Annotated in this window: 50 protein-coding genes and 2 other annotated features (2 of these 52 cut by a window edge); of the genes, 18 read left to right on the top strand and 32 right to left on the bottom strand. The window is 50.0% G+C overall.

The annotated features are described in order from the left end of the window. The 5 genes from AC3WTJ_RS15225 to AC3WTJ_RS15205 form a co-directional block, all read right to left on the bottom strand. Positions 1-378, bottom strand: the beginning of a protein-coding gene (locus AC3WTJ_RS15225) for a molybdopterin-binding protein (protein WP_492522488.1). The gene continues 636 nt to the left of window position 1, outside the view; the window shows 378 of its 1014 coding nt (coding positions 1-378); the start codon lies at positions 376-378; the stop codon falls past the left edge of the window. Then, positions 375-866 carry a MogA/MoaB family molybdenum cofactor biosynthesis protein gene (locus tag AC3WTJ_RS15220; protein ID WP_029197035.1) on the bottom strand — a complete coding sequence of 164 codons (492 nt, stop codon included), beginning with the start codon at positions 864-866 and terminating at the stop codon, positions 375-377. The genes AC3WTJ_RS15225 and AC3WTJ_RS15220 overlap by 4 nt, the downstream gene beginning before the upstream one ends. 104 nt (positions 867-970) lie before the next feature. Further along, positions 971-1459 (bottom strand): cyclic pyranopterin monophosphate synthase MoaC, encoded by a 489-nt coding sequence (moaC, locus tag AC3WTJ_RS15215; RefSeq protein ID WP_407869527.1) that lies wholly within the window; start codon positions 1457-1459, stop codon positions 971-973. A gap of 16 nt (positions 1460-1475) precedes the next feature. Then, positions 1476-2105 carry a 5-formyltetrahydrofolate cyclo-ligase gene (locus tag AC3WTJ_RS15210; protein WP_492522487.1) on the bottom strand — a complete coding sequence of 210 codons (630 nt, stop codon included), beginning with the start codon at positions 2103-2105 and terminating at the stop codon, positions 1476-1478. Between the two features lie 63 nt (positions 2106-2168). Further along, positions 2169-3002: an endonuclease/exonuclease/phosphatase family protein gene (locus AC3WTJ_RS15205; RefSeq protein ID WP_492522486.1), complete on the bottom strand. Its 834-nt coding sequence runs from the start codon at positions 3000-3002 to the stop codon at positions 2169-2171. Between the two features lie 145 nt (positions 3003-3147). Here AC3WTJ_RS15205 and AC3WTJ_RS15200 point away from each other — a divergent pair, with 145 nt between their 5' ends. After that, on the top strand, positions 3148-5091 hold the full coding sequence (locus AC3WTJ_RS15200) for an ABC-F family ATP-binding cassette domain-containing protein (RefSeq protein ID WP_492522485.1): 1944 nt from the start codon (positions 3148-3150) through the stop codon (positions 5089-5091). Positions 5092-5282: 191 nt separating this feature from the next. On the opposite strand, the gene AC3WTJ_RS15195 is transcribed toward AC3WTJ_RS15200, so the two are convergent. The 8 genes from AC3WTJ_RS15195 to AC3WTJ_RS15160 all read right to left on the bottom strand — a co-directional run bounded on the left by AC3WTJ_RS15195 (position 5283) and on the right by AC3WTJ_RS15160 (position 13995). Next, positions 5283-7661, bottom strand: a complete 2379-nt coding sequence (locus AC3WTJ_RS15195; RefSeq protein WP_492522484.1) for a hypothetical protein — start codon at positions 7659-7661, stop codon at positions 5283-5285. Between the two features lie 365 nt (positions 7662-8026). Then, positions 8027-9595 carry a 2-isopropylmalate synthase gene (locus tag AC3WTJ_RS15190; protein WP_492522483.1) on the bottom strand — a complete coding sequence of 523 codons (1569 nt, stop codon included), beginning with the start codon at positions 9593-9595 and terminating at the stop codon, positions 8027-8029. A gap of 390 nt (positions 9596-9985) precedes the next feature. Then, positions 9986-10240, bottom strand: a binding site (T-box leader). A 38-nt stretch (positions 10241-10278) separates the two neighbouring features. After that, positions 10279-10529: a binding site (T-box leader), on the bottom strand. Between the two features lie 74 nt (positions 10530-10603). Continuing rightward, positions 10604-11665: a tRNA (adenosine(37)-N6)-threonylcarbamoyltransferase complex transferase subunit TsaD gene (tsaD, locus tag AC3WTJ_RS15185; protein ID WP_492522706.1), complete on the bottom strand. Its 1062-nt coding sequence runs from the start codon at positions 11663-11665 to the stop codon at positions 10604-10606. A gap of 30 nt (positions 11666-11695) precedes the next feature. Beyond that, positions 11696-12199, bottom strand: coding sequence for a ribosomal protein S18-alanine N-acetyltransferase (gene rimI / locus AC3WTJ_RS15180; RefSeq protein WP_492522482.1), 504 nt, complete (start codon positions 12197-12199; stop codon positions 11696-11698). 2 nt (positions 12200-12201) lie between these two features. Then, positions 12202-13026 (bottom strand): tRNA (adenosine(37)-N6)-threonylcarbamoyltransferase complex dimerization subunit type 1 TsaB, encoded by an 825-nt coding sequence (gene tsaB / locus AC3WTJ_RS15175; RefSeq protein ID WP_492522481.1) that lies wholly within the window; start codon positions 13024-13026, stop codon positions 12202-12204. Continuing rightward, positions 13023-13514: a tRNA (adenosine(37)-N6)-threonylcarbamoyltransferase complex ATPase subunit type 1 TsaE gene (gene tsaE / locus AC3WTJ_RS15170; RefSeq protein ID WP_492522705.1), complete on the bottom strand. Its 492-nt coding sequence runs from the start codon at positions 13512-13514 to the stop codon at positions 13023-13025. Before tsaE ends, tsaB begins: the two co-directional genes overlap by 4 nt. 116 nt (positions 13515-13630) lie before the next feature. Beyond that, entirely contained in the window at positions 13631-13813 is a 183-nt protein-coding gene (locus AC3WTJ_RS15165; RefSeq protein ID WP_315953766.1) for an H-type small acid-soluble spore protein, read from the bottom strand. Further along, a complete protein-coding gene (locus AC3WTJ_RS15160) occupies positions 13810-13995 on the bottom strand; it encodes a hypothetical protein (protein WP_127453534.1) in 186 nt (61 codons plus the stop codon). Before AC3WTJ_RS15160 ends, AC3WTJ_RS15165 begins: the two co-directional genes overlap by 4 nt. A 174-nt stretch (positions 13996-14169) precedes the next feature. On the opposite strand from AC3WTJ_RS15160, the gene ku reads away from it, so the two are divergent. Continuing rightward, positions 14170-15042, top strand: a complete 873-nt coding sequence (gene ku / locus AC3WTJ_RS15155; protein WP_492522480.1) for a non-homologous end joining protein Ku — start codon at positions 14170-14172, stop codon at positions 15040-15042. Between the two features lie 52 nt (positions 15043-15094). Here ku and AC3WTJ_RS15150 read toward each other — a convergent pair whose 3' ends face one another. Continuing rightward, positions 15095-16039 (bottom strand): ATP-dependent DNA ligase, encoded by a 945-nt coding sequence (locus tag AC3WTJ_RS15150; protein ID WP_492522479.1) that lies wholly within the window; start codon positions 16037-16039, stop codon positions 15095-15097. Positions 16040-16139: 100 nt separating this feature from the next. Beyond that, positions 16140-17309 carry a YhgE/Pip domain-containing protein gene (locus tag AC3WTJ_RS15145; RefSeq protein WP_492522478.1) on the bottom strand — a complete coding sequence of 390 codons (1170 nt, stop codon included), beginning with the start codon at positions 17307-17309 and terminating at the stop codon, positions 16140-16142. Between the two features lie 177 nt (positions 17310-17486). Here AC3WTJ_RS15145 and AC3WTJ_RS15140 point away from each other — a divergent pair, with 177 nt between their 5' ends. Beyond that, positions 17487-18101 carry a TetR/AcrR family transcriptional regulator gene (locus tag AC3WTJ_RS15140; protein ID WP_492522477.1) on the top strand — a complete coding sequence of 205 codons (615 nt, stop codon included), beginning with the start codon at positions 17487-17489 and terminating at the stop codon, positions 18099-18101. Between the two features lie 65 nt (positions 18102-18166). On the opposite strand, the gene modB is transcribed toward AC3WTJ_RS15140, so the two are convergent. Next, a complete protein-coding gene (gene modB, locus AC3WTJ_RS15135; RefSeq protein ID WP_492522704.1) occupies positions 18167-18838 on the bottom strand; it encodes a molybdate ABC transporter permease subunit in 672 nt (223 codons plus the stop codon). After that, complete coding sequence (modA, locus tag AC3WTJ_RS15130) at positions 18838-19656, bottom strand: molybdate ABC transporter substrate-binding protein (protein ID WP_492522703.1); 819 nt, start codon at positions 19654-19656, stop codon at positions 18838-18840. The genes modB and modA overlap by 1 nt, the downstream gene beginning before the upstream one ends. 224 nt (positions 19657-19880) lie before the next feature. Between modA and AC3WTJ_RS15125 the strand changes: the two genes are divergently transcribed. After that, entirely contained in the window at positions 19881-20849 is a 969-nt protein-coding gene (locus AC3WTJ_RS15125; RefSeq protein WP_492522476.1) for a helix-turn-helix transcriptional regulator, read from the top strand. Here the strand turns inward: AC3WTJ_RS15125 and AC3WTJ_RS15120 are convergent. Then, positions 20846-24922: a sulfite reductase subunit alpha gene (locus tag AC3WTJ_RS15120; protein ID WP_492522475.1), complete on the bottom strand. Its 4077-nt coding sequence runs from the start codon at positions 24920-24922 to the stop codon at positions 20846-20848. The genes AC3WTJ_RS15125 and AC3WTJ_RS15120 overlap by 4 nt on opposite strands. A 219-nt stretch (positions 24923-25141) precedes the next feature. Next, the gene (locus AC3WTJ_RS15115; protein WP_492522474.1) at positions 25142-25543 is read right to left on the bottom strand and encodes a MarR family winged helix-turn-helix transcriptional regulator; all 402 of its coding nucleotides are present in this window, start codon (positions 25541-25543) and stop codon (positions 25142-25144) included. Positions 25544-25695: 152 nt separating this feature from the next. Here AC3WTJ_RS15115 and AC3WTJ_RS15110 point away from each other — a divergent pair, with 152 nt between their 5' ends. Continuing rightward, positions 25696-26988, top strand: coding sequence for an arsenic transporter (locus AC3WTJ_RS15110; RefSeq protein WP_492522473.1), 1293 nt, complete (start codon positions 25696-25698; stop codon positions 26986-26988). Positions 26989-27054: 66 nt separating this feature from the next. Here AC3WTJ_RS15110 and AC3WTJ_RS15105 read toward each other — a convergent pair whose 3' ends face one another. From AC3WTJ_RS15105 to AC3WTJ_RS15085, 5 genes are all read right to left on the bottom strand, one after another. Next, positions 27055-27381, bottom strand: coding sequence for a YnfA family protein (locus AC3WTJ_RS15105; RefSeq protein WP_492522472.1), 327 nt, complete (start codon positions 27379-27381; stop codon positions 27055-27057). Positions 27382-27829: 448 nt separating this feature from the next. Next, the gene (locus AC3WTJ_RS15100) at positions 27830-28558 is read right to left on the bottom strand and encodes an anti-sigma factor domain-containing protein (protein WP_492522471.1); all 729 of its coding nucleotides are present in this window, start codon (positions 28556-28558) and stop codon (positions 27830-27832) included. A 4-nt stretch (positions 28559-28562) separates the two neighbouring features. Then, on the bottom strand, positions 28563-29129 hold the full coding sequence (locus AC3WTJ_RS15095; protein ID WP_127453570.1) for a sigma-70 family RNA polymerase sigma factor: 567 nt from the start codon (positions 29127-29129) through the stop codon (positions 28563-28565). Positions 29130-29272: 143 nt separating this feature from the next. Further along, positions 29273-30955 (bottom strand): hypothetical protein, encoded by a 1683-nt coding sequence (locus AC3WTJ_RS15090; protein ID WP_492522470.1) that lies wholly within the window; start codon positions 30953-30955, stop codon positions 29273-29275. A 140-nt stretch (positions 30956-31095) separates the two neighbouring features. Continuing rightward, positions 31096-31713 (bottom strand): nitroreductase family protein, encoded by a 618-nt coding sequence (locus AC3WTJ_RS15085; protein WP_492522469.1) that lies wholly within the window; start codon positions 31711-31713, stop codon positions 31096-31098. 234 nt (positions 31714-31947) lie between these two features. Here AC3WTJ_RS15085 and ligD point away from each other — a divergent pair, with 234 nt between their 5' ends. Beyond that, the gene (ligD, locus tag AC3WTJ_RS15080) at positions 31948-32832 is read left to right on the top strand and encodes a non-homologous end-joining DNA ligase (RefSeq protein WP_492522468.1); all 885 of its coding nucleotides are present in this window, start codon (positions 31948-31950) and stop codon (positions 32830-32832) included. A 23-nt stretch (positions 32833-32855) separates the two neighbouring features. Here the strand turns inward: ligD and cls are convergent, their stop codons facing one another. Continuing rightward, positions 32856-34286: a cardiolipin synthase gene (gene cls, locus AC3WTJ_RS15075; protein ID WP_492522467.1), complete on the bottom strand. Its 1431-nt coding sequence runs from the start codon at positions 34284-34286 to the stop codon at positions 32856-32858. 204 nt (positions 34287-34490) lie between these two features. Here cls and AC3WTJ_RS15070 point away from each other — a divergent pair, with 204 nt between their 5' ends. Beyond that, positions 34491-36170, top strand: a complete 1680-nt coding sequence (locus AC3WTJ_RS15070; protein ID WP_492522466.1) for a spore germination protein — start codon at positions 34491-34493, stop codon at positions 36168-36170. Further along, positions 36157-37332, top strand: a complete 1176-nt coding sequence (locus AC3WTJ_RS15065; RefSeq protein WP_492522465.1) for a Ger(x)C family spore germination protein — start codon at positions 36157-36159, stop codon at positions 37330-37332. Before AC3WTJ_RS15070 ends, AC3WTJ_RS15065 begins: the two co-directional genes overlap by 14 nt. Before the next feature lie 73 nt (positions 37333-37405). On the opposite strand, the gene AC3WTJ_RS15060 is transcribed toward AC3WTJ_RS15065, so the two are convergent. Beyond that, on the bottom strand, positions 37406-37528 hold the full coding sequence (locus tag AC3WTJ_RS15060) for a hypothetical protein (RefSeq protein WP_492522464.1): 123 nt from the start codon (positions 37526-37528) through the stop codon (positions 37406-37408). 74 nt (positions 37529-37602) lie between these two features. Between AC3WTJ_RS15060 and AC3WTJ_RS15055 the strand changes: the two genes are divergently transcribed. Further along, complete coding sequence (locus AC3WTJ_RS15055) at positions 37603-38982, top strand: GerAB/ArcD/ProY family transporter (RefSeq protein WP_492522463.1); 1380 nt, start codon at positions 37603-37605, stop codon at positions 38980-38982. A gap of 46 nt (positions 38983-39028) precedes the next feature. On the opposite strand, the gene AC3WTJ_RS15050 is transcribed toward AC3WTJ_RS15055, so the two are convergent. Continuing rightward, positions 39029-40120: a ParM/StbA family protein gene (locus tag AC3WTJ_RS15050; RefSeq protein WP_492522462.1), complete on the bottom strand. Its 1092-nt coding sequence runs from the start codon at positions 40118-40120 to the stop codon at positions 39029-39031. A gap of 201 nt (positions 40121-40321) precedes the next feature. Between AC3WTJ_RS15050 and AC3WTJ_RS15045 the strand changes: the two genes are divergently transcribed. The 3 genes from AC3WTJ_RS15045 to AC3WTJ_RS15035 all read left to right on the top strand — a co-directional run bounded on the left by AC3WTJ_RS15045 (position 40322) and on the right by AC3WTJ_RS15035 (position 42644). Beyond that, the gene (locus AC3WTJ_RS15045) at positions 40322-41350 is read left to right on the top strand and encodes a M23 family metallopeptidase (RefSeq protein ID WP_492522461.1); all 1029 of its coding nucleotides are present in this window, start codon (positions 40322-40324) and stop codon (positions 41348-41350) included. Positions 41351-41355: 5 nt separating this feature from the next. Further along, on the top strand, positions 41356-41817 hold the full coding sequence (locus tag AC3WTJ_RS15040; protein WP_492522460.1) for a bactofilin family protein: 462 nt from the start codon (positions 41356-41358) through the stop codon (positions 41815-41817). Between the two features lie 92 nt (positions 41818-41909). Next, entirely contained in the window at positions 41910-42644 is a 735-nt protein-coding gene (locus AC3WTJ_RS15035) for an HAD family hydrolase (RefSeq protein WP_492522459.1), read from the top strand. Positions 42645-42725: 81 nt separating this feature from the next. On the opposite strand, the gene AC3WTJ_RS15030 is transcribed toward AC3WTJ_RS15035, so the two are convergent. Both AC3WTJ_RS15030 and AC3WTJ_RS15025 read right to left on the bottom strand, forming a co-directional pair. Beyond that, entirely contained in the window at positions 42726-43661 is a 936-nt protein-coding gene (locus AC3WTJ_RS15030; protein WP_492522458.1) for an ABC transporter permease, read from the bottom strand. Next, the gene (locus tag AC3WTJ_RS15025) at positions 43654-44589 is read right to left on the bottom strand and encodes an ABC transporter ATP-binding protein (protein ID WP_492522457.1); all 936 of its coding nucleotides are present in this window, start codon (positions 44587-44589) and stop codon (positions 43654-43656) included. Before AC3WTJ_RS15025 ends, AC3WTJ_RS15030 begins: the two co-directional genes overlap by 8 nt. A gap of 137 nt (positions 44590-44726) precedes the next feature. Between AC3WTJ_RS15025 and AC3WTJ_RS15020 the strand changes: the two genes are divergently transcribed. Both AC3WTJ_RS15020 and AC3WTJ_RS15015 read left to right on the top strand, forming a co-directional pair. Next, positions 44727-45935: a sensor histidine kinase gene (locus tag AC3WTJ_RS15020; RefSeq protein WP_492522456.1), complete on the top strand. Its 1209-nt coding sequence runs from the start codon at positions 44727-44729 to the stop codon at positions 45933-45935. Between the two features lie 93 nt (positions 45936-46028). After that, the gene (locus AC3WTJ_RS15015; protein WP_492522455.1) at positions 46029-46721 is read left to right on the top strand and encodes a response regulator; all 693 of its coding nucleotides are present in this window, start codon (positions 46029-46031) and stop codon (positions 46719-46721) included. A 162-nt stretch (positions 46722-46883) separates the two neighbouring features. On the opposite strand, the gene AC3WTJ_RS15010 is transcribed toward AC3WTJ_RS15015, so the two are convergent. Beyond that, entirely contained in the window at positions 46884-47354 is a 471-nt protein-coding gene (locus AC3WTJ_RS15010; protein ID WP_492522454.1) for a hypothetical protein, read from the bottom strand. Positions 47355-47507: 153 nt separating this feature from the next. Here AC3WTJ_RS15010 and AC3WTJ_RS15005 point away from each other — a divergent pair, with 153 nt between their 5' ends. Then, on the top strand, positions 47508-47633 hold the full coding sequence (locus AC3WTJ_RS15005) for a hypothetical protein (RefSeq protein WP_492522453.1): 126 nt from the start codon (positions 47508-47510) through the stop codon (positions 47631-47633). Positions 47634-48221: 588 nt separating this feature from the next. Here the strand turns inward: AC3WTJ_RS15005 and AC3WTJ_RS15000 are convergent. Together AC3WTJ_RS15000 and gltB are read right to left on the bottom strand one after the other, a co-directional pair. Then, positions 48222-49706 (bottom strand): glutamate synthase subunit beta, encoded by a 1485-nt coding sequence (locus tag AC3WTJ_RS15000; protein ID WP_492522452.1) that lies wholly within the window; start codon positions 49704-49706, stop codon positions 48222-48224. 68 nt (positions 49707-49774) lie between these two features. Beyond that, positions 49775-54367, bottom strand: a complete 4593-nt coding sequence (gene gltB, locus AC3WTJ_RS14995; protein ID WP_492522451.1) for a glutamate synthase large subunit — start codon at positions 54365-54367, stop codon at positions 49775-49777. A 493-nt stretch (positions 54368-54860) separates the two neighbouring features. On the opposite strand from gltB, the gene AC3WTJ_RS14990 reads away from it, so the two are divergent. The 3 genes from AC3WTJ_RS14990 to AC3WTJ_RS14980 all read left to right on the top strand — a co-directional run. Beyond that, a complete protein-coding gene (locus tag AC3WTJ_RS14990; protein WP_492522450.1) occupies positions 54861-55838 on the top strand; it encodes an HD domain-containing protein in 978 nt (325 codons plus the stop codon). 46 nt (positions 55839-55884) lie between these two features. Then, positions 55885-56463 carry a thymidine kinase gene (locus AC3WTJ_RS14985; protein WP_127453607.1) on the top strand — a complete coding sequence of 193 codons (579 nt, stop codon included), beginning with the start codon at positions 55885-55887 and terminating at the stop codon, positions 56461-56463. A 76-nt stretch (positions 56464-56539) separates the two neighbouring features. Further along, positions 56540-57671 carry the 5' portion of an MGDG synthase family glycosyltransferase gene (locus AC3WTJ_RS14980; RefSeq protein ID WP_492522449.1) on the top strand. Its footprint extends 50 nt past the window's final position, so the window shows 1132 of its 1182 coding nt (coding positions 1-1132); it begins with the start codon at positions 56540-56542; its stop codon lies off the right edge, out of view.

Genomic DNA, 57671 nt, shown 5'->3' with positions numbered 1-57671 from the left:
CATCACAACCTCGTCGATCGCGTTCACGCTGTCGACAAAAGCTTTATCGATTCGGACTAAGCCCCGAATCGGCGATTTCACGTTCACTTTGCCTTCATGCGGCTCCGTGAGAATGAGCTCGTCGCCCGCTATCGCTCTCGCCATCCGCTGCGCGGCTTCATCCTCATGCAGGTAGCCCGGCTGCAGTTCCATCGCATAAATATGCTCTTTGCCAATGCTGAGCAGTGCCGGAATATCCGCCTCCGTCACCTGGTGGCCTTTGCGGAACAGCCGGCCTTTGAACTCGCCCGGCAAAATCTGCGTCAGATCATGCGGCAGGATCATCCCAACGGCATCCTCCACCTTCACTTCGCGCAGCATGGACTCCTGCTTGCTCATCCGTGGTCACCTTCTTTGCCTGTTAGAATCCCCAGCGCATGCGGCAACTGATCGATGATCGCCATGAGATTCTCCTGCACACCTTTGGGACTGCCTGGCAAATTAATAATCAACGTGCGGCCGCGAATACCCGATACCGCTCTGGACAGCATCGCTTTCCTCGTCTTTTGCATGGAAATCATCCGCATCGCTTCGGCAAAACCCGGAGCAACCCGGTCAATAACATTCAGCGTTGCTTCCGGCGTCACATCGCGAGGCGCCAGCCCCGTCCCGCCTGTTGTTAAAATCAGATCAGCCTGATAGTAGTCCGTCATTTCTATCAATGAAGCCATAATTTCATCCATCTCGTCCGGTACAACACGGTACTCGATGATCTCGCCTTGAATCTCTTCTTCAATGAGCTCGCGGATTACCTGAGCGCTGGTGTCTTCTCGTTCTCCTCGGTAACCGCGGTCACTGGCTGTCAAAATCGCAACTTTCCAGTGCATCCTTCGTCACCTCTCCCTTGTTAACTGAATGAGATAACCCCTACTACGGAATGATCGTCGACTTCATCTATGCGCCAACCCCAGTGGTCTAAGTCGCGTCTCAATCAACTATCTTGTCTGTGAAAATCCCCATTTTTACCGCCCGTTTTCGTGACCAGCATCGTGGAGCTAATGATCATGTCTTTCTCTGCGGCTTTGCACATGTCATAGACGGTTAACGCGGCGGCGGATACGGCTGTTAAAGCCTCCATCTCCACGCCTGTCGGTCCCGTCGTCCGGACAGTTGCTTCTATGTAGAGTTCATTGTTGCCATTATCGGCAAATTGAATATCTATGCCCGATAAAGCGATCGGGTGGCACATAGGAATCCAATCTGACGTTTTTTTTGCGGCCATGATGCCAGCCACCTGCGCGACAGCGAGGACATCGCCTTTTTTCATTTTACCCTGCTTAATTAGGGAGAGTGTCTCGCTTTTCATAAGCAAAGTCGAACGGGCTGTCGCTGTTCGTTTCGTCTCCGGTTTGTCCGAAATGTCAACCATGCGAGCTCGTCCCTGTTCGTTAAAATGGGTTAATGGAGAGGAATCGGGCAAATCACTTACCTCCCTTTTATGTTTCTGTTTTGAAAACCATTTTGCTTTCGGTAACAATGCCATCCACCCGGAAATCGTGCCAGGAGGAGGGAACTGCAGGAATCAACTGCTTATCAAAAGCAGCAGCAACCGCAAAAGGCCTCTTCAGACCCCGCGCAGCAAATAACTGCATGAATCTGTCATAAAAACCGCCGCCATACCCCAGCCTTCCGAAATCCATGTCAAAGGCAAGCCCTGGCACCAGGATCATCGAAATGGTGGATAAATCCGGCTCGATCGGCACATTGCTATGAGGCTCTCGAATTCCCCAGGCACCGCTCTCCAGATCGTCGTAGGCGTGTATGATATGCAAATTCATTGTTTTCGTATCTGCTACAACCTTCGGCACGAGCACACGAATTCCCTGCTGCCAACACCATTCCATGAGTGGAGCAACATCCAGCTCCGACCGGAATGGCATATAAGTCATTATCGTAGGGGGAACGGACGTCTCCTGCTGCTGAGCACCAAGAAGTCTATCTGAACAAAGCTTCGTCATTCGCTCATGAATGCGCTGCTGCTTCTTTTCCCGTTCTTCCGCTGTAATGGATGAGCGTACTTCTTCCATATCCTTACGTAGTTCAATTTTCCGTTCACGAATGTTCATACTGGCTCAGCCCTTCCTAACAAGGAGTGGTTTCCCCCATTTTAACATAAACAAAGAAAAAAACTATACTCGTGCTGTAGTCCCCATTATAAACCGCGCTATAACAGGAAAATGGTCCGAAAATATCGTCGGAACCGTCCATGCAGAACCGCTATTTTTCACATTCGCAAAAACATAATCGATCCTTTGACCGCCTGCAAAAGTGCCCTGTGAGACTTTGCTTAATGGGACGTCTATGAGCGACATCCTGTTCATTTTGACTGGAAAGGCTTCCTCTTCCATATTAAAATCACCGGCAACGACAAGCGGGCCTTGTTTATCTGCCAAAAGCTCCGATATACGTGTAAGCTGAAGCCGCCGATCCTCCTCGGAAAGTCCCAAATGGGTCGTGGCAACATGGACGGGCTCGGAGCCAATCTGTATCGTCGCCATTAGCAGGCTCCTCGTTTCCAGATTTCCGGGAAGAAGCGCCCAACTGCTGTCGATAATCGGATAGCGACTCAAAAGAGCCATGCCATATTGACCTACCTTATAGGTTAGACTAGGACTATAAACCATATGCATGCCGAGCATCTCCGAAAGTTCTTGGGCCTGGTCCACAAATCCGCTGCGCAGGCGGTAACGGTCTACTTCTTGAAGAGCGATAATATCGGCATTTCCATGCCGTAGAAGATCGGCAATCCGAATGATATCCACTTTACCATCCATGCCTTCTCCGTGGTGCATATTAAAAGACATAACAGTGAAGGAAGCAGGCGCTTCCATACTAGCGGCAGGCATAACGGGAATATTGGATAATAAGCCTTTATCCCAGCCCTGGATTGGCGACGCAAGCACAACAACAAGCAGCGCAAAAAAACCTATATATCTGGCAAGCCGCAATGACACGTACGCCATCCCTCTATCCCCCTTCAGCCTCTATGCAAAATTAAGCATACGACGTACTCACGCATGGTGTATACTAGTGAATTGATGGGATTATAGGCAGTTTGGTTCACGACTTGCACAGATTCTTTCATTAATAAGCAGGAGGCAGCAGAAGATGTTATTACAGGTTTCTAACATTTCCAAAAGCTACGGGGTACGTTCTGTACTCTCTAATATAACGCTTCAAATCGAGGACAAGGAACGTATTGGTCTAGTCGGCGTCAACGGTGCCGGGAAGTCAACCTTGCTCCAGATTATTGCCGGTGAAATGTCTTATGACAGCGGCGATCTTTTCAAAGCGAAAGAAACGAAAATCGGTTATTTAAAACAAAACAGCGGTCTGCAAACGGACAAGTCCATTTGGAACGAACTGCTCAGCGTTTTCAGCTCCTTGCTGGAAACAGAGAGAGAGCTGCGCGAGCTGGAAGCCCAGATGGCTGACCCCTCCCTCATTGAGGATGAGAAAAAGTACGAAACGACGATGAATCGGTACGCGGGGCGCTCCGAATATTTCCGTGAGCAGGGCGGGTACGAGATCGAAGCCAAAATTCGCGGGATTCTTCACGGGATGGGCTTCGGCCAGTTTTCGCCCGACACCCTTGTTCAGACGTTAAGCGGCGGCCAGAAAACAAGATTGGCTTTGGCGAAAATGCTGCTCGAAGAACCCGATCTGCTCATGCTCGATGAGCCTACGAACCATTTGGACATCCAGACGCTGACTTGGTTGGAAGGATACCTGCGGGGTTATCCGGGTGCAATTCTGGTCGTATCCCATGACCGCTTTTTCCTGGATGCTCTAGCCACGTCCATTTATGAAATTGAACGCCATGCTTCCAAACGGTACACGGGCAACTATTCCCGTTTTATCGAGATCAAAGAAGCTAACTACGAAATTGAAATGAAGCAATTCGAGAAGCAGCAGGAAGAGATCGCGAAGCTGGAGGACTTTGTACAGCGCAACATCGTGCGTGCTTCTACGACCAAAAGAGCGCAAAGCCGCCGCAAGCAGCTCGAGAAAATGGATCGTCTGGATAAGCCTTTAGGCGATTTGAAGCGCGCTTCGTTTTCTTTTGAAATCGAGCAGACATCTGGTAAAGAAGTCCTTCAGGTCGATCGTTTGGCACTTTCCTATGACGGGAAAAACCGTCTGCTCGACGGTGTCTCCTTCCAGCTGCGCCGCTCGGAAACGGCTGCTCTCATCGGCCCCAACGGGGTCGGCAAATCGACGCTGCTCAAGACATTAATCGGTCAGCACAAACAAGACGCCGGCACTTTCAAATGGGGAACGGGCGTCACAATTGGCTATTACGATCAAGAGCAGACAGGCCTAACTCCCTCCAACAGCGTGCTCGAGGAAGTGTGGAACACCTATCCGCATCTGGAAGAAGCCCGGATTCGCACCGTGCTCGGCAATTTCTTGTTCAGCGGAGAAGAAGTCTTCAAGAAAGTTTCTGCCTTAAGCGGCGGCGAAAAAGCCCGTGTAGCTTTGGCCAAGCTCATGCTGCAAAAAGCGAATGTGCTCATCCTCGATGAGCCTACCAACCATTTGGATCTATATAGTAAAGAAGTGCTGGAATCGGCGTTGATGGATTATGAGGGCACCCTCCTATTCATCTCCCATGACCGCTACTTCCTGAATAAAATGGCCGAAAGCATGCTCGATCTGCAAAAGGACGGGCTTACCGCTTATCTTGGCAACTACGACGATTATTTGGAGAAAAAAGCGGAGCTTGCCGAAATGGAAGCGAAGCGACTAGCCAAAGAAGCGGAGAAAAAATCCGCTGGCAGCGTAGGCAAAAATGAACCCGCCGTCAGCGGCGGCGGGTATGAAGCGGACAAGGTGGCTAAGCGGGAAGAACGCAGCCGCCAGCGTAAGCTGGAGCAGCTTGAGCTCGACATCGCGCGCTTGGAGGACGAAGTCTCCGCCTTGGAGGCGGAGCTTGCCGATCCAGACGTGTACAACAACTACGTCCTCGTTCAGGAGAAGACGGCCGAGGTCGACAAGCGGAAGAGCGCACTTGCTGCTTGTTATGAAGAGTGGGAAACTTTGCTCGCTTGAAGAGTAAGCTTAGTTTTCTCATTCTGAGAAAGCAGTAAAGGCCTTCTCGCGCTCTGCTTCCGCTAGGAAGCTGCGTGAGAGGGCCTTTTGAGGCTGCTCAGTTAGAAATCTGGCACTTCATACCGCCGAAATTTCATGCCCGCCATCATTAAAAGCTGCAATAGCATCTGCTGAACAAGCTGCGCTGCACGTTAAGCGTCCGGCTGGGCCGCCAGCTCCCGCAGGCGCAGCAGCAGCAATGGAACGGCGACGTAAACAATCATCGTCGCCGCGGCAACAATGCCGGAGTCATTCAGCAGCAGCGCTGCGATGGCTCCGATCATATTCGCAGAGAACCCGTACATCCAGTACGGGTTTTTGTTCTGCCATACGCGCAGGCGGCCGCGAGGGCGGAGCACTAACACAGCCATCACGAAGAGGCTCGTGATGAGCACTTTGCTCCAGACGGATGCACGAAGCAGGTGCACGTTCATCCGCAGCTTCCGCACGATCAGATGCCCGATCTGATCGAACTGCCCGGCGCGCAGCGCGTGGAACGCGCGCCCGACATGGCTCTCCCGCGCGAACGCCGCGGGAGAGTCGGCGCTGTTGAGCAGCCACAGCGCCCCAACTCCCAGCGCGAGCAGCGCTGCCAGCAGGGCCGAAGCCCTGCCTAGGCGCAGCTCGCGCCAGCGTTCGCCGGCGAAGCACTGCGCGCCGGCTACGCCGAAGGCGACCGCGGCGCTCAGGGCGCCGCCCGCGTTCGCGCCGAGTGACGGTGCCGTCAGGCACACCGTCACGAGCAAGAACGCCGCGCAGGCGGCGAGCGCCGCCGCGCGCGAAGCTCGCGTGCCGCGAGCGGCATAACGGCGCTGCAAAGCCGCCGTTATGCCGAGAACGAGGGCGCCGATCAGGACGCCCATGTACTCGTTGCCGATGCCGTAGTAGCGTGCGCCGATCATCGGATCATAGCCGAGCACGGAATATTTCATCGCGTGCGCCCCTGTACAGGCGTCCAGTACGATGAGTGCCGCGTTTCCTACTCCTAGCCAAATCATCGTTGTTATTTCGCTGTATGCTGAAAGAATCATGGCCAGTAGCAAACTCCCCACGATGAAGCTGCAAACGAGAACGATGATAGCTCCATCGATTCCAAATTGCGTTACTGCTGGCACAGCGACCCATCCCAGTAACAACATAACGGCTGGTGCGGTCAAAAGTGACAGCAGTACGATCCGCAGAACGTCATGAGCATGAACTGCCTCTTTTTTTCCCGTCCTTTTTATCCACACAATATAGATCAATGCAAGCAGGAGGACAATCATCTCAAAAGTGGCAAAAGGGTACAGCAGCGAGGGTCTGCTGCGATAAATCATCTGCATATTGCTTTGATCCTTCACAAGCTGATCCAGTGCATGGCTCCCCCCAGTGAAAGCTATAGGGATCCCTATCAACCCGATAGGAATCGGGATTTTGAACTCGCTCAGCAGCGTACTTGTGAAATCTTGTGAAGTCACAACCCCCTGCCTGCGGGTAGATTCTGATACAAGTATCCCTGCTCCACCGTCTTTTGAGTAATGAAGAATTGGGGATAAGTATAGTTTGCTTTTGGCTGCTTCCACATTTACCTCTGGCGAGAACAACCATAGGCTGTCTATGCCAGGCTGCATCGCCTCCATCAATTGCCCCAACCATTGGTCCATGTCACGCAGCACCCATTTTTTGAGCTCATTAAACCGATCCTGATCGTAATGCGTTTTCTCATTATACAATCTGTATAAATCACCTAATTCAATTAGCGTTATGCTTGGCTGCTGCCTATTTTTCCACAATGAAATCAGATGTGCATAATCGGTACTTACACCGCTTGCTCTATCCACAGCAGCTATCGCCGCCTCCTCACCAAGTGTTCCTTTATCCACAGTTCCATTAGAGTCCATAAGCATAAGCGGAGCAAAGCGACGTAATTGCTTCTGTTCCTGGTGCATTCCCCTTCCCAAATCACTGCTACCTAGCACATTGCGATGAACGCCATACGTTTTCAACAAGTCTCCCAATGCGCCTACGCCATAGGCTTGCTCCTTGTTAAGCCGCTTGAGCGTGGACAGCTCAGGAACGATCAGAGAGTCTTCCTTTAAAAGTCCGGTTTTCTCTCCTTCCAATAGACCCGTATATCGGTTCATTAGGTCTGACACACGAACACCATGTCTGGACTCTTTCGCTTCAAATGCGAGCGCCTCCACATTGCTTACAGCAGGTTCGCCTGCTCCTAAAGAGGCATACACATCCCGCATTGAGCGATTTGCCGTGCGAATATTCATAGCGCCTACTGCGCCTAACTCTGTCATTTGCTTAAAATGAGGAAAGCCCTCTAACTGGTCAGGTCGAACCTCCTGAAAAGAAAGACCCGGTATCGAAACCACGGTCACTTGTTTAGATCTTTCGGATCCTTCAGATCGTTCGATTCTTTCATTTCGATCACTATTGTGGATGGTTGTATCCTCATGAGCCGCCGCAGGCCCCCAAATTGTGGACAACTGTAAAACAAAACCCAAGATACCCACAGTTCGGACCATTTTTCTAAATTTCATGGACATTCTCCTGCTGTTTTAGCATTTAGCATTTTCATCCATAAGTGAAAGTATCCACTGCTTGATTGTTCCGAAAATTTAAAATGAGGCTCAAAACGTCTATTTTCTGCATACACAGCGTTATCCACAAAAAAAAGAAGGGCGAAATCCGCCCCTCCTAAAGGTTTTCTACTGTTTTCCACAATCTTATCCACATTATCCACAAAAACTTGTGAAAAAGTTATTCGACAAATTCCGCCTTTATAACCATTGATCTATAGGGAAATTTTGATGTTATACACATTATCCACAAGCCATGTGTATAACTTTGTTCACAAGTCGTGTATATAACTAAGTTTTCTCACAATTCGGGTAGGCGGAACCCATTAGGAAGCAGTCGTCACTTCCGTGGAATCTGCCGCAGGATGACCTTGCATGCGAATCGCTTGGTTACACGCGGAGATAAATGCTTTTGCCACAGCTACCAGCACATCTTGGTCGATACCTGTATTCTTATAGGTTTGACCTTCTACCGTGATCGTGACCTCCGCTTCTCCGGTTGCTTTTTCACCTGTGGACAAGGAATGCAGCTCCAGATCGGAGAAGTCCACATCCATCGGAATCGCTTGACGCAGGCTTTGCACGATTGCTTCGATTGGGCCTTCGCCAGTGCCTGAGTAGACACTTTCAACACCTGTCTGATTGTTTCGAACCGAGACGGAAGCCACACGATTGCGATCACTGCTGGAAACGACCTGCATGTGCGTCAGTGTAAATGGCTCCATTTGCCCATCGACCGTTGAACCAACAAGCTCCAGAAGCTGATCGTCGGTTACCATTTTCTGTTCGTCGGCTTTTTCTTTGAACTTGGTGTACAGTGTATCCAGTTCTTCTCCTGAAAGCTCAATGCCAAATTGGCCTACGCGGTGTTTCAGCGCATGTCTTCCGGAATGCTTGCCAAGAATGATCATGGAGCGTGGAATACCCAGCTTTTCCGGGTCCATAATTTCGTAAGTATTGCGGTTTTTCAGCAAACCGTCCTGATGAATGCCCGCTTCGTGCTGAAAGGCATTTCTTCCAACGATCGGCTTGTTGTAAGCAATCGGGAAGCCCATGATGCGGCTGACCATTTTGGATGTGTTGAAAATCTCGCTGGACACAATCCCTGTTTCCACGCCCATCGTTTGCTTGCGTGTCTCTATCGCCATCACGAGTTCTTCGAGGGAACAGTTACCTGCGCGCTCTCCTACCCCGTTCACCGTTACCTCAACATGTGTAACCCCAGCCGCAATAGCCGCAAGGCTATTCGCTACAGCAAGCCCCAGATCGTTATGACAATGCGCACTGTACTCGACCGTATCGCCGCCTCTTACACTTTGGCGCACTCTGCGAAACATCGCTCCGTATTCTTCCGGCAGCGCATAGCCGACTGTGTCCGGAATGTTCAGAATCGTAGCACCCTCTGCGATGACTGCCTCCAGCACTTCAAACAGGAATTCATCCCCGGTCCGTGTAGCATCCATCGGCGAGAATTCAATGTTGTTCACGAACTGCTTCGCGTACGCGACCATGGATCGAGCCATCTCGACGACCTGCTGACGGGATTTGCGAAGCTGGAAATCCAGGTGGATGTCCGAGGAGGACAAGAACATGTGAATACGGCGCGACGCTGCGTCTTGTGTAGCTTTGATCGCTGAATCAATATCGGCCTTCATCGCGCGGGCAAATCCGCAAATTTCTACGCTTTGCAGTTCGCGTGAAATTTGCTGTACCGCATGAAAGTCGCCAGGGCTCGATATAGGGAAGCCGGGCTCTATCGTATCGACGCCCATTTTCGCCAGCTGTCTTGCGATGCGGATTTTTTCTTCCGGGTACAGTGAAGCGCCTGGCGCTTGCTCTCCGTCTCTAAGTGTCGTATCGAAAATGCGAATGCGGCGGTTTGTGTTATTTTCCATGGTCAGTTCCTCCTTGAATTAGAGCCAATCTTTGTTGGCTATGGTTTGTTGTTTGTGATGGTGCTTGATACTTAGTCAGTTGTTGATGTTCACGTTGTTGATGTTGTTGCCTGATAATCATGTTTCTCTTTTTCACTTAAGGGAACCTCACTCCTCTATCCCTACGAAAAGTTGAGGTTCAGCTCGCGATGTGGAACTACAGGGCCTTATTCTCTCTCCGCGGGCCATATTTTCACGAAAAACGCTGAAATAGCGGACCTCAGTTCCCTCTCCCAAGCTTTAGAGGCTTTCTACGCTGAAATAGCGCCCTGGAGTTCCCTTTCCACCGCTTATTGCGGCAGAACTCCCCGTCCCAGAGACGGAGACGACAAAAAGACCCGTCATCTCCACATAAGAGACGACGGGTCTTCACCCAGCGCGGTACCACTCTTGTTGGCTCCGCATCACGAAGCCCACCTCAGACATAGCGGCTGCTATGTCACCTGATCACGGAGGTCATCCGTTCATCCCTAACAGCAGGTGATACTGCCGATCAGGATGACCGCTTCCAAGCGAGTTCGGGGCGTTCACGGTCTGCGTCGCATCAACCCGCAGCTTTCTGTACCGTAGAAGTGAGCCCTTACTACTCTTGTTCATTGCGTTTGTTCTATATTCGAAAACCAAAAAGACCTGCCATCTCTATAATAAGAGACGACAGGTCTGAACCTTCCGCGGTACCACTCTAATTGATCCGAGCTGTTACACTCGAAACCACTCATGTACCCGATCACGGGGGTCAACCGTCAAGACCTACTTGGGTGCTGGATCCTTGGCATCCATATCAGCCTTACCGCTCCCGGGCGAGTTCTGGTCACGTTTCGTCTGTGCTTTCACCAAGCGCACAGCTCTCTGAGCGAAACTGAGGTTCCGTACTAATCCCGTTCGATGCGTTTTAAAGTATTGATTGTGATTATAATATGCACATTTGGCAAAGTCAATACCGTTATCTGAACATTTATTTTTTTCAGACTACCATTCTTCCAGCTTAAGCTGCGGTTCCGCTTTGAGCTCCATGGAGTCGAACTCCTGCTTGTCCCACTTCAAGAAAGCGGCTGCGCCTATCATCGCAGCGTTGTCCGTACATAGGGCGTGCGGAGGCACTAGCAGCGGCACGTCCAACTGGCCGCAGCGCTCAGCAAGCGCGCTGCGTAGCCCTTTATTCGCGGCGACTCCGCCCGCGAGCAGGAGCTGTTTGGCGCCGTATTCGCGGACGGCGCGCGCCGCTTTTTCGACAAGCACGTCGATGACGGAGGCTTGGAAGCCTTTGGCGATTTGCGCGATTTGGACGGCTTCGCCGCGCATTTTGCTTTGGTTGACGACGTTCAGCACAGCGGATTTCAACCCGCTGAAGCTGAAGTCGTAAGAATCTGCCTCGAGCCACGAGCGCGGCAGCTTGATCTCGGATTCGGCTTCCTGGGCAAGCCGATCCACGTGGGGACCGCCAGGGTAGGGCAGCCCCATGGCTCTGGCGATTTTGTCGTAGGCTTCGCCGGCCGCGTCATCGCGTGTTCGCCCGATGATGCGGAATTTGCCCGGCGCCTCAAGCAGCACGAGCTCGGTATGCCCGCCGGACACGACGAGGGAAATCAGCGGATATTCCAGCTCATGCACGAGCTGATTCGCATAAATATGTCCCGCAATATGGTGAACACCGATGAGCGGCAGATCCAATGCGCAGGCCAGCGCTTTGCCTGCAACGACGCCAACCAACAGAGCCCCGATCAAGCCGGGACCCTCTGTGACGGCAATCGCTGATAGCTCCTGAAGCGATACGCCCGCTTTGTCAACGGCTTCCTCCAGCATCCACGTGATCGACTCCACGTGCTTCCGGGAAGCCACCTCAGGCACGACGCCGCCAAAACGTTGATGCGTCTCAATCTGGCTCGAAATCACGTTCGAGCGTATGATTTTACCATTTTCGACAATCGCGACAGAGGTTTCATCACAACTTGTTTCAATGGCCAAAATATAGACGGGTTTGCTAGATTTATCTGTACTTGCTTCCGTAACTTCTCGTTGTTGTTGATCCAATTTACTCACATTCTTCACCTGCCGAAAGCCTCAATCCCCGAGACTATCCTTTCTTCTCTTAGGCAAATCCGCCCACATAATGACCGCATCTTCACGATTATCGGTATAGTAACCTCTGCGTACACCAACGGAGCGGAAGCCGACTTTTTCATACAAATTTTGCGCCACGTAGTTCGATGCCCGGACCTCAAGCGTCATGCGAATCGCCCCGAGAAAAGCGGCTGTTTTCATCAACTCACGCATAAGACGCTCTCCGAGCTTACGGCCTCTGTAAGAGTCTCGGACAGCAATATTCGTTACATGCGCCTCTTCCATAATGAGCCACATGCCGCCGTATCCTGCGACTTCGCCGCCGATATCCATGATCATATAATGAGCGAACTGATTGTTCGTTAATTCATTTTCAAAAGCGCCTTTGGTCCAAGGTGTCGTAAAGGCTTCCTGCTCAATTTCACAAATAAAGGGAATATCATCCATCTGCATGGAGCGAAAAACCAACGTTTCTTCCGTTGTCTGCGGTTGATGTTGTTCCACGATCAATTCCCTCCCTTCTTCACCTGAATGCCGGCCAACAAATTCGCTTCTGCTTCCGGCAGCCTAGTGTAATTTGGCACAAACGTATGCACATCCGCCTTCTCACCCTTAGCTAATCGAGGGTAGGCAAGCGTGCCGATATACTGGGCTTCGATCCCGTAGGAAAGCTGTTCGAAGCTCCCTTTCCAATCTTGCGCAAATTGTGCAAGTTCTTCGCTGAAACCCTCCGTTTCGCCTACAAAAAGGATCTTATGCGGCGCTTGTTCAGGCTCTGCACTTGCCGCCTGCTCGAGCAGCTGTGTAAGCCAAGGTCCAATGACTCGAATACCATCCGGCAGCACTTCATGCCAATCTGCTGTTAGCACCCCTTCATCCGACATCGGCGAAACACCTGAATACGCGTAAACAGCTGTGAACGTCTGTTTGCGCCTTCCATCCAATAGCGGCACGACCCACGTGAGCCCCTTATTGCTCTTGTCCTCCTGCTTCATCGCTCCGCCAAGCGCCATCGCTTCCAAGCTGGATACTCCGATAAGATCAAGTCCCAGCGACCAGGCAAAAGTCTTGGCAACAGAAACAGCAATACGCACCCCTGTGTACGAGCCTGGGCCTTGTCCCACTGCAACAGCTTGCAGGTCTTTCGGTTTCAGCTGTAGTAGAGCCAGCAAATCTTGAATATGGGGAAGCAATCCGATAGAGTGATTCCGCTCAGCATGCGAACTTACCTCGCCCAGCATCTTTCCGTTCTCTAGAATCGCAACTGTCATCGCTGAAGATGAGGTATCGATGGCTAAGCATCGTCCTGAATAATTGGTCCGGTCTGTCATTGTAAATGTCCGTTCTCCTTCATCTGCACACACCAACTCACATACGGATCTCCGTGCGGAGTCAGGTGAAACACTCTGGTTTGATCCCCCTGAAGGGATATCGTAATGGCAAGTCGCTCCTGCGGCAGAAGATCTTCAATCAGGCTTGACCATTCAATCAAGGTCACGCCGGTTCCATAGAAGTAATCCTCCAGCCCCAGCTCGTCCGCCTCCTCTTGGGAAATGCGGTACATATCCATATGGTAGAAAGGAAGCTTAGCTCCCTCATATTCTTTAATAATTGTAAACGTGGGGGAGTTAACGTGTTCTTGAATGCCTATCGCCCTTGCAAAACCTTGCGAAAATCTCGTCTTGCCTGCTCCCAAATCACCGTCTAACGTCAGGACGGAGCCGGGAGTTAAATAGGCTGCCAACAAATTCCCAAGTAGATCCGTATCATCCTCATGTTGGGAGTAGTACGTAAATGTGGATTGAGCCAGTGATCTCATCCCTTTCTTCCGATTGCGCTTGCTGCTCCTATTATAGACTTCGCCAGCAGGCGACAGCAACCTGAAATGAAAAAAAGCCGGCCCCGAATCGTATCGGGGCCGGCTTGCCATTTCCGTCAGTGAACCTCTTCAAGCTCTTGAACGGTCACTAATCGGGAATCGGCCGGGTTTTCTTCGGCATGAACCTTAGCAAGCGCTTTGTTGGAGTCGACACTGTCGATCCAGACGGGAACGCCATTCAGTTCAACCGTAATCTTTTCATCAGCGGCTAAAATTTCCTGAGCGCGATGAAGGTTCATGGCTCATCCAATACGGATTCTGGATGATCCATCGTATCCGTTGACGTGGACTCGATTAATCCGTTATGCATGGTGACGTTGCCGCCTCCCAAGCCCTCATTAATCATACGGTCAATATCCATAAAATGATCTTCTTGACCCTGATTGCTTGTATCTTGGGTTGCATTTGAATCTTGTGCCATCCGTGAATCCCTCCTTAGCATTAGCTTTGCCTATGACAAGCTAGTTAACAATAAACTTGCATCATTAACGTACCCACTCGGAGAGCAAACCATTCTCTTAAATTGCATCCGTATAAAGGAAATAAATCAAGAGAATACTAGTACAATAAAGTTCATTTGGGGAGGAATCCAGCGATGCATACGGTTTGGAAAGGCGCTATCTCTTTCGGACTTGTACATGTGCCTGTAAAAATGTTTTCGGCTACGGAAGATAAAGACATCTCCATGCGATATATACATAAAACCTGCATAACCCCGCTAGCTTATGTACGCAAATGCCAGACTTGCGACAAGGAAGTAGAGTGGGATGAAATTACGAAAGGTTATGAATATGAACCAGGGCGATTCGTCCTTTTTGAAAAGGAAGAGTTGGAAACGATCTCAGGAGAAGCGAATAAAGAGATCAAAATTTTGGACTTCGTCAACTTGACGGATATCGATCCTGTTTATTTTCAAAAAACATACTATCTAGGCCCTGGGGATACGGGTGCGGGCGCTTATAATTTGCTGCTCGATTCGATGCGCCAAACCGGCAAAATCGGCATCGCCAAAGTTTCGATCCGCTCCAAGAGCTCCCTAGCCGCGATTCGTGTCATTGAGAACTGCTTGGCGCTTGAAACCATTTTCTACCCCGACGAAATTCGTCCCATCTCGCAAGTTCCCAACTTGCCGGAAAAGGTAACTGTGAACGAGCGGGAGTTAGACATGGCCAAAATGCTGATCAGCCAATTGTCATCTCCTTTTGAACCCGAAAAATATAAAGATGAATATCGGGGACGATTGCTGGAAGCTATCGAACACAAAATTGCGGGAGAAGAAGTGCAAGCCGCGCCTGCCCTGCAAAAAACGAGCGTTATCGACCTTATGGCTGCTCTGCAAGCGAGCCTTGACGCCACCAAGTCCCCCGATGACGGCAAAGTGACGTTGGAGCCTGATGCGACCGTTACGGAGGAAAAGAAACCAAAAGCTAAGCCGCGCGCCAAAAAAGCGAAGGAACCTGTTACTTAGAAATCACGAAAAAACCTGTCCGGTTATTGGTAACCGAACAGGCTTTTTTTCGCTAAATTTGCTTAAAATTGCACGCCTCAGGCGATACCGAAACAATAGCTTGAATGCTTGGCTGGCGTAAATTTCGCTCTCGCGTCCAGGCCATATAATTGATTTTGACCGTAATGAGAGGCTGAATCCAGATGGCTTCTTTAGACCTTTCGGGCGTGTTGATAAACGGCCTTTTCTCCAAAACCATTTTATCCGTAACTTCGGTTAACGATCTCCAATCGCTTTGCGTCAGCCTTCCGGTTCCTGCATGGCCTATGTACCAGAGCTCTCCGGCATCGTCATAAAGCCCCAGCATAACAGCATTTACTAAGTTCCCTCTCTTCGTTACCCCGCCTACGACAGCGACAAGATCATGAATATTTTTCTTTTTCATCCATCGCTTATCCTTGCCGTTAAGTTGGTATTTGCTGTTTACATCTTTGAGCACAATCCCTTCCATGTCATGCTGCTCCATCACGGCATATAGCGAGGCAGGATCGGAATGGTTAGGAACAAGCTGGATCATTTCACTCGTCGAGACGACTTTTGATAAAAGCTGCTGCCTCTGTTTTAGCGGCTGATCAACCACCCATTGTCCGTCAAGAAACAGGATGTCAAAAATCATATAAACGACGGGGACGGTTTTTAGGAGCTGTGGAATGTTCTTGGAGTTTCTTACCCCATCTCTTCGCATGATTTCATGAAAGGATGGCTTCCCGTCTTTGAGCGCAATAATTTCCCCGTCTAAAATAACGGACTTGGCTTTGCAGTAGGTTGAAATATTAGCTATCTCCGGGTATTGCATCGTTCGATCGTTTAATCTCCGGTTGATGAGACGGACTTCGTTGCCATCGAAATACGTAAGCATTCGGACCCCATCCCACTTGATTTGCGCCACCCAATCGCCAGACTCGGGCAATGCCTCTGTGCTAATCGGCTCGAAAGGAATTACAGGCGTTAGTTCCATACATTCCTCCACTTGTTTCATCGGTATTCTTATTATCGCCATTCCTGAAAAAGAAAAACCCATCAGCCTGAAGCCGGTGGGTGGAACTGTCATGGGTTGCTTATGCCGCAACCGAAGGCTGAGCCGCCTTGCGAGGTTTCAACATGGCTGCCAGGGCCAAGATCAAGCCAGCGGCAGCCATGCTAACAAGCACATACAAGCTTTGGCTCAAAGCCCCTTTGCCAGCGAAATACATGATGCTTCGAAGACCCGCAGCCGCATAGCGGAAAGGCGTCCACGAGTACAGCCAGTCAGCCGTCACTTGCGGCAGCAATTCCTGCGGCATGCCGATCACCGGCATCGAGAAGAAAAAGATGAGCACGAGCAGCAGCATCGACGGCAGTCCGATCCAGTTGAGCAGCGCCGTCTGCACGAGGAAGAATGCCACTGCCATGAGCCAGAGGTACAGCCAGGTTGCCCCCAGCTGTGCAATCGCCATGCCATACCAGGCATGCGCCATCCACAGCAAGAACGCCGATGCGACTGTAACGAGCAGCACGCCAGCTGTGAGCTGAGAGGCAACTGTACCAGCGAGGCTGTGTCTATTTTGGCCATGCTGCCTAGCGGTAACGAAGAGGAAGGCGGTTGCCACCATGCAGGCCAACCACATGATTTGCACAAGCAAGTTCGGCGCGCTGCCATTTGCATTATTCGCGCCAACGGGATGTACAACTTGCTCCGTCAATTGGAACGGATGCAAAAGTGCGTTTGCCGCAGATACCGGCATTTGCTGTGTCCGCTGTCCGACTTGGCCAAGCAATTGCCCCGACAACTGCGTGCTTATCGTGTTCGTTACCTGCTGCAGAATCATTCGGACAGCCGAGACGGCCTGCGCATTAGTCCCTTCGTTCAGCACGATACGGACAGTCGCCTGCTTAGGAGAAGATGACTGCAGCGAAGCGACACCCGAGCTTAAGTCTGTGGGGAGCACCAATGCGCCGTACACCTTCTGTTCATCAAGCAGGGTCGCAAGGTCCGCTTCCGAACTGACCTCCACCCATTTGACCGGAAGTTCTGAGATGCCCTTCAACTTCTCTTTCACCATCTCTCCAACCGCTAACGCGCTGCCATCAGGCAGTGTAGCAGGTTGATCGAGGTTGACGAGCGCCACAGGCAAATGTTGCGGTTTTGCACTTAGCACAGGACCCATTAAAGCAAGCCCGAAGACGAGAATGACAACGAAAACGACAACGAAACCTATACGGGCAGTCTTCATTTTGAAAAAAGACATGGGATTAACCTCCTAATTAATAATCAACAGTTTGTTGAATAATGACCACATTGTTGATTATAATCAGGTTTAATAAACGATCAATGCCCAATGTTTCAAGGAACTGTCGTGTAATGAACACCATCGGAAAGCACTGTTGATTATCGCTATAAAATCATTTTTCGGGGGCATTCGGACATGCTGGAGAAGTTAGACAGAAGGAAAGCGAAGACGAAACAAGCACTTCGCGACGCCTTGGTGGCGCTTATGAAAGAAAAAGGACTCGAGACCATCACCGTCAGCGATCTGACACGCCAAGCAAATATTAACCGCGGTACGTTTTATTTGCACTACAAAGACGTACTGGATTTGCGTGAACACATCAAATCTGAATTCCATGAAGGGCTGCTGCGCATCGTCGCACAGTTGGAGCCAAGGGATATGTTTAACCAAGCTTTGGAGGGCAAAGTGTATGACGGGCTTATTCGTCTCTATGAGTACTTCGACTCGCAGGCGGATTTCTTCGAGGTCATGCTCGGCCAGAATGGGGATTTGTCCTTCTCCATTTTGATGAAGGAAACCATTCACTCCCATATGTACCGCAAGCTGATTGAATCTCAGCCCCACAACATTCTGCTTGTGCCGGCCGACATCCTGATCGGCTACGTGTCTTCCGCCCACTTCGGCTTCATCCTGGAATGGATCCGAAACGGCCGGCAACAAACCCCGGCTGAGCTAGCCAAATATATGTGTAATATCATGTACCATGGCCCGCTGCGAGCACTAGGTTTCCTGCCACCTACAACGAAATAACCGCAAATAAAAAACTAAAGCGTATTACTTCGGCAAAATTGACGAAATAACACGCTTTAGTTTCTTTAATTGACACTTTTGCGATTAACGAACAAAACCAACCCAAAGGAGATCACAATAATCGACCCTGCCCAGCACCACGCGAGGGTCTGGTTCCCCGACTCCACTGCGATATAAATCGCTGTCGGCAACGTCTGCGTCTTATGCGGGATGTTGCCCGCAATCATGAGCGTTGCGCCGAATTCCCCCAACCCCCGGGCAAAACCAAGGATGTATGCGGCCGTTATCGAGCGCCACGCAAGTGGCAGCGTGATATAACGCAGCACCTGCCACTCCTTTGCTCCCGATGATCTTCCTGCATCCTCCACGTCTCTGCTGACGGAAGCAAAGCCTGTTTTCATCGTTTGATACACAAGGGGAAAAGCGACCACAATCGAAGCGATGACGGCAGCACCCCATGTAAAAATAATGGACTGATTAAATAACATCTCCATCCCTGCACCGATCCAGCTCTTTTTGCCGAGAACCACCAGCAAGATGAAGCCAACAACGGTCGGCGGCAGCACCAGAGGCAGCAGAATCGCCGTTTCGACGAAGGACTTCCCGCGGAAGCTTCGCCGCGACATTCCCCAGGCCGCCAAGCCGCCAAGAATAAGAACAAATACACTGGATACCGCCGCTACTTTCAGCGAAAGCAGGATGGGATCAAAGAAGTCACGCCAAGCGATTTGTTCCATCATTTTGGAATCGTGAAGCCGTATTTCACAAAGACATCCTGTGCTTCTTTCGTTTGAAGGTAAGCATAGAAATCCGCAGCTTCTTTGCTATGTTTGGTTGCTTTGACAATGCCGGCCGGGTATTCGATCGGCGTGTAAGTTTTGGAGTCTACGCTTAGAGCAACTTTCACTTTTTGCGAAGTCAGCGCATCGGTTTTGTAGACGAAACCAGCTTCAGCATTTCCTGATTCTACATAAGTCAGTACCTGGCGAACGTCTTTCCCCTGTACGATTTTGGCTTGCAGCCCATCCCAAAGCTTTGTTTGTGTCAGCGCTTCTTTGGCATAACTTCCTGCCGGAACGGTTTGCGGCTCGCCAATCGCAACGTGTTTAACGCCATCAGACGTTAGATCTTCCACTTTCTGAACCGCTACTTTGCCATCTGCCGGCACAACAAGCACCAATTCGTTGATCAGCAGGTTCTTTTGCTGTGCAGCGTCAATCAACTGTTTGTCAATGAGTGCTTTCATATTTTTGGTCGCTGCCGATAAAAATACGTCAGCTGGAGCTCCTTGCTCAATTTGCTGCTCAAGCGCTCCAGAAGCGCCAAAGTTATAGTTCAGCTTAATTTGTTTATTTTTAGCTTCGTAGCTCGTTTGAATTTCTTTCAAAGCATCCGTTAAGCTGGCAGCAGCAGAAATCGTCAATTCCACTTTCTCCGCCGGTGTTGAAGCTGTTGCGGCCGGTGCCGGCGATGGTGTAGCTTGTGTCGTTTGCGCCGTCGCTGCTGGAGCAGTCGCTGCCGGCTCTTTCGTACTAGCGCACCCTGTAAATACCATTGAAGTAATAACCAGAAGTAATAAAACATAACCAAATAGTCCTTTTTCAAACAAAATAACCCCTCCATCATCATTATTGTATCTATTTAAATATAAATAGCATGGTTTAGTTTCATTCTATTATATAATCATTCTTTTTTCTAGAAGGGATTAAGATTGTCTTACACCGTAGATCCGCTTATGATAGAGGATAACGAATAACCAGAGCGCCACGGAGGGTGACCATGACAGCCGATATATCCTATACCACGGAAGAGATCGCGAAGCTTTTAAAAATCTCCAAACTAACGGTCTATGATCTTATTAAAAAAGGGGATTTACCCGCCTATCGGGTAGGTAAACAAATGCGTGTAGACGCCTCGGACTTGGAGGCTTATAAAACGCGCGCCAAAGGTGATATGCTAGCTGCACCCAAAGCGGACACCGCGGAACCAGCGCCGTCAACTACATCGTCAGGCACTTCATCCGGCTTGTCATCCGTCCCCAAAAACACGCTTGTCATCACCGGACAGGATATCAGCTTGGACATTTTGGCCAAACATATCGAGAAAAAGATCCCTAACAGATGGCCTCTACGATCTTATGTCGGAAGCTTGGACAGCTTAATCGCTATGTACAGAGGGGAAACCGACATCGTCAGCACACACCTCTTGGATGGTGACACAGGCGAGTACAACATTCCTTATGTTCGCAAAATACTGATCGGCTCCTCTTACGTTGTCATCAATCTTGTCTCAAGATCGGCAGGTCTCTATGTCCAGCAAGGAAACCCCAAGAAGATTCAGGGCTGGGCTGATCTCAAGCAGAAAGGCCTTCGGCTGATTAATCGCGAAAAGGGCTCCGGCGCCCGCGTTTTGCTCGATGAGCAGCTCCGTCTGCATGGCATTTCCTATCGGGACATTATCGGCTATGAACGTGAGGAATCGAATCATATGGGCGTCGCAGGCAAAGTGGCTCTAGGGGAAGGAGATTACGGCGTAGGGATCGAAAAAGCGGCTTCTATGGTCGGTGGCGTCGATTTCATTCCGCTCATTCAAGAGCGCGTTGATCTTGTTATGCTGAAGAAACCAGAGAACCTGGCATGGATCGAACGGGTAAAAGAAGTGCTGCAATCCGAGGTTTTCCATAACGAACTACGCCCTATCCAAGGATATAATCTCTCCCAGACAGGGCGCGTTCTCTTTGAAACTTAATAGACATCTTTCGCATATCGTTTGGTACGCGACATTTCTTTCACATAACCCTCCGCTTCACTTGCACTCATGCCGCTATGCTGCTGAATGATTTGTTTCAGCGTGGCATCCACCTCTTTGGCCATTGAACTGGCGTCTCCGCAAATATAGAAGTGAGCGCCAGCCTTCAGCCATGCCCACAGCTCTGCCCCATGCTCCAGCATGCGGTGCTGAACGTAGATTTTCTCCTCTTGGTCACGGGAAAAAGCGGTATCCAGACGGTGCAGCGTTCCCTCTTGCCGCATGGTCTCCAGCTCCTCTTGGAAGTAGAAATCACACGCTGCGCGCTGTTCCCCGAAAATGAGCCAGTTCTTTCCTTTGGCCCCGGTCGCCTTACGTTCTTGAAGAAAGCCCCGGAAAGGCCCAATTCCAGTCCCCGGTCCGATCATGATCATGCCGGCGTCCGGATTGGCCGGCGGTCTGAAGTGAGCGGTCTTTTGGATAAAGAGTCCCACCTCGCCCTCGCCTTGGACGCGATCCGCCAGGAATCCGGAACAAACGCCGGTCCGCGGTTTGCCCTCGATTTCATAACGAACGGTTGATACAGTAATGTGGACTTCATCAGCTTTCGCTTTTGGACTGGAGGAAATGGAATACAAGCGAGGCTGCAGCGGTTTTAACACTTGTAGAAGTTCCTCTGCGGAGATAGCTTTACTCATTGGATATGCTTGCAGCACATCAACCAATTGGCGGCCCCAAAGCCACTTTTTCAGTTCCGCTTTATTTTGCAATAAGTTACCCAGTATTCCGCTATGGGCACGTTCCTGGATGAACTCCATTATCGCCGGAGTGACCCTGGCAAGTTCGAAGTGACGGCGAAGCGCCTCGGTGACGGTCATTTGCCCTTTGTCTTTTACCGTCACCTGTGTCGATGGATCCACCTTAACGGCTTCCAAAATATCAGAGACCATCCTCGGATCATTGGTTGGCCATACGCCAAGCGCATCCCCGGCCTCGTAAGACATCCCGCTGCCCGCGAGATCGAAAACATAGTGACGGGTTTCTTTTTCGGAACCTTCTCCGTTCAAAAGCCTGCTCTTTACTACTCGTGTAGTTAAAGGATGATTGCGGTCATAGGTCACTTGGGTTTCGGTTGTAACCGTAGCAGCCGGTTCACTTAGTTTCGTCACAACGGCTTTCATCCACGCTGCGGCTTGTTCCTCGTAATCCGTATCACAGTCGACCCGCCCGTTAAGGCGTTTAGCGCCCAACTGCTCCAAACGCGCATCCAAATTGCGCCCAAAGCCGCAAAACAGATCATAGTTGGAATCCCCGAAGGCCAGGACGGAGTAATGCAGTTCAGGCAAACGTGTCATTGCTTCTCCTTTTAGCGCGTTCCAGAAGCTCTCCCCATTATCCGGCGGATCTCCGGCACCGAACGTGCTAACCAAGAAGAAAACGTAACGTTCCGCGCTTAAATCGGCCATTGCATAGGCGTTCATATTCATCAGACGCACGTTGTAGCCGGCTTCTTGCATTGTCTGCGCGCATTGGATAGCTGCCCCTTCTGCGTTCCCTGTTTGGGAGGCCCACAGTATCGTCACCGATTCTTTATCAGACTGCGTTGTTTCTGCTGCTTTCACTTCCGGCGGGGTCTCCGGCGTTATTACAGGCAGCGCTATGGTTTCTGGAAGGTAAGTGCGAGAGAACATACCAGCCAGCATACCATCCAGCCAATACCGTTTGGATGCCTCCAAAGGCGCTGTAGGAGGCAGAACAGGAATACCTGGCACCTGACGTGAATCTTCCGCACGGAGACTTGTCAAAAATCCGGAAAGATACATCTTCTCATGATTATCCAGCGCCACCGGCGGTGAGGATTGAATGCCGAGCATCGTTGCAAGTGTATCGATAGGTGCCATCGTAGCCATCTTCACTTCCTCCTTCTGTTTAGCTAGTGAAACCGCACAATACTTGAGTTCCGGTTGAAAAGAGATGCCGTCAACCGCATCACTTGTCACCTCGTTAATGGCCAGCTTCTCTCCGAATGCATCATTCCAATGAAAAGGAGCGAAGCAGTTCCCCGGCCTCACGCGATCGGTAATGACCGCAGGCAGAACGGCAAGTCCGCGACGCGAACGAATTTCTATTTTGTCCTGCTCCTTGACGCCAAGCGACTCGGCATCCTCAGGGTGAATTTCGAGAAAGGGACCGGGGTTCAGCTTATTCAGCGTCGGTATTTTGCCCGTCTTCGTCATGGTATGCCATTGATGCTGCAACCGGCCCGTATTCAACACGAAGCTGTAATCGGAGTCCGGCATCTCCGCCGGCGGCAAATAGGGCCGGGCCAAAAATATCCCTTTCCCGCTTTCCGTTGCAAAAACGATGCGCGGACGTGTTCCATCCGTAAGTTCCTTCAAATGCTGGCTGACCCCATCATTCAAGTAACGAATCGGATTGCGATCATTCCGGCTGTCCGGCGCAATCGGCCACTGCACTGGTTTTTCGCGCAGCCGTTCATAAGAGGCTCCCCGGATATCGTAGCCGGTCTTAGGATTCCACGCCCGCTGAATCTCCTGATACACTTCCGCCGAGGTCGTGTAAGTGAATGCAGAGGAATACCCCATCTCGCAAGCAACCTTGGCGATGATTTGCCAATCCGCCATCGCTTCGCCGGGCGGCTCGACCGCTTTCTCCATCAGCGTCAAATTCCGCTCGGAGTTAATCATGACGCCTTCGGTCTCCGCCCACAAAGCACCGGGAAGCAGGATATCCGCATAAGGATTCGTCTCTGTTTCATAGAAGGCATCCTGCGCGATGACGAGCTCAGCGGCCTCAAGGCCTGCGATCACATTCTTGCGGTTAGGCACTGTCGCGACCGGATTTGTACAAATAATCCAGCAGGCTTTGATATCTCCGGCCCGCATGCTTTCGAACATGGACACTGTGCCTGTGCCTACTTCGGTTTTCAACGTTCCACGCGGTACTTCCCACATATCTTCGATAAAGTCCCTGTCGGCCGGCGCCAGCACAGATCGCTGCCCTGGCAATCCAGGGCCCATATATCCCATCTCCCGGCCCCCCATGGCGTTGGGTTGCCCCGTAAGGGAGAAGGGCCCGCTTCCTGGTCGACAGATGGCGCCTGTTGCCAGATGCAGGTTGCAGATGGCATTGGTATGCCAAGTTCCGTGTGTACTCTGGTTCAGCCCCATCGTCCAGCACGTCATCCATTCCGGCGACTCGCCAATCCATAATGCCGCTTGACGAATGTCCGCTTCGGGGATGCCGGTTAGTTCAGAAACTTTATCCGGCGTGTAGTCTTCCAGGAATGCCGGCATACTTTCCCATCCGGACGTGAACTCCGCTATAAAAGCCGGGTCCGTATGGCCATTCTTTACAAGCAAATGCAGCAGGCCATTCAGAAGCGCAAGATCAGTCCCAGGTTTAATTTGCATATAAAGCCCTGCTTTGTCTGCTGTCGCGTTACGGCGGGGGTCCACCACAATCAGTTTGGCTCCCGCTTTCACCCGATCCATCATTCGCAGAAAGAGAATGGGATGGCAATCCGCCATATTGGCGCCAATGACGAAAAACAAATCCGTGCGGTCCATGTCCTGATACGATCCCGGCGGACCATCCGCCCCGAGCGACAGCTTGTAGCCACTGCCTGCGCTAGCCATACATAAGCGGGAGTTGGATTCAATGTTATTGGTTCGGATAAAGCCTTTCGCCAGCTTGTTAACCAGATATTGCGCCTCCAGCGACATTTGGCCCGACACATAAAAAGACATGGCATCCGGGCCGTACTTGTCAACAATAGAACGCAGACGCTTCGCCGTCTCCTTGATGGCATCCGCCATCCCGGTTTTGACAGGTTCTTTCTTACGCGCTAAACGTTTATATGCGTATTCCATCCGCCCAGACTCTGCGATAGCTTGCGCACAAGTATTGCCCTTAGTGCACAAACGGCCGAAATTAGTCGGATGCTCTTTATCACCCGTCACCTTGAGCACGCGGTTTCCGGATACCTCAAGCACAATTCCGCAGCCAACACCGCAATAGGGACAGACGCTTTTCACTTTGTTCGTTGTCATGTTGGTTCACCAGCGCTAACGTGCAGGATGCACGCAATTAATTTTTGTATAAATGTAAGAAAAGTGACATCACCGCAAACCAATTATCCTTACTTACTACAAAATATATATCGCATTGCGATAAAAATCAAGTCGTTATGTTAATTTACATAACATTTAAACACCTAATTTTCAAACGATGAAGGAAGATCATTTAATTTAATGTTAATTTATATAACATTAATCCTCTTCAGGGAATTCCAAAAGCCCGATATTCATCAATTCATTCATATGAATCTCTGAAAGGTCCTCCAGCAGGCGCATGCCGGACTCCGACAAACGGATAAATATGCTCCGCCCGTCATCCGGATTAGGCACACGATACACCAATTGAAGCTGTTCACAACGGTTAATTAATTCCACACAGGCGTGCGGAGTAACTTGCAAGCGCTCGGCAAGCTCCTTTGGCGTTGCATAATCCCGCCCCGGAAACCCCATGATCGCCAGCATCAACTGATGATTCTGCGGAGTGAGCCCATGCGCTCTCGCCGCTGACTCACTGAAATGAATAAACTTTCGGATCTGATATCGAAATAAAGCTAGCTGCTCGTAGACCGCTTTGGGTAATCGTTCTTTGGACATATCTGCACCTCGAAAATAAGATACATCATTTTAACACACTACTTCGATTTAAAGGTACGGTTTGGTCCCCTTTATCAAATCTTTGATTTAAGCATTGACAAATGATAGAGGAACTATGAAAATGTTGAAGAAATCCGAGTCGGGAGGAACACATGATTTATTTGGCGGTCTTTATTTTCTTACTTACCATTACATTCGTCATCTGGCAGCCACGGGGACTCAATATCGGCTACTCCGCTTCGGCAGGCGCCTTATTGGCACTGATTTTTCAAGTTGTTTCTCTGCAGGACGTCGCCACCGTAACAGGGATCGTTTGGAATGCGACCTTGGCTTTTGTCGGCATTATTCTGATCTCGCTCATCCTAGATAACATAGGTTTCTTCGAGTGGGCAGCCCTGCATATGGCGCGTATGGCCAAGGGCAATGGCAAACGCATGTTCATCTACGTCATTCTGCTGGGAGCCGCAGTTTCGGCCTTCTTCGCCAATGATGGTGCTGCGCTCATCTTGACGCCTATTGTGCTCGCCATGGTTCGGGCTTTAAAATTTCCGGATAAAATGATTCTCCCCTTCATCATGGCCAGCGGGTTTATCGCGGATACAACTTCCATCCCGTTCGTCGTCAGCAATTTGGTGAATATTGTTTCGGCCGACTTTTTCAATATTGATTTTACGACTTATGCCAGCCGGATGTTCGTCACCAGCCTTTTTTCATTAGGAGCAAGCCTGCTGGTGCTGTATCTATACTTCAGAAAAGATATTCCTGCGGATTATGACGGGACTCATCTCAAAGATCCATCTGCCGCCATTCGAGATCCTCGGCTTTTTCGACTGTCCTGGGTCATTCTGGGTGTCCTTCTAGCGGCATATTTGGCCAGCGGGTTCGTTAAAATCCCTGTTTCCTTCATTGTAGGAATCGCTGCGCTCGTCTTCCTCCTGCTTGCCCGCAGCAGTAAGGCTATCCAAACGAAACAGATCGTCAAAGACGCTCCATGGGCTATCGTTATTTTTTCAATTGGCATGTATGTCGTCGTTTATGGCTTAAAAAATGCCGGCTTAACCGATGCATTAGGAGAAGTAATTGAAGTTATTTCGGGGTATGGTTTGTTGGCCGCCTCTGTAGGCATGGGGTTCCTGTCCGCTATTCTCTCTTCGATTATGAATAATTTGCCGACCGTATTGATTGGCGCACTAGCGGTAAATGGCACGGGGACTGACGGCGTGATTCGGGAAGCTCTCATTTATGCCAATGTGATCGGGTCGGATTTGGGTCCTAAAATGACACCGATCGGGTCGCTGGCGACACTGCTCTGGCTCCATGTTCTTTCGAAAAAAGGGGTAACGATCACATGGGGGACTTATTTTAGAATCGGTATCGTGCTTACCATCCCTACGCTGCTCATCACTTTACTTGGTCTATATCTGTGGTTGAAGGTTATTACCTAGGGGCTGCATGACGTTTGTATTTCTGTCCACACTATAAGAATGAGCAGATTACCGTTGAAGCAGCCCCTAACCCCGGGGCGCCCATAACATGATGGAAACACCGATGACACAGACTGCCGCTCCGGTCCAGTCGTAAAGGTCCGGTGTTTTTTTGTCGATGACCCACCCCCATAATACCGCTAGTATGATAAAAACTCCGCCATAAGCAGCGTACACCCGACCAAAGGAGGGAAAGCTCTGCAAGGTTGGAATAACCCCATATACGATGAGGATGATACTTCCCACGATACCGTACCACAGAGGCTTGGATTCCCGCAGCCATAGCCAAACCAGATAACCCCCGCCAATTTCCGCTAGCCCTGCGATAACAAAGATCAATATGGATAACAACACAATCTCATTCTCCTCACTGATGACGATTCCGCCAAGTCACACCTTGGCATTTGAAGCCATCATCTGAAATTTGCCCTGTCTTGTCAAGGAATTCCCCGATTTATACGCCTTCCCAATTTCGCCGAGGAAGACAGCTAACTATCGGCGCCGGGCACTGGATGGAGAAGGCCCTCATGTCGGGAACTACATGGCGCTATTTTGGCAAAAATCGCGGATTCCGCATATGAAGGGAACTACAGGCTCTTTTTTCAGCGAAATGAGCCAAAATCTCGCCTATAGTTGCGAAATAAGAGATCACAGTTCCCCTTCGCAGGCTCACACGCTTATTTCCCGTTAAATAACGCCGCATAGTTCCCTTGACCTCATCCCGCGGCACGCATAAACGAACAAGCCGCACCATGAACCCGTACGTTCATAAGGCGGCTTATTCGTTTTCATAGGCAGCGTTCTAGGAGGTGCCCAATATCTTCTTCCCGCGCGGCTGCAGCCCGTTAGGATCGGGCTCAAGCGTAACGCCGAAAGAGTCGATCTGAAAGTCCTTGCCTTTTACCGGAATGCTATAAGTCAACACCCCTGTGCCTTTCTCATCAACGCGCAGTGTTCCGCAGTTGTACCGCTTCCCGTTCCGGTTGAACCATACTTGGTACGCCATATCTCCCTTTGTCTCTTGGAGGCCTTGCAAATTAATGACCACGTTGTGCACATCGCCGTTCTGAAGCACCCATGCCGTCCCTGAAGCCGTTGGCATTGTACTCTCAACGGACTTTAATTGGAACGTATGCATGATTTCTGCCGGCTCACTTAAACCCGGATTCGCGGATAGGGCTGAATTCTTCGGTTGGCTGCTCCACCAAATGCCTACTGCCAATCCTAAGATAATCGCAGCGGACAACCCGTATATCCATTTGTATGACCGTTTTTTCTTACTTGTTATCGTCTTAAGCTTAGCCGGTGGCAAGATGGACTGCATGACCTCCTGCTTTAGGTCCGGCGGCAGCTCCACTTCTTCCATTTCAAAAGGCAAAGCCTGCCAAACATCCTGCAGGTCTCTTAATTCTTCGCGGCAGCTGGCACAAGTTCGCAGATGCCGCTCGAAAGCCGTGCGTTCTAGCTCTGTGCAATCGCCGGTCAAATAGTTGACCAAATCATTGCAATCGACAGTTTCATGTTCTTTCATGACGTCATCCCTCCCTCAGTGATGTCAGATGCTTACGAAGTATTTTTAAACATTGATGCAGACGGCTTTTGATCGTGCCCACCGGCTCGTTGGTTTGAGAGGCTATCTCACTTAACGAATAACCTTGCCAATACATCATATCGATCAATTGAATCTGGCTCTCGGACAAATGCACGTATGCCTCGTGAATTTGCTCCCCGATCCATTTGCGCGAGATCACGGACTCCGGATCCGGAGCGTCGGAAACAAGGGAATGTTCCCATTCTCTGGGTTCAAAACGGACCACTTGCTCAAGTCTTCGTTTCTTCCTTAAATAATCAATCGTTATATTCCTCGTAACGGTAATAATCCAATTTACAAAGCCGCCTTTGCTTGCGTCATATCCCTTCTCCGTCGTCCAGAGCCGCGTAAAAACAAGCTGAACAATTTCTCTAGCCGCCTGTTCCTCTTTCAAGGACTTCAGCGCAAAGGAGTACACAAGCTTTGCATAACGATCGTAAAGCTCTTCCAATGCAGGATGGTGCTTACCCAAGACCAACTTCATGAGTTCGGCATCCGTTCGATTTCGCATATTCGGCACACTCCGAGTGGAAATAAAGTTAATACTACTACCTTATCTCCCCGCATGTTGTCTTGGCAATAGATTTATAGAAAAAGAAAACCCCGGCATCGCTGAGCTTGCCAGCATGCCGGAGCGTTCGAAAGCTGTCTTATTTATCTTGCTTCTGTCTTGGCCGGGTCGAGAACGAACCAGACTTTGCCTACATTTTGTCCTGTCGTTTCACCAGGAAGATGATCTTTCACCCAGTAGTAAAGCGGCCAGCCTTTGTAAGTGCTTTGCTTTTTACCGTCAGCTCGCGTCAGCACACCGAAATCACTTGAAGTAAGATCCGCGGAAACCGTCAGGTTCTCGTCGTAGAAGATCGGCCAATTTACCAAACAAGGGCCTACGCAGGAGTTAGGATCAGCTTTATCTTTGGTGAACAAGTACAGAGCCATGCCGTTTTGATCGACTAAGTAAGTACCTAGCGCATCGGATTTACTTGTTTTTACAGAGGAATTCACAGCTTTTGTGCCACTAAATTTTGCAGGATCAATCACGTACCAAACATGGCCAACATCCTGTCCTGTTGTGTCTCCCATTTTCTTGTCATCTACCCAGTAATATAACGGGAATCCTTGGTACGTCGTTTGCAAGCTGCCATCTGCGCGGACCAAGGTGCCGAAATCAGCCGAGTTCACTCCCGTAGGGGCGGATATTGCACTTGAGTAGAAAACAGGCCATTTCTCCAAGCATTTGCCCGAACAATTACTAACGCCTTTCGTGTCTTTATCATAGTCATACAGCGCCATCCCGTGAGCATCGGTCAAATAATTGCCAAGATCAGGCTTCGTGCCAATCGCAATTCCGCCATTCGAAGGCTTAATCACGAACCAGACTTTGCCTACATTATCGCCAACCGTATCGCCCGCTTTCTGATCCTTCGCGAAGTAATAGAGCGGCCACCCTTTGTAAGTGAGCTGATCCTTGCCGTCAGTACGCGTGAAAACGCCGAAGTCGGCCGCGCTGAACTCAGCGGGAACCGTAAAATTATTGGCATTGAAAATCGGCCAGTTCGCCAAACAAGCGTCTACGCAAGAATTAACATCTGCTACATCTTTAGTAAAATAATATAAAGTCATCCCTTTGGCATCTGTTAAATAACTTCCTAACGTATCGCTCATCTTCAAGTCAAGCGCCGGAGTTTCGAGACTGCTTAGTTTACTCGCATTAATTTTGCCTTTGTCGCTTAGGTCTACCGCCAGTGTTTTGGATGACCCTTTGATTGGCGCTTTTAACGCCTCGATCGTAGCGGCCGCGATATGTAGGTTCTTGAATGATTGCACACCAGCAATCTTGGACAAACCATTTTTGGCTGCAAACGTAATAACATCATCGTACTGGAAATCAGTGCCTTGCCCGTAGCCAAGGGATTCCAGCAAAACTTTGTAATACTGCTGCGCTGTAATACCGGCCATAGGTTCGAAAGTATCGGCACCCGTTCCTTGCCAGCCCAGAGCGGGATTCGCTTTCAAATAGCCAAGAATCGCTTGATTCTCCTTGGAAACGCCGCTTGCATCCTTAAAGTTGTCAGTCCCCTTATAAGCCAGCGCCTCGGATTCCAAACCTTTCAACCTCAGAGACATCACCGCCGCTTGCAGTCTTGTCGTCGATTTGTTCAAATATTCCGCGGTCAAACCGCTGCCGTCTCCTTGCAGAATGCCCAAGTCTCCCGCAATATCCGTTTCGGATTTCACGTTCAGCGGTTCCGCCGCCGCGGCTGATAAAGCCGTAGCGCCTGCTGCTAGCCCTAATAATACAAGGGAAGATAAGATTACTTTTTTCACATTAACCATGCGCGATGACTCCTCCTTATTTTTGCTACTTAAGGTAACGTAGCTCAGGCATAGGCGGTTTGATTATTTTTAAAAATAAATTAAAAAAACCCCTTCACTGTCATCTGACAATGAAAGGGGGAATCCAGCGTGATTAGCGATTAGATAAATCTTACGCGATCCTCAAGCGGTTGAAACTCTTTGTCGCCAGGAACGAAAGTTGGTTTACCGAATGGCATTTGGGCAATCAGCTTCCACTCGCTTGGAATATTCCATGTTTGAGCAACTTCATCGTTAATCAGCGGGTTGTAGTGCTGCAAGGAGGCACCAAGACCTTCTTGCTCAAGTGCCGTCCAAATAACGAGCTGCAGCATGCCGGAAGATTGGTTCGACCAAATCGGGAAGTTATCGGCATAAGAGGCGAACTGAGCTTGAAGTCCTTCCACAACGGTTTGATCTTCGAAGAAAAGAACCGTACCGGAACCGTTGCTGAAGCCGTTAATTCTTTCTTCTGTCGGCGCGAAGCTGCCTGCAGGTACGATTTTTCTCAACGTTTCTTTGGTGATGCTCCATAATTTATCGGATTGATCGCCGAACAAGACAACAACTCTGGCGCTTTGTGAGTTAAAAGCGGATGGCGTGTATTTCACAGCCTCGTTCACAATCTCTTGAATGCGTTCGTTAGAAATCACTGTGCCTTTGCTTAGTCCATAGTACGTACGTCTTTCTTTAACAGCTTTCAGGAAAGCATTGCTTTTCTCTACCGCATTGTTACTCATATAAAATCTCCTCCATCATATGTGATTTAGTATAATAGTATAAAATAAACTTAATAACAAAACAGCATCTTCTTCCACTTCATATGTTACTTACTATTTGTTATTTACTTTTATTATTATGATTTATTCTTCGAATTTTGTCAACCACTTCGAACACGGAATCGCCCCGAAAGTTTGAGAATTCGTCCTGGAGGGAATAATCAGAACTAAACAATGTGCAGGAGGGATATACACATGGCGGTCACAACCAAAGGAACACTGCTTGTGGAAGGTCATGAACTGACCATCACCAACCCCAATAAGCTTCTATGGCCTGAAGCAGGCATAACGAAAGGAGATTATCTCTCCAAATTATCCGAGCTGTCACCCTACCTGCTGCGTTACTGCCGCAACCGGCACTTAACGACCATCCGCTTCCCCAACGGGTATGATCAAAAGTCCTTTTACCAAAAAAACGCCCCTGATCCGGTACCTAGCTTCGTGAAGTTAGCTCCGCTCGATGGCATTCAGTACGTTAACTTGGACTCCTTATCTACGCTTCTTTGGCTGGGGAATCTGGCTTGTTTGGAGTTCCACCCCTCTTTTCACTATATTGGCAGTACGCTGCCGGCAGAGTGGCTGATTGATATCGACCCGACTTTGGAGGAAGAGCCGCGCATTATGGAAGCCGCGCATATCATCGGCGAGGTGCTGGACTCGCTGCATATTCAGTCCATTGCCAAAACTTCCGGCGCCACAGGCGTCCAAATTTATATTCCAATTCAGCCTGGCTACACGTTCGAGCAGCTGCGGAAAATCGGCTATTTTATCGCCTCGTATGTCGTCAAGATTTACCCGAATCTGTTTACGATCGAACGGTTTAAGAAGAACCGCGGGGATAAAATCTATATTGATTACCTTCAACATTGGTACGGGAAAACACTCTCTGCCCCCTATACGCCGCGCGCCAAAAAAGACGCATCCGTCTCCACTCCCCTGTTATGGAAAGAGGTTGAACTGCGTCCTAGCCCTCGTGAATTCAATTTGCATACGGTCCTCGACCGGTTAAAGAAGTACGGCGACTTGATTGAAGGGGTCCCTCTCCAAAATCTGGACGCGATTTTAGCCCAACTCGGCTAGTTAGTAGTTCTGTATAGAACTCCTCAAAATAAAGGTGATAACAGTCGGGCAATCACTTCTTTCCCCTTCTCCAATCGCGATCTTTGCTCAAATTCAGCCAATTTCAACTCATCGCTATCTTTTAAATCCATCCAAAAGTCATCTTCCAGACGATCAATCACGTCCTGATTAAACATCACCGCATTCAATTCAAAATTGCTAAAAAAGCTGCGCATATCCACATTGGCGGTTCCTACGGTCGCCATCATATGATCGATGATCATGACTTTGGCATGCATGAATCCTTTCCGATAGAGGTAGAATTGAACCCCTGCTTGCATGAGCTCTAATAAATAGGAGCGGGAGGCATATTGAACAATACGGGAATCTGCTTTGTAAGGAAGGATGATGCGGACATCCACACCGCTGAGAACGGCCGTTTTGAGCGCCATCGTTATGCTTGCATCCGGAATAAAGTAGGGTGTCGTCATATACACCCGCTTCTTGGCCGCGACAATTCCCGCAAAAAACATCTCCTGTATCGCATCCCAGTAAGCGTCCGGGCCGCTTGAAATCACTTGAACCAAGGACGTTTCCGATTCGTGATGCTCTGGATACATGGATTCATCAGCCAAACGTTCCCCGCTTACGAACAGCCAATCCGTCATAAAAGTCGTCTGCAAATAATACACCGAGTCCCCATGCAGCATAAGATGCGTATCACGCCAGAAGCCAAGTTTGGGATCCCCTCCCAGATACTCGTCTCCGATGTTAATACCCCCGACAAAACCAACCAATCCATCAATGACAATGATTTTGCGATGATTACGGTAATTCATTCGTTTATCGAAAAACGCAATAAGTGGTCTCAAAAAGGGATAAACCTCAATCCCCGCCTGTTTAAATCTATTTATATAAGTTGACGAAAGTGAGTAGGAGCCGATTCCGTCATAAATGACGCGGACCTTCACCCCCTGCAGCGCTTTGCGAATGAGCGCTTCTTGAAATCTGTTACCTATGGCATCGTGCCGAATCGTATAAAATTCAAAATGAATATGCTTCTCGGCCTTCTCGATGGCTTCCAGCATCGCCTCATACGTGATATCCGCATTGGTCAGCACTTTCACACGGTTATTCGGCGAAATGGCCGAGCCCGGAATGTTGTGAAGCAACCCGCATAGCCGTGAGTCCTCTAAGAGCTGATAGTGCTGCTCCTCGATTCTCTCCTGGTTATGGCTTCCCATGCCCAGCCATTGGTACCTGGTTTCAGAACTTCTACGGCGCCCTTTGCGTCGAACCGTTTTGCGCTGGGTGTATTCCTTCGCCAAGAAATAGTACATGAGGAAACCGATGATCGGGAGAATAAATAATACGAACAGCCAAGCCACCGTCTTGGCGGGTCTTTTGTACTCACCAATCAATATTGTAGCTGTCTGAAAAATGAAAAGAAGCAGTACACCAACCAACCAAATCACGAGCCTCACCCCCTCTTCCTGGCGCGAAAAACTTCCTTCTAATCCCTTGTCACGTTAGCTTTTGCCAAGGGCTTTCCCTCTATACTGATCTGCCTTCAAGTCAGGGACACAATAAAATTTTCCAACTTTCGTAATAAAATCCTTCATTTCGCAGAGAATAATAAACGCATTCCTATGATCATTCTGGCGGGAGGTGCCATTCGCATGGTCAAAACATCCAATCCATTGATGAAAAGCATCCTGCGCAAGCGCACATCAAACAAGCAGGAGGATTCCAGTGGCGAGCAAAAAGGTCTACATGATTCGCTGGACTATCAATTCATTGAAGAGTTGAAGAAAACACCGCTCTCTTTGCTATTGGATGATAATCATGCCTTCATTAAAGCCATTTTCCAGGACTGCTCCGATGTCGTCGTTCGCCAATTTGACATTGAGCCGAACATCCCCGCACTGCTGTTATTCGTTGACGGGCTCACGAACACCCAACTGCTGAATGACACGATGAAGTCGCTCATGCTGATTGGCGGCGGAGAGACGTCCGTCCAGCGCATCGCAGACGCCATTCTCCCCGTCTCCCAAACACAGATCTCCGATAATTACGGAGACCTGCTCGTTTCCGTGCTGGGCGGGGACGCCGCCCTGCTCGTTGAAGGAAACGCGAAGGCGATCCTGCTCGGCATCCGCGGAACAGAAAAGCGCTCCGTTGCAGAGCCGGAGACGGAGACCGTCGTGCGCGGACCGAAGGAGGGGTTCGTGGAGAGCATTCGCACGAACACCTCGATGATCCGCCGCAAGCTGAAGACGCCCAGGCTGAAAATGAAATCCATGTGCGTCGGCAAAGAGAGCAACACCAATCTCGTCATCTGTTACATGGATGACTTGGCGATGCCCTCCCTTGTCGAGGAAGTGGTCAAACGGCTGGAGCTCATCAAGATCGATGCCATTCTGGAATCCGGCATGATTGAAGAGCTGATCCAAGACAATGCGTATTCCCCCTTCCCGCAGATGCAGTATACGGAGCGGCCTGATGTTGTGGCCGGGGCCTTGGTGCAGGGACGGGTGGCCATTCTCACGGACGGCACGCCGTTTGCGCTCATCGTGCCTTTTGTTTTCATCCAAACGATGCAGACGTCTGAGGATTATTATGAGCGGTTCCAAATCGGCTCTCTCCTAAGGCTCCTTCGTTATGTTTTCGTCTTTTTATCGCTGACGACACCTGCTTTGTATGTCGCGATAACGACGTTCCATCAAGAACTACTACCAACGACCTTAATGCTGAGCGTCGCGGCATCCAGAGAAGCCATACCGTTTCCCGCGGCCGTAGAGGCCTTCATCATGGAGATAACGTTCGAGGCGCTGCGCGAAGCCGGCATCCGACTCCCCAAAGCGGTTGGTTCTGCGGTTTCCATCTTGGGGGCGCTGGTCGTAGGACAGGCAGCCGTGCAAGCCGGGATTGTCTCTGCGCCAATGGTTATCGTTGTTTCCATTACCGGGATTGCCTCTTTCACAATCCCGCGCTTTAACGGCGCCATCGCCATTCGTATGCTGCGTTTCCCCATCCTTTTGGCGGGAGCGGTCTTCGGCTTCTATGGGATCTTCTTCTCGTTGATGATTTTAATCGGACATATGGCGAACCTCCGCTCTTTTGGCGTGCCTTACTTGTCACCTATCGGACCGCTATCCTCGGGCGATATGAAGGATGTATTCATTCGTGCCCCTTGGTGGGATCTTACCAAACGTCCGGAATTCTTGCCCGTTCAAGATGCTCACCGCATGGATGACAAACTCAGCCAACAGATCATGCAGGACGGAGGCCTAGACGGAAGCTCGATCCAGCATAAGCATCACTCCAGTGAGGAGGGCAATCAGAATGGTTCATCCTAGACGGCTATGCCAGCTCTTACCGCTCCCCCTCCTAATTGTCTGCCTGACAGGCTGCTGGGATCGAACGGAAACCAACGACATCGCGTTTGTTCTCACGTCTGCCGTCGACTTGGAGGATGACGGCAAACTTCGTGTATCCTACATGCTGCCTCTCCCCGGTTCTATGGGCGGTGCAAGCGGCGGAGGAGGAGGCACCGCCGGCGGCAAGAGCTACTACATCGACTCCGATGTAGGAGCTACGTTTCACGAAGCCAACACAAGGCTCCAGATGCGCATGTCGCGCCGTTTGTTTCTCTCCCATCGGAGGACGATCGTAATTGGAGAGAAATTGGCCAAAAAAGGCATTGGTGCGATCTTCGACACCGTTCCACGCTCGCCAGAAAGCCGGATGACATCCTTCCTGGTCATAACCAAAGGCAAGGGCTATGACCTGCTGAACACCGAGCCGAAATTCGAACGGTTTCCCGCTGAAGTCATTCGGGAGCTGACGAAATCCAGGCAGTCCTTGGGTACTTCCACCAAGGATATTGGCATTACGTTGAGCTTCAACAGCGATCCAATCCTGACTTATTTGGAACCAAAACAATCGCAAGCCTCCAAGGAACCTTCCCATGAAATTCAAATGATTGGGTATGGACAATTTAAAGGCGACCGCTTGGTTGGCATTTACAAGGACCACGAGGCAGAAGGGCTCATGTGGCTGAGGAATCATGTGAAGGAATATCTCGTTTCCTTCCCGCCAGAAGAGGGAAACGCCAACAAGATTTCCATCACTGTGACGAAAGGACAAACGCAGATCAAACCTAAGCTTCAACAAGACAAGGTCATCTTCGATATCCTCGTCGACGCCAACGGCTCAGTGAATGAAGACCTAGCGAATCTGGATCTGAACAAAGCCAAAGTGATGCGGAAAGTTGAGAAGCAATTTGCGGAACAAATCATCAAGTCCATTCAGGCGGCGGTTAAGCAAATGCAAAAAGAAGGAACGGACTCTGCCCATCTCGGTTTGACTGTTTGGCGAAGCCGTCCGTATGAGTGGAACAATGGTATAGAAGCGAACTGGGAAGCTTATTTCAAGGATGCGGAGTTCCGCATTCACGTCAGTGCTTCCATTGAAGAAACCGGCCTGATCAACAAAAATGTTATTAAAGAAGGGATGTAACCTATTGGATCGCATATTCATGATATGTTTTCTGATTACGATGGCAGGTTCACTTCTTATCGATCGCAGGATGCTAAGGCAAGAGAAGGGCTCGATCAAGATAACCTATGGTTTTTTTACTTTTCTCACCCTGGGCCTCTTCTTCAGCAAGTACTTGCATTGGAAAGTCCCTATGCCTTCGCGTTTCTTTATTCATACCGTTTCCCCTTGGTTTGCAAGATTACTGGGCATCTGAGGGATAAGCATTAAGGGAAAAGGGTGGTATTCACCATGGATCGAAAACAAGTGATCAATCAGCGGCAACTCTCCTGGTTAGCTTCTTCTGTCATCACAAGCGGAGGGATTCTCACCTTGCAAAATGTGCTGATCCGTATCTCACAGATGGATGCTTGGTACAGCTATTTGCCTTCTGTGTTCTATGTTTTTGGGGTGGCCAGCTTCTTTGGCTACATCACGAAACATTATCCGCAAAAACATATCTTTGAAATTACACAAGAATTGTTGGGCCGTGTTGGCGGTACCATCGTGAATCTAATTATGATATTTCATTTCTGGCAAATTGTGATGCGCGACATCTCTTCCGTATCCAGGTTTAGTACAACGCTCCTGCTTCACAATACACCACTTGAAATATTAACGCTGTTGCCCTGCCTGCTGCTGATTTATTTCGGCAAAAGCAGCGTGGAAGTGATCGCCCGGGTGAATGATTTATTCTACCCTCTCTTTGTCGTTACAGTTCTAAGCATGCCGCTCTTGCTGTCGAATGAGTTATATTTGCAGCTTGTTACTCCTGCCATGACCATGCCGATTCAGCATGTTGCCGCAAGCTCTGTACTCACGATCGGCAGTGCAGGAGATATCTTCATTCTCGGGGCTTTTCTTCATATGATGAGCAATTCCAACCAAGTCAGGTCTTCCATCCGACATGGCTCCCTGCTTGGCATTTTCCTGCTCACCATGGCGGTTTTCCTGATCTTGGTTGTTCTTGGACCCAAGATGCCCGGGAATTTCTTGTATCCCATCTACAATTTGGTTCAAACAATTCATGTCACGGACTTTCTCGATCGTGTTGATCTCATCATCTTGATGATCTGGTATCCAACGGTGGCTTGTAAAATGATTACGATCTATATGGCGCTTCTGCTAGGTATCTCTGCCATCCTGGATAAACGCAACTACCCGACGATTAACAAACCTGTTGCACTGTGCATTGTGATGACCACGCTATTGTCCTTCAGAAACACAACAGATCTATTAGCGTTCTCTAACTACAGCGCTCCAGTTTTCGCGCTAGCCTATCAGCCCTTGGTGATCGTCATTATGGTTATCGCTATCGCCCGAAAAAAACGCAAGCTGGGCAATCCAGCCGATACGAAAGACAGCTCGCCAAGCAGTCAGAATTCCGGTGTGCAAGCGTCTCAGAAAATTGGAAAGCTCAGTCAGCGGGTATCCTACAAGCATTGGCTTTGGGGAGGCAATGCCTTGATGATCCTTGCGGCTCTATGCTTGATGGTAGGACTTATGTTCAGCAAATACCATTCGGCCATCGGGAGCGTCTGCGCCATCATTTTCGCCATCTGCATGCTGCTGGCCTCGTTGACGACTTATATGGAGGTGAGCCAACTGAAACAAGTGGAAGCCGGCAAATGAAAGCGGGCATAAAAAAAAGCACCCGATTCACAGGTGCTTGCTCGGTTTAGACAGGAGCTGCCTGGTTTAACCGACTTTTGGCCACCTTCAGGTAGCCATGCATATTGAGGAATTCGCTATCGTTCGCGAAACGTAATTTAAGTGAACCTGCCGCCTCTTGAATGTAAGGTCTCAAGGCTGAAGCGCCGCCGCCAATGACATAGAAGCATTGAATGTCAGGATATTTGCGCCAGCGTTTCTTGATCATCTCGATCATGCGCAATGCTGCGCGCCGGAAGTGCTGATCCACGATCGGGCGGATGTCAACTTGACCTTCGCCAAGCAATTGAATCGTGAAATCGCGTTGCTTAATACGCTGCACGAGCTTGGCTCGGCTTGGAAACACGTAGCTGTAAGCATCTTCCACATCGCGAATGATCGCATCCAGATACGTAGCGATGCCAATTTGCTCGCCATGGCTGAAATGATTATCAATCGCCATCCGTTTAATAACAGGGAAATCCGTCGTTAATGCGCCAATTTCACAAACGCCGATACAACCGTTGTAAATTTCTTCGTCCTTCACCATTAAACTGTCGTGGGTGGCCAGATGGAAAATAGCTGCGGCTCCTTCAATGGAAACAGCCACTTTGCGAATGGATACTTTAATTTTACGGTTATGGAATTGCGGCGTGGATAGGAACGTGACTTCATGCTCGCCAAGTAATCTCTGTTCGAATTGTTGACTGTACTTCGCAAATGCACGAACGGGCAACCCCGTTCCCAGCGTGTACTCCACTTCATCCACGGCGCCGTAACCGCTGTTGAAAGCTTGAGTGGCGAGACCTTGGTAGGCCAGCGCAGTAAGCGCGACAATAAGGGATTGATCCGAAACCGCTTTATTATCGGTGTCTTCCAGCTCCAGGTTGTCTTCGTGTTCCAGCGCAAGCTGACCGACGAAATAACGCTGATTTCTTTGAGAAAGAGAGGGACTGTAAATCATGACGTCGAGCGCTTTCCAAGGGGAATCCTCTTCCTGTAAAATGTGCCTTTCGTAACCCGGCGCAATAATGTTCGGGATGACTAAAGGATCCCTGGACCCATCGAGCACCAGCTTAATGCTGTCGTTACCAATATCAATACCTGCAAGCTTAATCATGCGTGCCTCCACTCCAAATCTGCTGTCTTTCCTGTAATTGTTAAGAACATTCGATTATATCCGACACTATTCCTTCCTACTTTCGACTCATTTTGACTAGGACCAGTAGGTATAAGGAAGGTTTTTATCGGATCATGACGAATGATGTTGTTAGATAGACTTTACCAAATTCAACCACGATAAGGAGACAAATTAGCCTTTATGAAGCTCAAATGGAAGCCCAAAAAACTGACGCTGGTGATCATACCGGATGCCAATCAATCGGTCGTCAGGTTTCGAGTACCCCATTTATTCGCTTATATCGCAGCGGCCTGCTTTTCACTGCTGCTCCTTATAACCCTCATTACGTATGCCTTGCACGCGCAAACCACGAAAAAAGCCAATGCGCTGCAGGCTAAACTTAGCGGAGCTAGCCAGCAATGGAACGCGACCTTAACCTCGAAAGACAAAACAATTGAACAGCTGCAAAATGAAGTCATTCAACTGTCCCAGCAAGCGGAGCAGATGAAATCGCAAGTCGAAGAAATGAAAAAATTCGAGAATGATCTCAAATCCATCTCGGGTCTCGATGCCAACGAAACCGGCAAAGCGGTCGCCAGCGCGACAGCATCTGGCCAAAACAAATCTACGAAGGAACAGACTCCCCCTGTTGCCACGAGCGGAATAGGCGGAAGTCCCAATCCAGCTTCTCAGGAAGCTATTATGCAGCTCGGCGAGCAGACATCCGCTTCTTTTACAGCGCTGAACAGCGAAGTGAAAGAACTGCAAACCAGTTTAACCGAAACGAAACAAAAGGTTGCCGATAAACAACACCAGCTCGCTATAACGCCAACGCTGTATCCGACGAATGTAAAGATCGTCACATCGACGTTTGGCTATAGAACCGACCCCTTCACACATAGCCCGAGCTTCCACTCCGGCATTGACTTCGGGGCCAGGGAGAATGATGCCGTCTACGCCACCGCTGATGGAAAAGTCGTCAGCACCGGCAAGGATATTTACCACGGCAATAACATCGTCATCGAGCATTCCAAGGGCCTGCGCACTTGGTATATGCATTTAAATAAAATTCTTGTCAACAATGGAGACAACATCACCAAAGGTAGTACCATAGGCCTAGTTGGTTCCACAGGACGCAGCACTGGCCCGCACCTTCACTATGAAGTGCTCAAAAATGGAGAAAGCATTGATCCTAAACCATATCTCAAAGCGAATCGAAAGGATGACTAGACACCATGTTTAAATCCAAGAAAAACCTTATGAATCCAAATACGACAGATACGTTGATTGGAGAAGGGACCACCTTTGAAGGACGCATTAAATCCGAAGCTAGCATTCGTATTGAAGGCGGGATTACAGGGGATATCGAGTGTGCCGGGGATGTCATCATCGGGGAACGCGGCGTTGTGAAGTCCAATGTTTCAGCCAGAGATGTCATTCTGGCAGGGAATGTCCATGGCAACATTACCACCAAAGGCAAACTGACCATAACGTCAACAGGCTCACTGCATGGCAATATTAGCGCTGCTTCCTTTATTATTGAAGAAGGCGGGCAATTCCAAGGAAACAGCAAAATGGAAACAACATCCGCTGTTCCAGCATCTCAACCTCAGCCAAAAAACGAGCCGGATAGCCATATGAATCCTCCTGCTTCCACTACAAATGGCACTTACAAAGGAAATACCATTGCGATGTAAGCAAATGGATCATCAAAGCTGCCCCTAGGAGAGGAGATAAGAGCATGGTATAATGGTTGGAAATTCATTTCTAACTGCAGGAGACAGCGCCTATGAAAGAACAAACGATACTTTTTGATCTTGATGATACATTAGTCCATTGCAATAAATATTTTGACGTCGTCATTGACCAGTTCGTTGATCTCATGTTGACCTGGTTTTCCGGACATGGGCTTAACGCGCAAGACATTAAACAAAAACAGCTCCAAATTGATCTCGCCGGCATTCATATCCATGGCTTCATGCCCGATCGTTTTCCCAAGTCATTTGTTGAAACGTATCAATGGTTTAGCAGGCACTTCAACCGGATAATGAGCGTCAAAGAAGAATCATGGCTGATGCAGTTAGGTCATACCGTGTATGAATACACGGTCGAACCTTATCCGCTCATGAACGAAACGCTCGATCAGCTGCAGCATGATGGCCATCGGCTCTTCCTGTACACAGGCGGCGATGCATCGATACAAATGAAAAAGGTCAAGGACCTAAGTCTGGACACCTATTTTCACGACAGAATCTTCGTAACGGTGCATAAGACCAAGGAATTTATGGAAACGATTATGCATGAGCAGGGATTTGATCGCAAACATACGTGGATGATCGGCAACTCCGTCAAAACGGATGTGCTGCCTGCCCTCCATGCGGGGATCCACTCCATCCACATTCCTGTCGAACAGGACTGGGCTTACAACACAGGAACGATCGATATCAAGCCTCAAGGAGCTTTCTACCAGCTCGGTTCCTTGCAAGAAGTTCCAACCACTATTCAATCGTATATCAAGAAATAAATAAGACGCTAACGCAAAAAGGCTGTCCCAAAGTCATTAATTGACCAAGGGGCAGCCTTTTCTTAGGGTAGCCTTAATTGCTTATGCCGCTACATCGCGTCTGCGGAATATTTCCCAGGAAAGCAGAATGAACAGTAAATAGTAGACAACCAGAACGACAATGGAAAATCCAAGTGTCATGCCTTCCGCAAGCGGCTGACCCTTTAAGTAGGGGGTAAGATCCGTATTGGCAAAAAGGAAGTATTTGCCCCAGCTGTATCTTAAGAGAAGCATGGTAATGATCTGCCCGGCGAACATGATGAAGATACTGATACCGATGGCCAAAGAGGCACTTCGGAATACGGTCGAGATCATAAACGCCAGCGTAACAATCATCACGAGCTCAATCAGCTTCAGCCCATAAGTAGCTAGCGTAAACACCAGCATGCTCCCTTCATGCACTTGCCCCCCTGCATCCACTCTCAGGTGAGGAATTCCAAGGTTCTGGAAGCCGTACAGGAACCCATTGACAATGAGAGCCGTGATAAACAAGACAATCAACAGGGTCACAGCAAACAGGAGCGTTGTTATATATTTGGAGAGAAGAATTTTGGCCCGGCTCGCCGGACGAATAAGCAGCAGCTTGATCGTTCCCCAAGTGAATTCACCGGCCACCATATCACCGGCAATAATGACGGTAAACAGTGTCACTACGAGGATTATGCCAGAGGCCCTACTGACTCCGCCCCAGAGCGTGTTCTCCGTTGGCGGGAAATTATGGTCCAGCATGTATTGTTGAAGCGCGATTTCTTCCTTCATCTCTTGTTTGAATTTGTCCGGGAGATCGTTGTTTTCCAGCTCTTTCTTATTATGCTCAATCGTCTCTACAGCACTAACCTTCCATTTATCGCCTGCGTCAGTACCCGGATGATAAACGAGACCAGCCAAGACGACAATAACGATCAGCAGCAATCCCAATATCCAAGTACGCAGCCTGCGATAAATTTTCATCTGTTCATTCTGGATTAAATTAAGCAATCGGATCACTCCCCGTCATCTCTAAGAATTGATCCTCCAGCGACTTCGTTGCCGTACGGATTCCGTAAACCGCAATGCCTGCCTCTACAAATCGTTTGTTCCATAGAGCGGTTTCTTCCTTATCCAGCATCAGGATCAGTTCATCGCCATCCGCCTCAGCCTTCACAGCATGTTCAGCTGCCAAAGCCAATGCCTTATCCGGCGATGACACTTCAAAAGCCACATGGAGCTTGCAGTCCGTCTGGGTGTACTCTTTGATCAACCTAACATCAACTAACTTCCCGTTTTGTATAATGGCAACCCGGTCGCACATGAGCTCCATCTCAGCCAGCAGGTGACTGGATACAATAACCGAGATGCCGTCCTCGCGCGTCAACTTGCGCAAATGATCGCGCAGCTCGCGAATGCCGGCTGGATCCAGGCCGTTCGTAGGCTCGTCCAGGATCAGCACATCCGGCTTATGCAGCAAGGCCTGCGCAATACCGAGCCTTTGGCGCATGCCCAAAGAGTAGGTTTTCACCTTATCATGAATCCGGTTTTCCATACCTACAAGCTCAATGACCTCTTCAATGCGGTCCTCTCCTATTCCCGGAAACATTCTGGCGTAATGGACCAAATTGTGATAGCCGCTCAGAAACTTATACATTTCCGGATTTTCAACAATCGCGCCGACATGGCGAATCGCTTGTTCAAAATGCGTCCGAATCGAATAACCGCCAATCCGAATATCTCCTTCCGTGATCGACATGAGTCCGACCATCATTCGGATCGTTGTTGTTTTACCGGCCCCATTCGGTCCTAGAAATCCAAAAACTTCCCCTCGTGGGACGTCGAACGTTAATTGATCAATAATCGTCTTCGTACCGATTCGTTTGGTTATCCGCTCAATTTGTACAATCGGTGATTGATCCTGGACTGTTGCCGCCATCTTAAATCGCTCCTTACCGCTATAAGTCATAAGAGTCATACCTGAATGCTGTTGACAATATGACTGCGCTCACTATGGATTTTCCCAACAATTATGTACAATGATCTTATACGATTTTACCTAGAAGGAGTTCCTCTATGATCCAAAGAAGACCGTGGCATGGCGTGGAGTGGTCCTTATTTATCGTTTTGACCGGCTCTGTACTGCTTGGCCTGCTTTACGCGCTGCTCCATATGAACGAAAACGAGCACAGTAATATCTTTTTAACCATCTTAGCCCTGCTTCTATCATATGGTATTCCTTTTTTATTTTGGAGACCTACTTACATTAACACAACCATGTACCCGATTTCCGTATTGCTAACAGGTATTCCTCTACAAATCTATCTATCTTGGATGCAAGAAGATGCCTACCTTACTATTAATTGCCCATTAATGGTCATTGGATTCCTTACGGATCGAAAAAATGCTTGGTGGGCCGCCCCAATCTCGCTTGTCGCAATGCCTGTTGCCTATTTCCTGGTCCTTCATCGGGATATGGATATGGGTGTTAGCGAGCTGTTCAGCATCATCCTGAATGCGGTGTTGTTTTTCGCGATCGGCCTTAGCTTGCAGAGAGTTGTCACCTCTAATGAGAAGACGGAAAAGCTTTTAGCGGAAAATCAACGACAATACTATCTTATTCATGAGCAAAATAATGCCTTAGAGCAGTACGCCAACCAAATCGAGCAGTTGACTCTGCTGGAGGAACGCAATCGGATGGCTCGCGAGCTGCACGATACCGTCGGGCACACCTTTACCTCCGTCATCATGGGCATGGACGCTGTCTCCTATTTAATAGAGGCTGCGCCTGACAAAGCCAAAGAAAAGCTGGACGTCCTGCGGGGTGTAACCCGCAACGGGTTGGAAGAAGTGCGGCGCAGCATTCATCAAATGGTGCCCAAAGAGGGCGATATGCTGCTCTCGCAGCAATTAACGAGGCTGGCTAACGAGTTCGCCCTCCATACCGGCACCCAGATCCGGTTCACGACGGTCGGGGAGGAATTTGAGATTCCGAAACAAACCAAGCTTTCACTCATTCGCTGTCTCCAGGAGTCCTTAACGAATGCCAAACGGCATGGCCGCGCCACCACCGTCGAAATCAAGCTCAATTATGTGGATGATGGGGTCGGTATCCGCATCGAAGATGATGGCATCGGCACCGAGCAGCTTAAAGTCGGCTTCGGGATTAATGCCATGCAGGAACGGATCTTTGCGCTGCAAGGAACGTTACAGGTAAGTTCAACCGTCGGTCAAGGAACCGTTGTCGAATGTTTCATTCCCGCTAAGCGTTTGCCTTCTTTTTAAAAGCTTTCTTCCAAGCTGCTAGCAGTCGATGATACAATATGCCTAACAACACACAAGCAAGATACGCTCAAGTTACGCTAGGAGGAGTCCCGTATGAACCACGTCCCGCTGAAACTGCTCCTGGTCGACGACCAGGATTTAATACGAGAAAGCCTCCACATTGTGCTGGGCATGGACCCGGACATTGAAGTCGTAGGCTTGGCCGAGAACGGCCATATCGCCATCCAGCAGTGCGAAGAGCATCACCCTGATGTCGTCCTGATGGACATTCATATGCCCGTTATGGACGGGGTCGAAGCAACGCGAAAAATTAAGGAGAATTGGCCGCAAATCCGTGTCATTATCCTAACTACCTTCCAGGAGATCACCTACGTCGTCGACGCCTTGGGAGCGGGAGCGGAAGGTTATCTGCTCAAGGCCATTCATCCGAAGGATTTGGCCGCCGGCATCAAATGGGTGCATCAAGGCGGCACCCTCATCCCGCAGGATATCGCGAGAATGCTCGTCCAGCAAGCCAAAGGCGCTGCTGAGCCAACCGTTCGCGATACGGAGGTTTCAAGACCGGCCAGCGAGGAGCCGGCTCGCACTGACGCTTACGGACTGAGCGAGCGCGAAGTGCAGGTGCTGCACTGCATCGCTGACGGGCTGAACAACCGGGAGATTGCCGAAAAGCTTTTCCTGTCCGAAGGTACAGTGAAAAATTACATTTCGAGCATCTACTCCAAAATGGACGTGCGAGACCGCGTGCAGGCTTCCAAGAAGGCGCATGAGGAAGGTATGATTTAAACCGCTTAAAAGCGAACAACAGCGATACAAGAGTGAATCTTGTATCGCTGTTGTGTTTGCTTGGGAACGTGCCGGCGGGACCTGTTGCTGAGATTCGTCGCTCAAGCTAACCGCGAGCACCGCAACCGACTGATCCATAAGCGATACACAAACCGCTTATCACTATTCAAAAAGTCTCTCCAGAAATCCCTTTTTTCTCTTGCGGATCTTACGGTAACTTTTCACACGGGAATAAGTAGGCTGCTGCTCCACCGGTGACGGCTCTTCCGTAATTAGAGCCAATGCTGTTGATGGCGTTGCTCCAACATCCTGAAGCTCTGTCCGTTCCTCTTCCACCGAGGCGTCCTGTCTTCCGGCAACCCGGTGAATGATCTGTTCATAGAGCTTATGCTCCATCTGGTGATTCATTTGCCGAAGCAGCTGTTCCTGCTGCTTGTTATGGAGCTCAAGGTGCTCATGAAGCTGAGATTGAAGATCGGCGACCTGCCTTGAGAGCAGCAAGACTGCTTTTTGAAGAGCAATCACATGCTGCGTTCCTATAGGCTCATCCGCATCAAACTCGAGAGTGCCCTCGCCATTCTCGGCCAGAAGCGCATAAAGTTCTGCCGCCTTTATGAGATCCTCTTTCTTCATGTGCTTCCTCCAATTCCGGTTCGATTCTAGGCGTCCGTGCTCGTCCAACGTTAACCTGTTCCCTCTATTGTACATGATGCTCACGAATTGTTCACCTTTTTGATTAGCTGCAATCTACTCAACCTAAGGAATTAACAGAAGGGGCATGTTCCTATGCACATTGATGCGCCACTCAAAAAGAAACCACGCGGCGTGATCACCATCACGATGTTCGCTTCGATCGGCCTGGCCATTGTCGCCAGTGTGCTTTATGTGCCGGCGATTCGGCGGTTTCAGTAGGCGGCGGTTCGGACTCAGAAGCCGTTACTTTAGAGATTCGGCATCCTATTTGGAACTAACGGACTGGGCGGGCGTTAACTGTGAATTTTAGAGCAGGATTAAGCTAATACAAGGCTGTTAGCGTCTCCTGAGTCCGTTAGAACTTGTATCCGGCCGAAATACGGGAAATAAGGTCGGCTCAGTCCGTTAGACATAGGGGACAGAGACACTTGGCGGATGGGTTGGGGTAACCTCATATCGATACGCTTGTTAAGTTAGCCAACGAGATAACCTTGAGGAACTACAGGCCACTATTCTAGCCCGTTCAACCCGTTTTCGCGTTCAAGCGGAACTACAGGGCTTTATTTGACCGCCTAACCACGTTTTCTTTAGGAAAACGGACAAATAGCAGCCCACAGTTCCCCTCCGCGCGAAAAGGAGCCTATTTCGATGAAATAGAGCCCCGTCGTTCCGTTCCGCTCCCTTACCAGGGTGGAACCGCTCAATCCATAGCAGCACACCCTTCATGGGGTGGAGTGCTCAGCTCAACATACAAAAAGGAAGGCCCCAAGCCTAAACCAAGGGGCCTTCCTTTCTACATTTACCATCCTATGGCAAATTCGACGAACCCATCAAATAACGGTCAACCTCGCGAGCCACCGCACGCCCCTCATTGATCGCCCAGACGACAAGACTTTGCCCGCGACGCATGTCACCTGCGGCAAAAACGCCTTCCACGCTCGTCGCAAACTTGCCGTATTCCGCTTTCGCATTGGAGCGCTCGTCTTTGGCGACGCCAAGCTGATCCAGCACCGTGTTCTCCGGTCCTGTGAAGCCCATCGCGATCAGGACCAGCTGCGCTGGATACACCTTCTCGCTGCCGGGCACTTCCACAGGGACGAACGCGCCCTTCTCGTTCTTTTGCCACTCGATCAGCACCGTGTGCAGCTCTTTCAAGTTGCCGTGCTCATCTCCCACGAATTTCTTCGTGTTGATTAAGTACTGGCGCGGGTCCTGGCCTTGAACCGCAGCAGCCTCTTGCTGACCGTAGTCCACCTTGAGGACCTTCGGCCACTCCGGCCAAGGATTATTCGCCGGGCGCGTCTCCGGGGACTTCGGCATGATCTCGAACTGTGTTACGCTTTTGCACTTGTGGCGCAAAGAAGTGCCTACACAGTCCGTCCCCGTATCACCGCCACCGATGACGATAACGTCCTTGCCTTCCGCGGAAATAAATTCACCGTCGGCATGTTCGGAATCCAGCAAGCTTTTCGTGTTCTTGCTGAGGAACTCCATCGCCAGGTGGATGCCGCCAAGCTCACGGCCTTCAATCGGAAGGTCTCGGCCCTTGGTGGCTCCGCCGCACAGCACGATGGCATCGAATTCCTCTTGAAGCTTCTCGATCGGATAGTTCACCCCGACGTGCGCGGAGGTAATGAACGTGACACCCTCTGCTTCAAGCAGGTCTACACGGCGCTGGACGTACTTTTTGTCCAGCTTCATGTTCGGGATGCCGTACATCAGCAGTCCGCCCACGCGGTCCGCACGCTCGAACACCGTCACCCAGTGCCCGGCTTTGTTCAGCTGAGCTGCGGCAGCAAGCCCGGATGGGCCCGAGCCTACGACGGCAACCTTTTTGCCTGTACGCACTTCAGGCGGCTCCGGCCGGATCCAGCCTTCTGTGAAGCCTTTATCAATAATGGCTTTCTCGATGCTTTTGATCGTAACCGGCGTGTCTTTGAGACCTACTGTACAGGAGCCCTCACATGGCGCCGGACATACACGTCCCGTGAATTCCGGGAAGTTATTCGTTTTGTGCAGACGATCGAGCGCTTCCCGCCATTGTCCGCGATACACGAGATCATTCCACTCCGGAATGAGATTATTGACCGGACAGCCGGCAGCCATGCCGCTGATCAAAGCTCCTGTGTGGCAAAACGGAATGCCGCAATCCATACATCTTGAACCTTGCGTCTGCAATTTATCATCCGTCAGCGGTGTCGCGAACTCTTTCCAATGGCCGATACGGACCAGCGGAGCAGCTTCGGTTGCCACTTCACGGCGATGTTCTATAAAACCGGTTGGTTTACCCATGAACGTTTAGTCCCTCCCAAGAGTTTTGCTTCAGCAAAACTTACGTCGTACGCTTCTGCTCCGATTCGTTAGTTTCCACCGACACGGGAAACATCCCGCATATTTGCCTCAAAAGCAACCATGATGGCCTCTTGCTGGCCAAGCCCGGATCGTTTCACCTTCTCGATGGCATCAAACATCCGCTTGTAGTCCTTCGGTATCACCTTCACGAACTTCCAAACGTATTCATCCCAGTGCTGTATGACGCGGTGGGCAACGCTGCTATCCGTAAATGTCGCATGATGCTGAATCATCGTTCTCAGTTCGTTCATTTCAAAAGCTTCTTCCACCTGCTCAAGATGGATCATCTCTTTGTTAACCTTGTCGGCAAAATCGCCTTTCTCATCCAGCACGTAGGCAATTCCGCCTGACATCCCTGCCGCAAAGTTACGGCCGGTCGATCCTAACACAACAACTCGCCCGCCTGTCATATATTCACAGCCATGATCGCCTACGCCTTCGACAACTGCCCGCACACCGCTGTTTCTTACACAGAAACGCTCGCCGGCAATCCCTCGAATGTACGCATCACCATCCGTAGCTCCATAGAAAGCAGTGTTTCCAATGATTACGTTCTCTTCCGGGACAAAAGCAGATTGGGCAGGCGGGAAAATGACCAGCTTGCCGCCGGATAACCCTTTCCCCACATAATCGTTGGCATCGCCTTCCAGCGAGAGCGTAACCCCCTTCGGCACGAAAGCACCGAAACTCTGGCCCGCCGAGCCGTTAAAGTGAAGGCGAATCGTGTCATGAGGCAAGCCCTCTACGCCATGCCGGCGAGTGACTTCACTGCCGACAATCGTGCCGACAACGCGATTCGTATTGGCGATGTCCATGCTCGCATGCACATGTTCCTTACGCTCAATCGCAGGTTCGCAAATCTCAAGCAGCTTCGTAACATCCAAAGAGCGATCCAAGCCGTGGTCCTGCGGCATTTGGCAGAATCGGCCCACATTCTCGCCGACATTCGGCTGATGCAGAAGCGGCGATAAATCAACGCCTTTGGCTTTCCAGTGCGCCACAGCTTGCTTGGACTCAAGCACATCGGTCCGGCCAACCATTTCCTCCATGGTTCGGAAGCCAAGCTCGGCCATCAGCTCACGCACATCCTGCGCGATGAAGGTCATGAAATTCACAACATGCTGCGGATCGCCGGCAAATTTCTTGCGCAGCTCCGGATTTTGCGTAGCCACCCCAACCGGACAAGTATCCAGATGGCACACGCGCATCATCACGCAGCCAATCGTAATCAGCGGAGTCGTCGCGAAGCCGAACTCCTCGGCGCCGAGCAGCGCAGCTACGACCACGTCGCGCCCTGTCATCAGCTTGCCGTCCGTCTCGACGGTGATACGGCTGCGCAGGTCATTGAGCACGAGCGTCTGATGCGTTTCCGCAAGACCGAGCTCCCAAGGCAGTCCCGCGTGACGAATACTCGTCTGCGGCGACGCGCCCGTTCCTCCGTCGTAGCCGGAAATAAGGACGACGTCCGCTTTCCCTTTGGCTACGCCGGCGGCGATGGTGCCAACCCCAACCTCGGATACCAGCTTAACGCTGATACGTGCGCGCGGGTTGGCATTCTTGAGATCGTGGATCAGCTCTGCGAGATCCTCGATCGAATAAATATCGTGATGCGGCGGCGGCGAAATCAAGCCTACACCTGGCGTAACACCGCGAACCTCGGCCACCCAAGGGTACACCTTGGTGCCCGGAAGCTGGCCGCCTTCGCCGGGCTTCGCGCCCTGCGCCATCTTGATCTGAATCTCGTCGGCATTGACGAGATAATGGCTTGTGACGCCGAAGCGGCCGGACGCCACCTGCTTGATCGCGCTGCGGCGCAGGTCGCCGTTCGCATCCGGCGTGAAACGCTCCGGATGCTCGCCGCCCTCGCCGGTGTTGCTCTTGCCGCCGATGCGGTTCATCGCGATCGCAATCGTCTCATGCGCTTCTTTGGAGATGGAGCCGTAAGACATGGCTCCCGTCTTGAAGCGCTTAAAAATCGACTCGATCGGCTCCACCTCTTCGATCGGAATCGGCCCGCGGCCTGCCTTGAAAGTCAGCAGCCCGCGCAAAGCCATATATTTCTCATCTTCGCGCTTGATGAGCTTCGCAAAATTCTTATACTGGGCGTAATTGTTCGTACGAACCGCCGATTGAAGAGCATGCACCGTTTCCGGTGTGTACAAATGGTCTTCCCCATCTCGGCGCCACTGCAAATCACCGCCGGTATCGAGCACCTTATCGCGTCCCTCCTGCTCAGAAAAAGCACGCTGGTGGCGGAGCACCGCTTCCTTAGCCACAACATCGATACCTACACCGCCAACTGGTGTATAGGTCCAAGTAAAATACGCATCAACAAGCTCTTGACTGAGGCCGATCGCTTCGAAAATTTGCGCCCCACGATAACTTTGGATTGTGGAGATGCCCATTTTCGCCAAAACCTTCACGACGCCTTTAGTCACTGCCTTGATGTAGTTATAAGTTGCTTTGTCATGATCAATCCCCACAAGCTGATTGCGTCTGATCATGTCATCTAACGTTTCCAAAGCCAAATACGGATTGATCGCACCTGCGCCATAGCCAAGCAGCAATGCAAAGTGATGCACTTCGCGCGGTTCGCCCGATTCGACAAGCAAGCTGACTTTGGTTCGTGTCCCTTGGCGAATCAGATGGTGATGCAATCCTGACGTTGCCAGCAGCGCCGGAATCGGTGCTTTTTGCCCGTCCACGCCGCGATCCGAAAGAATTAACAAGGAAGCGCCATCTTGGATCGCCCCGTCTGCAGCAGCATAAAGAGCTTGCATCGCGCTTTCCAAGCCTGCAGTGCCTTGAGCAGCCTCGAACAAGGTAGGCAGTGTTACCGTCTTAAAGCCGTCACGCTGAATATGACGCAGCTTCGCCAATTCTTCATTGGAGAGGAACGGTGTTTTCAACCGAATTTGACGGCAGCTCGCCGGCTCAGGGCTTATGAGGTTGCGCTCTGGCCCGATCGTTGTGCCCTGGGCTGTGATGATCTCTTCGAAGTTCGCATCGATCGGTGGATTCGTGACCTGTGCGAACAATTGTTTAAAGTAGTTGTACAGCAGTTGCGGCCGGTCGGACAACACGGCAAGCGGAGCATCCGTACCCATAGATCCGATAGGGTCTACGCCAGTTTTGGCCATAGGCTCAAGGATTTTACGCAGCTGCTCAAATGTGTATCCAAAAGCTTGCTGACGCTGCAAGACCGTGTCATGATCGGAACCAAGCACGATAGGCGCATCGTCCAAATCCTCGAGTGACACAAGATGCTCGTTCAGCCAATCGCGATAAGGCTGCTCGCTAGCAATGCCGCTTTTAATTTCTTCGTCGGCTACAATGCGGCCTGCTACGGTATCAACAAGCAGCATGCGCCCCGGTCTAAGGCGATCTTTGTACAAAATCCGCTCAGGCTCAATGTCCAAGACGCCAACTTCTGAGGCCAAAACGATGAAATCATCCGTAGTAACATAGTAACGCGATGGACGCAGTCCGTTACGGTCAAGGATAGCGCCGATCTGACTGCCATCCGTGAAGGCAATGGCTGCCGGTCCGTCCCACGGCTCCATGAGTGTGCTGTGGTATTCGTAGAACGCTTTTTTGGCATCGTCCATCGACTCATGTTTGGACCAAGGCTCGGGCACCATCATCATCGCCGCATGCGGCAGCGAACGTCCTGAAAGCATGAGAAACTCAAGCGTATTATCGAACATTTGCGAATCCGATCCGTCGGTATCAATAATAGGAAGAATGCGTTTGAAGTCTTCGCCAAACAGTTCCGAATCGCACATCGCCTGACGTGCATACATCCAGTTCACATTTCCACGCAGCGTGTTGATTTCACCGTTATGAATCAGATAGCGGTAGGGATGCGCACGCTCCCAGCTTGGGAATGTATTCGTACTGAACCTGGAGTGAACGAGCGCAAGCGCGGTCTCAACCTTCTCGTCCTGCAGCTCCACATAGTAAGCGTCGACTTGCTTAGGCGTCAACATCCCTTTATAAACGATTGTTCGGCTAGACAAGCTAGAATAGTAAAATTGCGCATCCTGAAGCGATGACTTGATAGCGTTTTCAGAAAGTTTACGTATGACATATAGCTTCCGTTCAAAATCGAGATTGCTCGCCACATCCGAACTTTCTCCAATAAATACCTGGCGTACGAAAGGTTCTGCCGACTGCGCGGATTCTCCAAGTGAGCTGTTATCCGTAGGAACAGTTCGCCAACCTAAGAATTGCTGACCTTCCTCGCTGACAATGCGCTCAATGATTTTCTCGCATGCTTGGCGCGCCTCCAGATCTTGAGGCAAATAGACCATACCTACACCATAGTGACCTGCTGCAGGAAGCTTGATGTTCTCCTCCGCACAAGCAATTTGGAGATACGCGTCCGGAATTTGCATTAAAATTCCCGCTCCGTCGCCTGTGTTCTGCTCACTGCCTTGACCACCGCGATGATCTAAATTGCAAAGTACACGAAGCGCTTGCTTGACGATTTCATGCGATTTAACACCTTTAATATTCGCTACAAAGCCAATACCGCAGGCATCACGCTCGAACTGAGGATCGTACAATCCTTGCTTGGGAGGTAACCCGTTTTTGGTCATGTTGTGCAACCTTTCTTTTCTGGTTTTTGGACACACTTTGTCCAATGTACGCTTTAAAGTATTAAATTGTCGAAACATGGTGACGCCTATTTCACCGAAATATATTGAATAGTACAAATTGGTGAAATAGTCTCAATATTTTTTATATTATATTAACACCAGAAATAGTATAGTTCAATCTAAATGTAAAGGTTTTCATTTTAATATTTTTATAAGATAGTCCTAAAAAAAGGAAGTGACGGCTAAGTATCCTTGTCCGCTTCATTTTTCAATGGAGGAACTCCAACTTAAACCGTGATTCCGCCCATAATTAACAAGCTCATCTGCCACCGCCCGGCGCCGCAAGAACGAAGCATCCGCAGTTTGCCGTGCATGTTTTACGCTGCCTTTTCATACGCTCATGATAGCGAACTTTCTATGTTTCATGCTATGATAGCTAATGCGCTGAAATGAAATATACATCCAGATTCCACAGCCTAGGAGGAACGCTGCTTTGAGTCTACAGCATACTTTTTCGACTGGGATGATTTGGGAGCCCCTTTATAAGTGGCATATACCAGCCCATCCGGTTGAAGTCCAGCTTTTCCGATCGCAGCCGGTACGCCGTTTGAAGTTTTTGCATCACTTCGGAGCTTCCGCGCTTTTTTCGCCAATGACCCATTCACGGTTCGAGCACACAGTTGGTGTGTGGTCCTTGATGGCCCATTTTTGCCCGGACGAGCCTTTGCTTCGCATAGCTGCACTTTTGCATGACATCGGCCATTTGCCCTTTTCGCATGCGGTGGAACGTACACTCGGGTATGACCACCATCAACATACAGAGCGATTGATCCTGAACGGAACCATTGCCGACATCCTGACTGAACATGGCATCTCTCCAGCAGCGATTGTATCCATTTTGAATCAGGACAGCCCTTTGACGAACAAAACTTCCTTGATGGGCCTTGATCATCTGGACAGTTTTTTGCGGGATACGCACTATGCCGGGCAGCAGCTCATGCCGCCTTCCGAACTCGTCCGTAAGCTGCGCCTTCGCGGCAATTATATAGAAACAGATGAAGAAACGGCGGCTGCGCTGATTCATGCGGTCGTGGAGGACCACCGTATTTTCCTTAGCCCTCCCTTCCTTGCCATGGATGCGCTGCTCGCCAAAGCGGTGGCTCATCACTGTGAAACGAACCCGGGTATGAAAGAAAAACTTCCATCCCTTTTGGATCATGAGCTCATTCAGGAGCTGTTGCAAAGTGCAAACCCGGTGGCTAAGGACACGATGCATGTTTTAATGTACGAACCCCATCGCATTCAAATTACGGAAGTGCCTGTGAAAGGCAGTATAGAAGTCAATATTCGTAAAATATACAAGAAACAGCCGCTGATCGGCGACAAACCGGCTTCGGAAACAAGTTTCCAGGCCGCCGTGAAATTAGAAGAGCTTCAATCTCTTTCAGCTACTTATTTTTTTAACATATAGTCATACATCCATTCGATCCTAGATCTTCAGAGGGGACTGGCCCAGGTTGGCAAAATTATATTTCCGTTATGGTACGATGAACAGCGGCAAATCCATTGAAGTACTGCGCGTTGCGCATAATTATGAAGAACAAGGTAAAAAAGCGCTCCTCCTGACATCCGTCGTTGATGACCGTTTTGGTGTTGGCAAGGTCGTATCCCGAATCGGCATGCAAAAAAATGCCATTGTGGTAGACGATACTTTGGACATGGTTGAACTGGCGCAAGTAGAGTCTCCGAACTGTATTCTTGTGGACGAGGCACAGTTTCTAACCAAAGGGCAGGTCGCGCAATTGATTACGATTGTTGATGACTTGAACATCCCTGTTATCGCGTATGGCTTGCGGGCGGACTTCATGGGGCAACTCTTTGAAGGAAGCATGGCATTGATTGCAGCGGCGGATACGATTGAGGAAATTAAAACGGTCTGCTGGTACTGCGACAAGAAAGCCATCATGAACATGCGCTGCAAAGACGGAGAGCCTATCTTCCATGGCGAGCAGATTCAAATCGGCGGCAATGAGAGTTATGTTCCCGTCTGCCGCAAATGCTACGCATCCAAGCTGAAAGCAACGCTTAACGGGTAACTTGCAGGGATTTCCCCGCAAATTACGTCTAATCTACGAATAAGATTGATATGGTTGTCAAAGAAAGGTGAGTTCCTTGCGAAAAAAACGGATTTTGCTCTTATCTGAGGGCTTCGGGAAAGGTCATACACAAGCTGCACACGCACTTTCCGTTGAGTTGAGACAAAACTCATCGGAAATTATTACACGCGTTCTTGAGCTCGGCGCATTTTTGCACCCTACCCTTGCACCTTGGATCTTCTCGGCATACCGCCGCACGGTTACTTCACAACCCAAACTCTATGGTATGCTTTACCGCAATCAATATGAAAAGTCGCTGGGCCGCTTTGCAGGACTCTTCCTGCACCGGATGTTTTATTCCCAAACCAAAGCGATTATCAAACAGCTCAAGCCGGATATTATCGTGTGTACGCACCCCTTTCCAAGCGCGATCGTTTCACGTTTGAAACGTGCCGGACTTACGGTGCCTCTGTTCACCGTGATCACCGATTACGATGTCCACGGCGCTTGGATTGATTCTGCGGTAGACAAGTACCTGGTATCAACGCCGAAGGTGCAAGAACGCCTCATCGCACGCGGCGTACCGGAGACGAACATCGAAGTTACAGGCATCCCCGTCCACCCTGACTTCCATCTCGAGCATAGCAAAGTGCAGACCCGCAAGCAGTTCGGGCTTAACGCCATGCCTACAGTGATGGTGATGGGCGGCGGTTGGGGTGTTTTTAAGAAGGAAGAAAAAGAAGAGTTGTTAACGTATTTAGCCAGCTGGAGCAAGGAGATACAGCTTCTCATCTGTCTCGGGACGAACGAGAAAGCGCGCCAGCAGCTATTAGAGGAAGAGATTTTCCGGCAGCCGAATATCCATCTGATCGGGTATACCAATGAAATTAATAAACTAATGGACATTTCGGATCTATTGATCACCAAACCTGGCGGGATGACCTGCACCGAAGCTATGGCCAAAGGCATTCCGATGCTGTTTTACAGCCCCATACCCGGACAGGAAGAAATGAATTGCCAATATTTTCAGGATCAAGGTTACGGTCAAATGATTACATCGCTCGAAATGGTCGATCACTGGTTCAAGCTGTTGCTGGAGCAGTATCCCGAGCTTTCGAAACGCCGCATCACGATCCGCAAGCATCAGAAATTCGGCGCCCAAGATTGCTCCAGAGCGATCATTCAATACTTAAAGTTATCCGATCAAC

The sequence above is a fragment of the Paenibacillus sp. FW101-FHT12H11 genome, from assembly GCF_058790355.1.
The sequence above is the reverse complement of the archived record's forward strand: the minus strand, read 5'-3'. Positions and strand labels throughout refer to the sequence as shown.

Coding starts and splice junctions, on each gene's coding strand:
- AC3WTJ_RS15220 (WP_029197035.1), bottom strand. CDS start 866: ATGCACTGGAAAGTTGCGATTTTGACAGCCAGTGACCGCGGTTACCGA.
- AC3WTJ_RS15210 (WP_492522487.1), bottom strand. CDS start 2,105: ATGAACATTCGTGAACGGAAAATTGAACTACGTAAGGATATGGAAGAA.
- AC3WTJ_RS15205 (WP_492522486.1), bottom strand. CDS start 3,002: ATGGCGTACGTGTCATTGCGGCTTGCCAGATATATAGGTTTTTTTGCG.
- AC3WTJ_RS15200 (WP_492522485.1), top strand. CDS start 3,148: ATGTTATTACAGGTTTCTAACATTTCCAAAAGCTACGGGGTACGTTCT.
- AC3WTJ_RS15195 (WP_492522484.1), bottom strand. CDS start 7,661: ATGAAATTTAGAAAAATGGTCCGAACTGTGGGTATCTTGGGTTTTGTT.
- AC3WTJ_RS15190 (WP_492522483.1), bottom strand. CDS start 9,595: ATGGAAAATAACACAAACCGCCGCATTCGCATTTTCGATACGACACTT.
- tsaB (WP_492522481.1), bottom strand. CDS start 13,026: ATGACAGACCGGACCAATTATTCAGGACGATGCTTAGCCATCGATACC.
- tsaE (WP_492522705.1), bottom strand. CDS start 13,514: ATGAGATCACTGGCTCAATCCACATTTACGTACTACTCCCAACATGAG.
- AC3WTJ_RS15165 (WP_315953766.1), bottom strand. CDS start 13,813: ATGAACCTTCATCGCGCTCAGGAAATTTTAGCCGCTGATGAAAAGATT.
- AC3WTJ_RS15160 (WP_127453534.1), bottom strand. CDS start 13,995: ATGGCACAAGATTCAAATGCAACCCAAGATACAAGCAATCAGGGTCAA.
- ku (WP_492522480.1), top strand. CDS start 14,170: ATGCATACGGTTTGGAAAGGCGCTATCTCTTTCGGACTTGTACATGTG.
- AC3WTJ_RS15150 (WP_492522479.1), bottom strand. CDS start 16,039: ATGGAACTAACGCCTGTAATTCCTTTCGAGCCGATTAGCACAGAGGCA.
- AC3WTJ_RS15145 (WP_492522478.1), bottom strand. CDS start 17,309: ATGTCTTTTTTCAAAATGAAGACTGCCCGTATAGGTTTCGTTGTCGTT.
- AC3WTJ_RS15140 (WP_492522477.1), top strand. CDS start 17,487: ATGCTGGAGAAGTTAGACAGAAGGAAAGCGAAGACGAAACAAGCACTT.
- modB (WP_492522704.1), bottom strand. CDS start 18,838: ATGGAACAAATCGCTTGGCGTGACTTCTTTGATCCCATCCTGCTTTCG.
- modA (WP_492522703.1), bottom strand. CDS start 19,656: ATGGTATTTACAGGGTGCGCTAGTACGAAAGAGCCGGCAGCGACTGCT.
- AC3WTJ_RS15125 (WP_492522476.1), top strand. CDS start 19,881: ATGACAGCCGATATATCCTATACCACGGAAGAGATCGCGAAGCTTTTA.
- AC3WTJ_RS15120 (WP_492522475.1), bottom strand. CDS start 24,922: ATGACAACGAACAAAGTGAAAAGCGTCTGTCCCTATTGCGGTGTTGGC.
- AC3WTJ_RS15115 (WP_492522474.1), bottom strand. CDS start 25,543: ATGTCCAAAGAACGATTACCCAAAGCGGTCTACGAGCAGCTAGCTTTA.
- AC3WTJ_RS15110 (WP_492522473.1), top strand. CDS start 25,696: ATGATTTATTTGGCGGTCTTTATTTTCTTACTTACCATTACATTCGTC.
- AC3WTJ_RS15100 (WP_492522471.1), bottom strand. CDS start 28,558: ATGAAAGAACATGAAACTGTCGATTGCAATGATTTGGTCAACTATTTG.
- AC3WTJ_RS15095 (WP_127453570.1), bottom strand. CDS start 29,129: ATGCGAAATCGAACGGATGCCGAACTCATGAAGTTGGTCTTGGGTAAG.
- AC3WTJ_RS15090 (WP_492522470.1), bottom strand. CDS start 30,955: ATGGTTAATGTGAAAAAAGTAATCTTATCTTCCCTTGTATTATTAGGG.
- AC3WTJ_RS15085 (WP_492522469.1), bottom strand. CDS start 31,713: ATGAGTAACAATGCGGTAGAGAAAAGCAATGCTTTCCTGAAAGCTGTT.
- ligD (WP_492522468.1), top strand. CDS start 31,948: ATGGCGGTCACAACCAAAGGAACACTGCTTGTGGAAGGTCATGAACTG.
- AC3WTJ_RS15070 (WP_492522466.1), top strand. CDS start 34,491: ATGGTCAAAACATCCAATCCATTGATGAAAAGCATCCTGCGCAAGCGC.
- AC3WTJ_RS15065 (WP_492522465.1), top strand. CDS start 36,157: ATGGTTCATCCTAGACGGCTATGCCAGCTCTTACCGCTCCCCCTCCTA.
- AC3WTJ_RS15060 (WP_492522464.1), bottom strand. CDS start 37,528: ATGAATAAAGAAACGCGAAGGCATAGGGACTTTCCAATGCAAGTACTT.
- AC3WTJ_RS15055 (WP_492522463.1), top strand. CDS start 37,603: ATGGATCGAAAACAAGTGATCAATCAGCGGCAACTCTCCTGGTTAGCT.
- AC3WTJ_RS15050 (WP_492522462.1), bottom strand. CDS start 40,120: ATGATTAAGCTTGCAGGTATTGATATTGGTAACGACAGCATTAAGCTG.
- AC3WTJ_RS15045 (WP_492522461.1), top strand. CDS start 40,322: ATGAAGCTCAAATGGAAGCCCAAAAAACTGACGCTGGTGATCATACCG.
- AC3WTJ_RS15040 (WP_492522460.1), top strand. CDS start 41,356: ATGTTTAAATCCAAGAAAAACCTTATGAATCCAAATACGACAGATACG.
- AC3WTJ_RS15035 (WP_492522459.1), top strand. CDS start 41,910: ATGAAAGAACAAACGATACTTTTTGATCTTGATGATACATTAGTCCAT.
- AC3WTJ_RS15025 (WP_492522457.1), bottom strand. CDS start 44,589: ATGGCGGCAACAGTCCAGGATCAATCACCGATTGTACAAATTGAGCGG.
- AC3WTJ_RS15020 (WP_492522456.1), top strand. CDS start 44,727: ATGATCCAAAGAAGACCGTGGCATGGCGTGGAGTGGTCCTTATTTATC.
- AC3WTJ_RS15015 (WP_492522455.1), top strand. CDS start 46,029: ATGAACCACGTCCCGCTGAAACTGCTCCTGGTCGACGACCAGGATTTA.
- AC3WTJ_RS15010 (WP_492522454.1), bottom strand. CDS start 47,354: ATGAAGAAAGAGGATCTCATAAAGGCGGCAGAACTTTATGCGCTTCTG.
- AC3WTJ_RS15005 (WP_492522453.1), top strand. CDS start 47,508: ATGCACATTGATGCGCCACTCAAAAAGAAACCACGCGGCGTGATCACC.
- AC3WTJ_RS15000 (WP_492522452.1), bottom strand. CDS start 49,706: ATGGGTAAACCAACCGGTTTTATAGAACATCGCCGTGAAGTGGCAACC.
- gltB (WP_492522451.1), bottom strand. CDS start 54,367: ATGACCAAAAACGGGTTACCTCCCAAGCAAGGATTGTACGATCCTCAG.